The sequence below is a fragment of the Bradyrhizobium sp. AUGA SZCCT0169 genome (assembly GCF_018130085.1).
Taxonomy (GTDB): Bacteria; Pseudomonadota; Alphaproteobacteria; order Rhizobiales; family Xanthobacteraceae; genus Bradyrhizobium.
Map to the genome: position 1 here is coordinate 1 of NZ_JAFCMC010000042.1, position 57,671 is coordinate 57,671.

The 57,671-nt window shown below is 63.5% G+C and carries 46 protein-coding genes and 1 pseudogene; 26 read left to right on the forward strand and 21 right to left on the reverse strand.

The genetic code is table 11. The features are described from left to right. Positions 1-374: 374 nt before the first annotated feature. The gene (locus JQ609_RS30300) at positions 375-2,345 is read right to left on the reverse strand and encodes a methyl-accepting chemotaxis protein (protein WP_212214840.1); all 1,971 of its coding nucleotides are present in this window, start codon (positions 2,343-2,345) and stop codon (positions 375-377) included. A 489-nt stretch (positions 2,346-2,834) separates the two neighbouring features. Here JQ609_RS30300 and JQ609_RS30305 point away from each other — a divergent pair, with 489 nt between their 5' ends. From JQ609_RS30305 to JQ609_RS30320, 4 genes are all read left to right on the forward strand, one after another. Then, positions 2,835-3,320, forward strand: a complete 486-nt coding sequence (locus JQ609_RS30305; protein ID WP_212214836.1) for a (2Fe-2S)-binding protein — start codon at positions 2,835-2,837, stop codon at positions 3,318-3,320. A gap of 84 nt (positions 3,321-3,404) precedes the next feature. Then, a complete protein-coding gene (locus JQ609_RS30310; RefSeq protein ID WP_212214834.1) occupies positions 3,405-5,744 on the forward strand; it encodes a xanthine dehydrogenase family protein molybdopterin-binding subunit in 2,340 nt (779 codons plus the stop codon). Positions 5,745-5,757: 13 nt separating this feature from the next. Beyond that, positions 5,758-6,558, forward strand: coding sequence for a xanthine dehydrogenase family protein subunit M (locus JQ609_RS30315; RefSeq protein WP_212214831.1), 801 nt, complete (start codon positions 5,758-5,760; stop codon positions 6,556-6,558). A gap of 159 nt (positions 6,559-6,717) precedes the next feature. After that, a complete protein-coding gene (locus JQ609_RS30320) occupies positions 6,718-7,830 on the forward strand; it encodes a CaiB/BaiF CoA-transferase family protein (protein ID WP_212276394.1) in 1,113 nt (370 codons plus the stop codon). A 175-nt stretch (positions 7,831-8,005) separates the two neighbouring features. Here JQ609_RS30320 and hppD read toward each other — a convergent pair whose 3' ends face one another. Continuing rightward, positions 8,006-9,121, reverse strand: coding sequence for a 4-hydroxyphenylpyruvate dioxygenase (gene hppD / locus JQ609_RS30325; RefSeq protein ID WP_212276395.1), 1,116 nt, complete (start codon positions 9,119-9,121; stop codon positions 8,006-8,008). Between the two features lie 124 nt (positions 9,122-9,245). On the opposite strand from hppD, the gene JQ609_RS30330 reads away from it, so the two are divergent. Together JQ609_RS30330 and JQ609_RS30335 are read left to right on the forward strand one after the other, a co-directional pair. Beyond that, the gene (locus JQ609_RS30330) at positions 9,246-9,722 is read left to right on the forward strand and encodes an Lrp/AsnC family transcriptional regulator (protein ID WP_192735657.1); all 477 of its coding nucleotides are present in this window, start codon (positions 9,246-9,248) and stop codon (positions 9,720-9,722) included. A 98-nt stretch (positions 9,723-9,820) separates the two neighbouring features. Further along, positions 9,821-10,132, forward strand: a complete 312-nt coding sequence (locus JQ609_RS30335; protein ID WP_212214816.1) for a DUF1272 domain-containing protein — start codon at positions 9,821-9,823, stop codon at positions 10,130-10,132. A gap of 53 nt (positions 10,133-10,185) precedes the next feature. Here JQ609_RS30335 and fahA read toward each other — a convergent pair whose 3' ends face one another. From fahA to JQ609_RS30360, 5 genes are all read right to left on the reverse strand, one after another. Further along, positions 10,186-11,457, reverse strand: coding sequence for a fumarylacetoacetase (fahA, locus tag JQ609_RS30340; protein ID WP_212276396.1), 1,272 nt, complete (start codon positions 11,455-11,457; stop codon positions 10,186-10,188). Positions 11,458-11,652: 195 nt separating this feature from the next. Further along, positions 11,653-12,999 (reverse strand): homogentisate 1,2-dioxygenase, encoded by a 1,347-nt coding sequence (hmgA, locus tag JQ609_RS30345; RefSeq protein WP_212276397.1) that lies wholly within the window; start codon positions 12,997-12,999, stop codon positions 11,653-11,655. Positions 13,000-13,059: 60 nt separating this feature from the next. Next, a complete protein-coding gene (locus JQ609_RS30350) occupies positions 13,060-14,013 on the reverse strand; it encodes an MBL fold metallo-hydrolase (RefSeq protein ID WP_212276398.1) in 954 nt (317 codons plus the stop codon). Between the two features lie 39 nt (positions 14,014-14,052). Next, positions 14,053-14,280 carry a DUF2783 domain-containing protein gene (locus tag JQ609_RS30355; RefSeq protein ID WP_212214810.1) on the reverse strand — a complete coding sequence of 76 codons (228 nt, stop codon included), beginning with the start codon at positions 14,278-14,280 and terminating at the stop codon, positions 14,053-14,055. Continuing rightward, on the reverse strand, positions 14,277-15,902 hold the full coding sequence (locus JQ609_RS30360) for an FAD-dependent oxidoreductase (RefSeq protein ID WP_212276399.1): 1,626 nt from the start codon (positions 15,900-15,902) through the stop codon (positions 14,277-14,279). The genes JQ609_RS30355 and JQ609_RS30360 overlap by 4 nt, the downstream gene beginning before the upstream one ends. Positions 15,903-16,159: 257 nt before the next feature. On the opposite strand from JQ609_RS30360, the gene JQ609_RS30365 reads away from it, so the two are divergent. Continuing rightward, on the forward strand, positions 16,160-16,597 hold the full coding sequence (locus tag JQ609_RS30365) for a MarR family winged helix-turn-helix transcriptional regulator (RefSeq protein ID WP_249128582.1): 438 nt from the start codon (positions 16,160-16,162) through the stop codon (positions 16,595-16,597). A 143-nt stretch (positions 16,598-16,740) separates the two neighbouring features. On the opposite strand, the gene JQ609_RS30370 is transcribed toward JQ609_RS30365, so the two are convergent. Continuing rightward, on the reverse strand, positions 16,741-17,085 hold the full coding sequence (locus tag JQ609_RS30370; RefSeq protein ID WP_212276401.1) for a RidA family protein: 345 nt from the start codon (positions 17,083-17,085) through the stop codon (positions 16,741-16,743). Between the two features lie 30 nt (positions 17,086-17,115). Then, positions 17,116-17,922 (reverse strand): N-acyl homoserine lactonase family protein, encoded by an 807-nt coding sequence (locus JQ609_RS30375; RefSeq protein ID WP_212276402.1) that lies wholly within the window; start codon positions 17,920-17,922, stop codon positions 17,116-17,118. A 427-nt stretch (positions 17,923-18,349) separates the two neighbouring features. Here JQ609_RS30375 and JQ609_RS30380 point away from each other — a divergent pair, with 427 nt between their 5' ends. The 4 genes from JQ609_RS30380 (at position 18,350) to JQ609_RS30395 (ending at position 24,961) form a co-directional block, all read left to right on the forward strand. After that, positions 18,350-19,897, forward strand: a complete 1,548-nt coding sequence (locus JQ609_RS30380; protein ID WP_212214799.1) for a caspase family protein — start codon at positions 18,350-18,352, stop codon at positions 19,895-19,897. 137 nt (positions 19,898-20,034) lie between these two features. Continuing rightward, complete coding sequence (locus tag JQ609_RS30385; protein WP_212214797.1) at positions 20,035-20,706, forward strand: OmpA family protein; 672 nt, start codon at positions 20,035-20,037, stop codon at positions 20,704-20,706. 157 nt (positions 20,707-20,863) lie between these two features. Next, positions 20,864-21,793, forward strand: coding sequence for an efflux RND transporter periplasmic adaptor subunit (locus JQ609_RS30390; RefSeq protein WP_212276403.1), 930 nt, complete (start codon positions 20,864-20,866; stop codon positions 21,791-21,793). Then, complete coding sequence (locus tag JQ609_RS30395) at positions 21,794-24,961, forward strand: efflux RND transporter permease subunit (protein WP_212214791.1); 3,168 nt, start codon at positions 21,794-21,796, stop codon at positions 24,959-24,961. It abuts the gene before it with no gap. A 31-nt stretch (positions 24,962-24,992) separates the two neighbouring features. On the opposite strand, the gene JQ609_RS35935 is transcribed toward JQ609_RS30395, so the two are convergent. The 3 genes from JQ609_RS35935 to JQ609_RS30410 are packed head-to-tail and all read right to left on the reverse strand — an operon-like array spanning position 24,993 to position 26,219. After that, positions 24,993-25,271, reverse strand: a complete 279-nt coding sequence (locus tag JQ609_RS35935; protein ID WP_212276421.1) for a type II toxin-antitoxin system RelE/ParE family toxin — start codon at positions 25,269-25,271, stop codon at positions 24,993-24,995. Continuing rightward, the gene (locus JQ609_RS30405; protein ID WP_212214789.1) at positions 25,217-25,501 is read right to left on the reverse strand and encodes a hypothetical protein; all 285 of its coding nucleotides are present in this window, start codon (positions 25,499-25,501) and stop codon (positions 25,217-25,219) included. Before JQ609_RS30405 ends, JQ609_RS35935 begins: the two co-directional genes overlap by 55 nt. Before the next feature lie 43 nt (positions 25,502-25,544). Next, positions 25,545-26,219 (reverse strand): Crp/Fnr family transcriptional regulator, encoded by a 675-nt coding sequence (locus tag JQ609_RS30410; RefSeq protein ID WP_192735671.1) that lies wholly within the window; start codon positions 26,217-26,219, stop codon positions 25,545-25,547. A 216-nt stretch (positions 26,220-26,435) separates the two neighbouring features. Between JQ609_RS30410 and JQ609_RS30415 the strand changes: the two genes are divergently transcribed. The 3 genes from JQ609_RS30415 to JQ609_RS30425 all read left to right on the forward strand — a co-directional run bounded on the left by JQ609_RS30415 (position 26,436) and on the right by JQ609_RS30425 (position 31,861). Continuing rightward, positions 26,436-28,586 (forward strand): AsmA family protein, encoded by a 2,151-nt coding sequence (locus JQ609_RS30415; RefSeq protein WP_212276404.1) that lies wholly within the window; start codon positions 26,436-26,438, stop codon positions 28,584-28,586. Positions 28,587-28,822: 236 nt separating this feature from the next. After that, positions 28,823-31,279, forward strand: coding sequence for an adenylate/guanylate cyclase domain-containing protein (locus JQ609_RS30420; protein ID WP_212276405.1), 2,457 nt, complete (start codon positions 28,823-28,825; stop codon positions 31,277-31,279). Positions 31,280-31,594: 315 nt separating this feature from the next. After that, positions 31,595-31,861, forward strand: coding sequence for a hypothetical protein (locus tag JQ609_RS30425; protein WP_212214784.1), 267 nt, complete (start codon positions 31,595-31,597; stop codon positions 31,859-31,861). A gap of 69 nt (positions 31,862-31,930) precedes the next feature. On the opposite strand, the gene JQ609_RS30430 is transcribed toward JQ609_RS30425, so the two are convergent. Continuing rightward, the gene (locus JQ609_RS30430; RefSeq protein ID WP_212001010.1) at positions 31,931-32,161 is read right to left on the reverse strand and encodes a hypothetical protein; all 231 of its coding nucleotides are present in this window, start codon (positions 32,159-32,161) and stop codon (positions 31,931-31,933) included. A 1,071-nt stretch (positions 32,162-33,232) separates the two neighbouring features. On the opposite strand from JQ609_RS30430, the gene JQ609_RS30435 reads away from it, so the two are divergent. Further along, positions 33,233-34,009, forward strand: a complete 777-nt coding sequence (locus JQ609_RS30435; protein ID WP_212214542.1) for a calcium-binding protein — start codon at positions 33,233-33,235, stop codon at positions 34,007-34,009. 70 nt (positions 34,010-34,079) lie between these two features. On the opposite strand, the gene JQ609_RS30440 is transcribed toward JQ609_RS30435, so the two are convergent. Both JQ609_RS30440 and JQ609_RS30445 read right to left on the reverse strand, forming a co-directional pair. Beyond that, positions 34,080-34,487 carry a type II toxin-antitoxin system VapC family toxin gene (locus JQ609_RS30440; RefSeq protein ID WP_212214538.1) on the reverse strand — a complete coding sequence of 136 codons (408 nt, stop codon included), beginning with the start codon at positions 34,485-34,487 and terminating at the stop codon, positions 34,080-34,082. After that, positions 34,484-34,768, reverse strand: coding sequence for an antitoxin (locus tag JQ609_RS30445; protein WP_249119773.1), 285 nt, complete (start codon positions 34,766-34,768; stop codon positions 34,484-34,486). The genes JQ609_RS30440 and JQ609_RS30445 overlap by 4 nt, the downstream gene beginning before the upstream one ends. Positions 34,769-34,867: 99 nt before the next feature. Between JQ609_RS30445 and JQ609_RS30450 the strand changes: the two are divergent. Continuing rightward, a pseudogene (locus JQ609_RS30450) lies at positions 34,868-35,119 on the forward strand (HigA family addiction module antitoxin). Positions 35,120-35,140: 21 nt separating this feature from the next. Here JQ609_RS30450 and JQ609_RS30455 read toward each other — a convergent pair. Beyond that, positions 35,141-36,742, reverse strand: coding sequence for a winged helix-turn-helix domain-containing protein (locus JQ609_RS30455; protein ID WP_212276406.1), 1,602 nt, complete (start codon positions 36,740-36,742; stop codon positions 35,141-35,143). A gap of 252 nt (positions 36,743-36,994) precedes the next feature. Between JQ609_RS30455 and JQ609_RS30460 the strand changes: the two genes are divergently transcribed. The 3 genes from JQ609_RS30460 (at position 36,995) to JQ609_RS30470 (ending at position 39,874) form a co-directional block, all read left to right on the forward strand. Next, positions 36,995-37,852 carry a class I SAM-dependent methyltransferase gene (locus JQ609_RS30460; protein ID WP_249128580.1) on the forward strand — a complete coding sequence of 286 codons (858 nt, stop codon included), beginning with the start codon at positions 36,995-36,997 and terminating at the stop codon, positions 37,850-37,852. A gap of 159 nt (positions 37,853-38,011) precedes the next feature. Beyond that, positions 38,012-38,881 carry an alpha/beta fold hydrolase gene (locus tag JQ609_RS30465; protein ID WP_212276407.1) on the forward strand — a complete coding sequence of 290 codons (870 nt, stop codon included), beginning with the start codon at positions 38,012-38,014 and terminating at the stop codon, positions 38,879-38,881. Positions 38,882-38,989: 108 nt separating this feature from the next. Then, positions 38,990-39,874: an efflux RND transporter periplasmic adaptor subunit gene (locus tag JQ609_RS30470; RefSeq protein WP_212037440.1), complete on the forward strand. Its 885-nt coding sequence runs from the start codon at positions 38,990-38,992 to the stop codon at positions 39,872-39,874. Positions 39,875-39,978: 104 nt separating this feature from the next. On the opposite strand, the gene JQ609_RS30475 is transcribed toward JQ609_RS30470, so the two are convergent. After that, positions 39,979-40,818: a caspase family protein gene (locus tag JQ609_RS30475; RefSeq protein ID WP_212276408.1), complete on the reverse strand. Its 840-nt coding sequence runs from the start codon at positions 40,816-40,818 to the stop codon at positions 39,979-39,981. Between the two features lie 326 nt (positions 40,819-41,144). Between JQ609_RS30475 and JQ609_RS30480 the strand changes: the two genes are divergently transcribed. The 5 genes from JQ609_RS30480 (at position 41,145) to JQ609_RS30500 (ending at position 48,720) form a co-directional block, all read left to right on the forward strand. Continuing rightward, entirely contained in the window at positions 41,145-42,881 is a 1,737-nt protein-coding gene (locus JQ609_RS30480; protein WP_212276409.1) for a hypothetical protein, read from the forward strand. A gap of 183 nt (positions 42,882-43,064) precedes the next feature. Continuing rightward, a complete protein-coding gene (locus tag JQ609_RS30485) occupies positions 43,065-43,808 on the forward strand; it encodes a thermonuclease family protein (protein WP_212276410.1) in 744 nt (247 codons plus the stop codon). A gap of 166 nt (positions 43,809-43,974) precedes the next feature. Beyond that, entirely contained in the window at positions 43,975-44,808 is an 834-nt protein-coding gene (locus JQ609_RS30490; RefSeq protein ID WP_312014914.1) for an LssY C-terminal domain-containing protein, read from the forward strand. Positions 44,809-45,050: 242 nt separating this feature from the next. Beyond that, positions 45,051-46,235 (forward strand): alanine--glyoxylate aminotransferase family protein, encoded by a 1,185-nt coding sequence (locus tag JQ609_RS30495; RefSeq protein ID WP_212276411.1) that lies wholly within the window; start codon positions 45,051-45,053, stop codon positions 46,233-46,235. A 367-nt stretch (positions 46,236-46,602) separates the two neighbouring features. Further along, a complete protein-coding gene (locus JQ609_RS30500; protein ID WP_212276412.1) occupies positions 46,603-48,720 on the forward strand; it encodes a S9 family peptidase in 2,118 nt (705 codons plus the stop codon). 22 nt (positions 48,721-48,742) lie between these two features. Here JQ609_RS30500 and JQ609_RS30505 read toward each other — a convergent pair whose 3' ends face one another. Beyond that, a complete protein-coding gene (locus JQ609_RS30505) occupies positions 48,743-49,351 on the reverse strand; it encodes a TetR/AcrR family transcriptional regulator (RefSeq protein ID WP_212276413.1) in 609 nt (202 codons plus the stop codon). A 180-nt stretch (positions 49,352-49,531) separates the two neighbouring features. On the opposite strand from JQ609_RS30505, the gene JQ609_RS30510 reads away from it, so the two are divergent. Both JQ609_RS30510 and JQ609_RS30515 read left to right on the forward strand, forming a co-directional pair. Continuing rightward, entirely contained in the window at positions 49,532-50,740 is a 1,209-nt protein-coding gene (locus JQ609_RS30510; RefSeq protein WP_212276414.1) for an efflux RND transporter periplasmic adaptor subunit, read from the forward strand. Positions 50,741-50,875: 135 nt separating this feature from the next. Continuing rightward, the gene (locus tag JQ609_RS30515; RefSeq protein ID WP_212276415.1) at positions 50,876-54,064 is read left to right on the forward strand and encodes an efflux RND transporter permease subunit; all 3,189 of its coding nucleotides are present in this window, start codon (positions 50,876-50,878) and stop codon (positions 54,062-54,064) included. A gap of 183 nt (positions 54,065-54,247) precedes the next feature. On the opposite strand, the gene JQ609_RS30520 is transcribed toward JQ609_RS30515, so the two are convergent. From JQ609_RS30520 to JQ609_RS30530, 3 genes are read right to left on the reverse strand one after another with little or no spacing between them, the layout of a single operon-like run. Continuing rightward, positions 54,248-55,690 carry an aldehyde dehydrogenase family protein gene (locus tag JQ609_RS30520; protein WP_212276416.1) on the reverse strand — a complete coding sequence of 481 codons (1,443 nt, stop codon included), beginning with the start codon at positions 55,688-55,690 and terminating at the stop codon, positions 54,248-54,250. Between the two features lie 51 nt (positions 55,691-55,741). Next, a complete protein-coding gene (locus JQ609_RS30525; protein WP_212037453.1) occupies positions 55,742-56,461 on the reverse strand; it encodes a ribonuclease activity regulator RraA in 720 nt (239 codons plus the stop codon). Positions 56,462-56,518: 57 nt separating this feature from the next. After that, a complete protein-coding gene (locus JQ609_RS30530; protein ID WP_212276417.1) occupies positions 56,519-57,610 on the reverse strand; it encodes an SMP-30/gluconolactonase/LRE family protein in 1,092 nt (363 codons plus the stop codon). Positions 57,611-57,671 lie beyond the last annotated feature (61 nt).

Here is a 57,671-nt window from a genome sequence, read left to right on the forward strand (position 1 = left end):
CCCGTCCAACGTCCGTGACGACGGCCGACGCCCTTCTGAGTAGGACGGGATGGCGATAGATGCGCACTGATTTGGGTTGGTCGACAACAGAAATATTTTTGATTTACAGAACTTTTCTACTTGACACGACTTCTGTAAAACGGAATTGATTTGCCCGTCGGGTTGTTTTGTCGCAGGCGACGACGACATTTGCGATTGTGAGGGCAGCGACTGGGCGGAAGCGATCCCATCCATCGTCGTCCCGGCGAAGGCGGGACCCATACGCCGCGGCGCCCATTGTAGCGCAGAGTAACTAACGTGACAGTCTCACCGAGAAGCCGCGGCGTATGGGTCCCGGCTCAAGGCCGGGACGACGCCGGTGTTTGGCGATGGTCTCACGCCGCGCGGATGTTCGCCATGAAGCGGTCGAGCTCTTCGCGCAGCCGCGTGCTTTCGCTCGACAGCGTGCGTGCCGAATGCAGCACCTCTTCCGAGGCCGTACCGGTCTCGGTCGCGCCGCGGTTGACCTGCATGATGCTGGCGGCGGCTTCCTCGGTGCCTTGCGCGACGTTCTGGACGCTGCGTGCGATTTCCTGGGTCGCCGAGCTCTGCTGCTCGACCGCGTCCGCAATCGTCGTGGCGATGTCGGAGATCTTGCCGATGGTGCCGCCGATTTCCTTGATCGCGGCGACCGATTCCTGGGTCGCGCCCTGCATGCCCGAGATGTGATTGGAGATCTCGTCGGTCGCCTTCGCGGTCTGGCTGGCGAGCGATTTGACCTCGGAGGCAACGACGGCAAAGCCGCGGCCGGCATCACCGGCGCGGGCCGCCTCGATGGTCGCGTTCAGCGCCAGCAAATTGGTCTGCTCGGCAATCGCCGTGATCAGCTTGACCACGTCACCGATCTCCTGTGCTGCGCGCGACAGTTTTCCGATGCGGTTATCGGTCTGTTCGGCCTGGCGCACCGCGGCTTCCGCAATCTGGCTGGATTCCTTGACGCGGCGGCCGATCTCGTCGACGGAGGCCGACAGCTCCTCGGTCGCGGATGCCACCGATTGCATGTTGCCGGACGCCTGTTCCGAAGCGCCGGCGACCTGGCTCGACAGGCTCTGGGTGGTTTCCGCGGTTCGCGTCAACGTTCCCGCGGAGGCTTCCAGCTGCACGGCCGAGGCCGAAACGTTGGAGACGATGGCGCCCACCGCGGCCTCGAATTCGTCGGCAAAGCGAATGAGTTCGGCGCGGCGCGCGGCGCTGCTCGCCTTGTTCTGCGCCTCTTGCGTGGCGGCGTCGCGTTCGGCCTTGGCGACCGCCTGGACCTTGAACTCCTCGACTGCGCTGGCCATTTCGCCAAGTTCGTCCTTGCGCCCGAGGCCGGGCAGCACGACGTCGAAATTGCCGGCGGCGAGTTCGCGCATCGCCTTGCACATTGCGATCATCGGCTTGGAAATGCCCTTGCCGAGCAAGAACGCCCAGATACAGCCGAGCAGGAAGCCGCCGGCCGCCAGGATCAGGATCAGCCGTTCGGTTTCGCCGATGCTCGCGTTCGACTCGGCCTCGAGCCGCTTCTGATCGGCCAGCAGGCTGGACTTCATGACGGCGGCGCCCTTGCTGATCGCAGTGGCGGAATCCGTCATGTCGAGCGTCAGATCGTCGATTTCCTTGGCGTTGTGAATCAGCTTGGCCAGCGCCTCCCGGTAGGCTTCCAGAAGCCCGGCGGACTCCTTGAGGTCAGCCACGACCTTGTCAGTCTTCGAGGAAATCGATTTGAGCGAGTTCTCGACGAATTTCAGACGCGCCAACGCGCTGGCGGCCACCGCCTTGTCGGCATTGATGACGAACGTGTTGACCAGTGCGGTGACGGCCTGAAACTGCTCGTAGACCTTCTTCGCGCCAAGACTGATGACCTGCTGCTCGGACTCCTCGGCATTGCTCGGGAGATCGTCGAGCTTGTAGTGCAGCGACATGCCGCTGCGCGTGAGCTGGTTCTGGGTGATCCGCGCGCTTTCGTCCTTGACCTTGACGACGTCGGCAAAGATCTTGGCAAAGGCGCGGAATTCCCGCTCCAGCTTGGCGAGCTGTTCAAGCCGGCCCGGATCGGTGGTGCCCTTCATCGAGGCAATAATGGCTGCCTTCAGGCTGGCTTCGGCCGTCAGCGCCGCTTTGCCATCCTCTTCCTTGGCCGTGACCACGAAATAGCGGGCGAGCGAACTATAGGAAATCAGCTCGCGGTCGATGTCGCGCGCCAGGTCGGCTTCCTGCACGCTGCGCCGGTAGGCGTCCACGCCTGCGGAAACGTGTTCAAATCCCATAAAGGCAATGCCCATGCTGACCGCCGAGATGGCCAGCGTCACGGCAAAGCCGAGCATGATCTTGGCGCGGAATCGAAGGGTTGGGAGTTTGATCGAGAACAAGCCCGTACGTTTCTTAAATCCCACCTCAAGCCCCCCGTTTTCATTCTGAAAACCCGGATCGGGAGGCCCTGCCCCCGATCCAGTGCGCAAAACTAAGGCACAATGGATAAGGGTGCGTAAATTCCGGCCGTATTCCCCTTGGGTTGCAGGGCTGGAAGCATGCTTTTTTTGTCTCGGTCCCCCTTTGGGGCCCGGACGGTCTCCGAAAGTATGATGCGGTGCGGGGTGGACGCGACCTCATCCCGTCAATCTACCTCCCGCCACGCGCAGCGCTTTGGCTACAGCTCGACTCGCCCGCTGGAGACGGCCGAAGAATCGGCTGACCGACGCCGCGTCGCCGCGAGGATGTCATCACAATGACAGGGGCGACCAAAATCCTAGTTGCAAGTTCCCTCGCCCGTGTTTCTAATTGGAATAATTATAAAACATCGGGAGGTATCACGCGTGTCTACCATCAAATTGACGGTGAACGGCAAGGCTGTCTCAGCCGACGTCGAGGACCGGACCCTCCTCGTCCATCTCTTGCGCGAAAACCTGAACCTGACCGGCACCCATGTCGGCTGTGATACCAGCCAGTGCGGCGCCTGCGTCGTCCATATCGACGGCCGGGCGGTCAAATCCTGCACCGTGCTGGCGGGCCAGGCCGCCGGGTCCAACGTCACCACCATCGAGGGCATCTCGAAGGGCGACGAATTGCACCCGATGCAGGCGGCGTTCCGCGACAATCACGGCCTGCAATGCGGCTATTGCACCCCGGGCATGATCATGTCGTCGATCGATATCGTGCACCGTCATGGTGGCAAGCTCGACGAGGAAACCGTCCGGCAGGAGCTGGAAGGCAACATCTGCCGCTGCACCGGCTACCACAACATCGTCAAGGCGGTGCTCGATGCGGCCGGACGCATGAAGGTCTCGCAGGCGGCTGAATAGCCGCCGCAGACCACCAAGACTGAATCCAAGACCGCGTTTCGATGGAAATGGCGGGAACAATAATTCCGGTCGGGAGGACAGGACATGGGCGTTGAAGGCATTGGCGCAAGCGTTGTGCGCAAGGAAGACCGCCGTTTCATTACCGGCAAGGGCCGTTACGTCGACGACATCAAGATTGTGGGCCTGACCCACGCGCACTTCATCCGCAGCCCGCACGCCCACGCCAAGGTAAAGAGCATCGATACGTCAGCGGCAAAGGACATGCCCGGCGTGGTCGGCGTCCTGACCGGCCAGCAGATCGTCGACGACAAGGTCGGCAATCTGATTTGCGGCTGGGCCATCACCTCGAAGGATGGCACCGGCATGAAGATGGGCGCATGGCCGGCGATGGCGCCGGAGACCGTGCGCTTCGTCGGCCAGGCGGTCGCGGTCGTGATCGCCGAGACCAAGAATCAGGCCAAGGACGCCGCCGAAGCCGTCGTCGTCAATTACGAAGAACTCCCGGCCGCATCAGATATTCGCGCGGCCATCAAGCAAGGCGCGCCGCAGCTTCACCCTGAAGCGCCCGGCAACGTGATCTACGACTGGACGATCGGCGACGAGGCCGCGACCGAAGCCGCGTTCAAAGCCGCGGCCAACGTGGTTTCGCTCGACATCACCAACAACCGCTTGGTGCCGAACGCGATGGAACCGCGGGCGGCGATCGGCGAGTATAATGAGGCGGAAGAGCACTTCACGCTCTATACGACCTCGCAAAATCCGCATGTCGCCCGTCTCGTGTTGTCGGCGTTCTATAACATCGCCCCGGAGCACAAATTGCGGGTGGTGGCGCCCGACGTCGGCGGCGGCTTCGGCTCCAAGATCTTCATCTACCCGGAGGAGATGGTGGCGCTGTGGGCCTCCAAGAAGGTGGGGCGTCCGGTGAAGTGGACCGGCGATCGCACCGAGGCCTTCCTGACCGACGCCCATGGCCGCGATCACCTGACCAATGCCGAACTTGCGCTCGACGCCAACAACAAGATCACCGGCTTGCGCGTCAAGACCTATGCCAATCTCGGCGCCTACATGTCGCTGTTCTCGTCGTCGGTGCCGACCTATCTCTACGCGACGCTGTTGTCGGGCCAGTACAACATCCCCAACATCTTCGCCGAGGTGATCAGCGTCTACACCAACACCACCCCGGTCGACGCCTATCGCGGCGCCGGCCGGCCCGAAGCGAGTTTCGTGGTGGAACGGCTGCTGGAGACGGCGGCGCGGCAGTTGAAGGTCGATCCGGCGGAATTGCGCCGCAAGAACTTCATCACGCAATTTCCGCATCAGACGCCTGTCATCATGGCCTACGATATCGGCGATTTCGGCGCCTCGCTCGACTCGGCGATGAAGGCGATCGACTACGCCGGCTTCCCGGCGCGCAAGGCGAAAGCCAAGTCAGAAGGCAAGCTGCGCGGCATCGGCCTCTCCTGCTACATCGAGGCCTGCGGCATCGCGCCGTCGAAAGCGGTCGGCAGCTTAGGGGCCGGCGTCGGCCTGTGGGAATCCGCTGAGGTCCGCGTCAACCCGGTCGGCACCATCGAGATCCTCACCGGCTCGCACAGCCACGGCCAGGGCCATGAAACCACCTTCTGCCAGCTGGTGGCCGAACGCCTCGGTGTTCCCATCAGCCAGGTGCAGATCGTCCATGGCGACACCGACAAGGTGCAGTTCGGCATGGGCACCTACGGTTCGCGCTCGGCCGCCGTCGGCCTGACCGCGATCCTCAAAGCGATGGAGAAAGTCGAGGCCAAGGCCAAGAAGATCGCAGCCCATGCGCTCGAAGCCTCCGAAAGCGACATCGTGATCGAAAACGGCGAGTTCAAAGTCACCGGCACCGACAAGTCGATCGCGCTGCCGATGGTCGCGCTCGCCGCCTACACGGCGCACAATCTGCCCGACGGCATGGAGCCGGGCCTGAAGGAGGGCGCGTTCTACGACCCGACCAACTTCACCTTCCCGGCCGGCGCCTATATCTGCGAACTCGAGGTCGACGCCGCCACCGGCAAGACCTCCTTCGTCAACTTCGTGGCGGCGGACGATTTCGGCCGGCTGATCAACCCGATGATCGTCGAAGGTCAGGTCCATGGCGGTCTCGCCCAGGGCATCGGCCAGGCACTGCTGGAAGGCGCTGCGTATGACAGTTCGGGTCAGCTGCTGACGGCGTCGTTCATGGATTACGCCATGCCGCGCGCCGACGATCTGCCGTCGTTCAAACTGAACCACACCACGACGCTGTGTCCGGGCAACCCGCTCGGCGTCAAGGGCTGCGGCGAAGCCGGCGCGATCGGTGCATCGGCCGCGGTGATCAACGCGATCACGGATGCGATCGGCAACAACAAACTCGAAATGCCGGCGACGCCCGATCGCGTCTGGCACGCCATTCACGGTTGAGAGGGAGAGAACAATGTACGAGACCACTTATCATCGCCCCTCCTCGGTCGACGAAGCCGTGGCGCTTTTCGGCAAAGGCTCGGATTCGAAATATCTCGCCGGCGGCCATACGCTGATTCCCGTGATGAAGCAGCGGCTGGCCGCGCCGTCCGACGTGATCGATCTCGGTAAGATCAAGGAGCTGATCGGGATTGAAGCGTCAGGCGATACGCTTACTATCAAGGCGGCCACGACCTATTTCGACATCATGCAAAGCGCTGATGTGAAGAAGTCGATCCCGGCGATCGCCTATCTCACGTCCGTGCTCGGCGATCCCGCGGTACGACACCGCGGCACGATCGGCGGCTCGATTGCCAACAACGACCCGGCGGCGGATTTTCCCGCGGCATTGGTCTCGCTCGGCGCCACGGTGAAAACCAACAAGCGCTCGATCGCGGCGGATGATTTCTTCAAGGGCCTGTTCACGACGGCGCTGGAAGACGGCGAGATCATTACCGCGGTGTCGTTCCCGGTGCCGGCCAAGGCTGGTTACGAGAAGATGCGCCATCCCGCCTCACGCTTCGCGCTGACCGGCGTGTTCGTGACCAAGACCAAGGCCGGTGACGTCAGGGTTGCGGCAACAGGTGCATCGCAAAACGGCGTCATGCGGGTACCGGCGATCGAGGCCGCGCTGAAGGCGAACTGGTCAGCGGGCGCGCTCGATAGCGTCAAGGTCTCCGACAGCGGCATGCTCGCCGATATCCACGGCTCCGCCGCCTATCGCGCCAACCTGGTCAAGGTAATGGCTCAACGCGCGGTGACTGCGGCGGGCTAATAGCGTCAAAACACAAGTTCCCATGCAAGCGGCGCGCAGCGATGCGCGCCGCTCTGCATTTGGTCGGATTCTCGACAAAGAATGCTTGCCACGCGCAGCCGGAGGCGAGACAATTTAGCTAATCAGCTAATTAAAAATACCTCTTTGGGAGAACAAGACGTGCTCGACAAACCCGCCGCCCAATCCGCAGTTCGCGCCTCCGGCCCGCTCGCCGGTTTTCGCATCGTCGAGTTCGCGGGCATTGGCCCGGGTCCGTTCGCCTGCATGATGCTGGCCGACATGGGCGCGGAGGTCGTGACGCTCGACCGCGTCGGCGCCAGGAAGAATTTGAAATCGGTGGCGGGACGTGGCCGCAAAGTCGTCGAACTCGATTTGAAGGACAAGGCGTCAGTCGCAAGCGTGCTCGATCTGCTCGCCAATGCCGACGCGCTGATCGAAGGCTTTCGTCCCGGCGTGATGGAGCGGCTGGGGCTCGGGCCTGACGTCGTGATGGCGCGCAATCCGCGCCTGGTGTTCGGCCGCATGACCGGCTGGGGTCAGGAAGGCCCGCTGGCGCAGGCCGCCGGCCATGACATCAATTACATCTCGGTGTCAGGCGCGCTCGCCGCGATCGGCACCAAAGAGAAGCCGGTGCCGCCGCTCAATCTGGTCGGCGATTTCGGCGGCGGCGCGCTCTATCTCGTGGTCGGCGTCCTCGCCGCGCTGCTGGAAGCGTCGAAATCCGGCAAGGGCCAGGTGGTCGATGCCGCGATGTGCGACGGCGCGGCATCGCTGATGTCGATGTTCTTCGACATGACCGCGATCGGCCGCTGGACCGAAGGACGCGATCAGAATTTCCTCGACGGCGGCGCGCATTTCTACGGCGTTTACGAATGCTCCTGCGGCAATTTCATTTCGATCGGATCGATCGAGCCGCAATTTTACGCCCTGCTCCGCGAACACGCCGGCCTGACCGACGCCGATTTCGACGCCCAGATGGACCGCAACGCCTGGCCGGCGCTGAAGGAAAAGCTGACAAAGGTGTTCAAGAGCAAGAGCCGCGAAGACTGGTGTAAGATCATGGAAGGCACCGACATCTGCTTCGCGCCGATCCTGACCATGGCGGAAGCGCCGAAGCATCCGCACAACGCCGCGCGAAAGATCTTTGTCGAACGCCACGGCGTGACCCAGCCCGCGCCGGCGCCGCGCTTTTCGCGGACGCCGTCGGCGATCCGGGATGCGGTGAAGGCGGAGATTGCCGATTTGACGAGCGCGTGGAAGGCGGGGCGGTAGCCCCCGCTGTCGTCCCGGCCTTGAGCCGGGACCCATACGCCGCGGCAGAAATTGTTTGGCGCGCTGGTCGTTGTCTTTCTTTTCCACCCATACGCGCCGCGGCGTATGGGTCCCCCGATGCGCAATTGCGCATCTGAGCTCAAGGCCGGGACGACACTGAGTTTGACGGCGTGCGTTACGCCGCATCCACCTTCAGCACGCCCCTGCGAATCTGATCTTCCTCGATCGATTCGAACAGCGCCTTGAAATTGCCCTCGCCAAAACCGTCGTCGCCCTTGCGCTGGATGAACTCGAAGAAGATCGGCCCGATCGCGTTGGCCGAGAAGATCTGTAACAGCACCTTGGTATGGCCGCCTTCGACGACGCCCTCGCCGTCGATCAAAATGCCGTCGCGCTGCAGCCGTGCGACGTCCTCGCCATGGCAGGGCAGCCGTGCATCGATCTTCTCGAAATAAGTCAGGGGCGGTGACGGCATGAACGGCAGGCCGTCGGCGCGCAGCGTCTCCACCGTGCCGTAAATGTCCCGCGCGCCGCAGGCGATGTGCTGGATGCCCTCGCCGCGATAGGTGTTGAGATATTCCTCGATCTGGCCGGAATCGCCGGCGTCCTCGTTGATCGGAATCCGGATCTTGCCGTCCGGGCTGGTCAGCGCGCGCGAGAACAGGCCGGAGGCGCGCCCCTCGATGTCGAAGAAACGGATCTGGCGGAAGTTGAACAGCTTTGCGTAGAAGCCGGTCCAGACATCCATGCGGCCGCGATGGACGTTGTGGGTGAGGTGATCGATGTAGAACAGACCGGCGCCGGCGGGCCGCGGGTCTTTGGCGCCGAGCCATTCGAACTCGCTGTCATAGGCCGAGCCCTTGGCGCCGTAGCGGTCGACGAAATACAAGAGGCTGCCGCCGATGCCCTTGATGGCGGGAACGTCGAGCGTCTTCTGCGCGGACGGGATATCCGCGGGCTCCGCACCGAGCGAAATCGCGCGCGCGTAAGCCTGCTTCGCATCCACCACGCGGAACGCCATCGACGGCGCGCAGGGGCCGTGGGCAGCCACAAAGGCAAAACCGTGGGTGCCGGGCTCCTCGTTGACGAGGTAGTTGATGTCGCCCTGGCGATAGACCGTGATGTTCTTTGTCTTGTGGCGGGCGACCGGCACATAGCCCATCAGCTTGAACAGCGCGTGCAGTTCTTCCGGCCGGGGATGGGCGTATTCGACGAACTCGAAACCGTCGGTGCCCATCGGGTTGTCGGCGCTGATGGTAGCGGCCGGCGCGTCGTGCGGAAACGGACCCATGGCGGAATCTCCTTCTTGATCTGATCCATGGAGTTTCCGCCAGGTCGGGCGCAATGTGCATGCAAATCGCGGCGAGATTGGCTATAGTTGCGCACAGTTCGTGCATCAAATGGGTGTTTCACGCATGATTCCGGTAGACGCTTTCGACCTCAAAATGCTGGCCGCGCTGCAGGACGACGGCCGGCTGACCAACCAGCAACTGGCCGATCTGGTCGGCCTGTCGGCATCACAATGCTCGCGGCGGCGGATGCGGCTCGAGGAAGAAAAAGTGATCGCGGGCTACCACGCCGATCTCGCCAGCGAGGCGCTCGGCTTCAATTTGATCGCCTTCATCCACATCACGCTGGCGACGCATTCGCCCGACAACGCCAAGAAATTCCGCGCGCTGGTGGGGCGCGTCGACGCGATCCAGGAGGCCTATTCGCTGACCGGTGATGCCGATTACCTGCTCAAGGCCGTGCTGCGCGACCTCAAGAGCCTGTCCGACATCGTCAACAACGTGCTGATGCCGCACCAGAGCGTCGCGCATGTGCGCTCGTCGATCGTGCTGGACCGGCTGAAGGAAAGCGCAAAGCTGCCGCTAAAGGAATTGGCGCGGTAGAATTCGAGGGAGATGGCCGAAATCGAGGGGAATTCGCCATTATCTTGCCAAGGCGAATTTGCGATGATGCGGTCCAAGATCAATGCGAAGAGATCACCATGGCGCTGCAACTCCGGCCGAACTGCGAATATTGCGACAAGGATCTGCCGCCGAACGCGACGGACGCGCGGATCTGCTCCTATGAGTGCACATTCTGCGCGGACTGCGCCGACAACAAGCTGCACAATGTGTGCCCGAACTGCGGCGGCGGCTTTGTGCCGCGGCCGATCCGGCCCGCGCAGGAATGGCGGCCGGGCGTCTGCGTTGTAAAGCAAGCGCCTTCCGACAAGCGCGTGCATCTGAAGTTCAGCGTCGAGGATTGCGCGGCGCATTCGGCGCGGCTTAGGGATATTGCTCCGCAGGATCGCTAGTCTCGCCACATCGTCATTGCGAGCCACCGGGTCGCAATGACGTGGAGAGAGCATCACCCCGCCGGCGTGATCGTGCCTTCGACCTCGCCAAATCCGACGCGGTAGCCGTCGCCCTGGCACCAGCCGCGCATCACGAGCGAATCGCCGTCTTCCAGGAACGTACGCTTGACGCCGCCGGGCAACTCAATCGGCTCGGTGCCGTTCCAGCTGATCTCCAGCAGGCTGCCGCGCTGATCCTTTTCCGGGCCGGAGATGGTGCCGCTGCCTAGGAGATCGCCGACATTCATGGCGCAGCCTGATGAGGCGTGGTGCACCAATTGCTGCGCCGACGACCAGTACATGTATTTGAAATTGGTGTGGCAGATGCCGGCGGCCGCGTTCATGGAGCCGGCGCGCAGGGCGACGTCGAGCTGCATGTCGTAATTGTTCGGCTGCGCCTGGCGCAGATACTCCAGCGGCTGCGGGTCCTGCGCGGGCCCCTGGACGCGGAACGGCTCCAGCGCCTCGCGCGTCACGACCCACGGGCTGATCGAGGTCGCAAACGCCTTGGCCTGGAACGGGCCGAGCGGCACATACTCCCACTGCTGGATGTCGCGCGCGCTCCAGTCATTGAGGATCACAAACCCGAAGATCATCTCTTCGGCCTGTTTTTCCGTCAGCATCTCGCCGATCGCCGACGCCTGTCCGACCACCACGCCCATTTCCAGTTCGAAATCGAGCCGCTTGCAGGGCCCGAAGCTCGGCACGTCAGCGGTCGGCGGCTTCAATTGCCCGCGCGGCCGGCGCACCCTGGTGCCGCTGACGACGACCGTGGATGCGCGGCCGTTGTATCCAATCGGCATATGCAGCCAGTTCGGCTGCAGCGCATTGTCCTTGCCGCGGAACATGACGCCGACATTGGTGGCGTGCTCCTTGGAGGAATAGAAATCGGTATAGCCGGACACCGCGATCGGCAGATGCAGCGTGACATCCGCCATCGGCACCAGCGTGCGCCGGCGCAATTTGTCATTGTCGCGCAGTTCGGGATGATCGTGGCGCAGCAGCTCGCTGATCCGCGCCCGCGTCCGCGACCACACCTCCGGCCCGAGCGCCATGAACGCGTTCAGCGACGGCGCCGCGAACACGCCGGGCTCGACGACGTCGATCCGGCAATCCTGCGCGAGTTGCCAGAGATCGAGCACATAGTCGCCGATCGCCACGCCAACGCGCGGGGCAAGCCCGTCCTTGGCGGAGAACACGCCATAGGGGAGATTCTGGATCGGGAAATCCGAGGTCGGATCGACCGGGATGAAGGAGCGAAGGGTGGGATCGTTGGGATGGGGCACGGTGTGCTGCGTCCTTTCTTCCTTCTCCCCTTGTGGGAGCCGAGACGAGCGAAGCTCGCTCTTAGGTGGCGCGCAAAGCGCGCCGGATGAGGGGTCTCTATCCGCATCTCGAAATCTTACCGTGAGGAGAGAACCCCTCACCCGTCTTCGCTTCGCGAAGCCACCCTCTCCCACAAGGGGAGAGGGGAAGAACCGTCACGGCTTGTTCGGATCGAACCGCTTTTCCAGTCCCTGCCAGCAATCCGCGTAATCGTCCTGCAAGGTCGCCGACTTCGCCGCGTGCGCGGTGACGCGCTGCGGGTAGCGGGTTTCGAACATGAAGGCCATGGTGCCTGTCAGCTTCACGGGCTTCAGCTCGCCATTGCTGGCATGGTCGAAAGCCTGGCGATCCGGGCCATGCGGCAGCATCATGTTGTGCAGGCTGATGCCGCCGGGGACAAAGCCCTCCGGCTTGGCGTCGTAGACGCCGTAGATCAGCCCCATGAACTCCGACATGATGTTCATGTGATACCAGGGCGGACGGAAGGTGTTTTCCGCGACCGCCCAGCGCTCCGGGAAGATGACGAAGTCGATGTTGGCGGTGCCTGCGGTTTCCGACGGCGAGGTCAGCACCGTGAAGATCGAGGGATCCGGATGGTCGAAGCCGATGGCGCCGACCGGCGAGAAGGTGCGCAGATCGTATTTATAGGGTGCGTAATTGCCGTGCCACGCCACCACGTCGATCGGCGAATGCGGCAAGGTCGTCTTGAACAGCGAGCCGCCCCATTTCACGAACAGTTCGGTCGGCGTGTCCTTGTCCTCATAGGCCGCGACGGGGGTGAGGAAGTCGCGCGAATTGGCCAGGCAATTGGCGCCGATCGGCCCACGTTCGGGCAGCGTGAAGGCGCCGCCATAGTTCTCGCAGAGATAGCCCCGCGCCGGGCCATTTGTCAGTTCGACGCGGAATTTGACGCCGCGCGGGATCACGACGATCTCGCCGGGCTCGGCGTCGATGCGGCCGAACTCGGTAACAAGGCGCAGCTTGCCCTGCTGCAGCACGAACATCATCTCGCCGTCGGCATTATAGAAATGCTGATCGACCATCGATTTGGTAATGAGATAGACGTGCGCCGCCATGCCTCCTTGCGTGTTGGCGTCGCCTGCGGTCGTCATGGTCTGCACGCCCTGCAGGAACGTCATGTCTTCTTTCGGAATCGGCGCCGGATCCCAGCGCAATTGCGCGATCGGCAGTTCGTATTCGTGGCATGGCGCGGTGCGCCACAACCCGGCATCGGCCTTCTCAAAACGTCCCGAGTGCTTCACCGATGGGCGAATGCGATACAGCCACGACCGCTCGTTGGCGCCGCGCGGCGCGGTGAAGGGCGAGCCGGAAAGCTGCTCAGCGTAGAGCCCATAGGCGCAGCGCTGCGGCGAGTTGCGGCCGATCGGCAACGCGCCGGGCAGCGCCTCGGTCTCAAAGCTGTTTCCGAAGCCGGACATGTAGCCCGGCGTGACACCAACGGTGCTGCGCGAGATCGCGTCGGGCGAGGTGTTGATATTCATGGTCATCCTCCTTCATCTTGCGCATGATCTTGTCCGAAAACCGGTACCCACTTTTCGGGATCATGCGCCTTGCAGGGCGGCCCACATTTCCTGGTCGCGCTTGTCGGTCCAGATCACGGGATCGTCGATTCCCGAGGCCTCGTCGAACGCGCGCGAGACGTTGAACGGCAGGCAGTGCTCATAGATCGCAAAGCTGGAAAATTTCGGGTCCATCACCTCGCGCGTCGCCGCCATCGATTCCTTGAGATTGCGGCCCCTGGCGACCGAGGTCTCGGCCGCGCCATAGAGCGAGGTGACGAAATCGCGCGTCATCGCGATCGCGTCGCGTCCGGTCGCAAGCCCCTTGAGCGCATCGCCGCGGCCGGGCGCAATCGCCTTGGGATTGAAGGCGCGGATTTCGTTCAGCGTCGCAGGCCATTCGCGCAAATGCGCATCGCCGCAATAACAGGCCGAATGATATTCGATGAGGTCGCCGGAGAACATCACTTCGGCATCCGGCACCCAGGCCACGATATCGCCCGACGTGTGCCCCGCGCCGAGCTGCATCAGACGCACCTCGCGCTTGCCGAGATAGATCGACATCTCGCCTTCGAAGGTCAGCGTCGGCCAGGTCAGCCCGGGAATGCTCTGGGCATCCTGGAACAGGCGCGGGAAGCGGCCATATTCGGAATCCCAGTCCTGCTGACCGCGCTCCTCGATCAGGCGATAGGTTTCCGCCGAGGCGACGATGCCCTGCGCCTTGTAGGCGGAGGCGCCGAGTACGCGCACTGCGTGGTAATGCGACAGCACGACATATTTGATCGGCTTGTCGGTGACGGTGCGCACCCGCTCGATTACCTTGTTCGCCATCGCCGGCGTCGACTGCGCGTCGAACACCAGGCAGCCATCGTCGCCGACGATAACAGCAGAGTTCGGATCGCCTTCGGCGGTGAAGGCATAGAGATCAGTACCGATCTCGGAGAAGGTGATCTTCTTTTCCGCCATATCAGTGGTGGACGCGAAACCCTTGGCCATCAGTTCGATTCCTTTGCGACGTCTTGTTCGTTAGTTCGGCTATTGTTGTTGTTGCTGTTGCTGCTGGCCGGCATCGAGCATCCGCCGCTTGGCGAGCGCGATGGCTTCGTTCAGCACCGCGATGTCGCCGATATGGTTGGCGAGCACCAGAACCAGCGCGGCGTCGAGATCGGCGCTTTGCGCCTCGCTCAACCCGCGATGCGCCTCGACGATGGCGCGGAAGGCGTCGTCGGGCTTTGCGAAATTCGAACTGGTGGACAGCGTCATGACAGTCCTCGATTGAGACCCGCCGCACGCGCCAACGCCGCATCGAGCGCCGGCCGGGTCGGATGCCGGAAGCGCGCCGCGACATAACCGTCGGGCCGCAGCAGATAGGCCGTGCCGGCCTCGGCGTCGTAGCGCGTACCCGCAAGGCCCCTGGTGTCGGCAAGGCCGCCGTCGCCGCCGATGCGAATGGTTTCGACGCCTTCGGGCGCATCGATCGCGGCACCGTTGCCAAATTCCAGCAATGTGAACTGCGCTCCCTTGCCAACGAAGGCTTCGGTCAGAAACATCGGCTGGCCGCTCGCTGCCGCAATCGGCGCATCCGGCATCGACGCGCCGGGCCGCGGGCCACCGCGCCACGTATCGCGATCGGCGGTCGAGAGCGGCGTGTCATAGGTGGAAGGCACCGACAGCCGTCCGCCATTGACCATGCGCTTGCCGAATTCGGTTTCCTTGGCCAGCGACAGCACCGCCTTGCGCAGCCGCGCCTCCTGCTGCGACACCGGCGCCATGAAATCGGTCGAGCGCGTGGACTCGCGGATGTTTTCGTCCGCCGCCGCGCTGCGCTCGGTGTGGTAACTCTCGAGCAGCGCTTCCGGCGAAGTGCCGCGCAGGACGCGATCAAGTTTCCAGGCGATGTTCTCGGCGTCTTCCAGCCCCGAATTGGCGCCGCGGGCGCCGAACGGAGAGACCTGATGGGCGGCATCGCCGGCAAAGATCACGCGGCCATGGAGAAATTTGTCCATCCGGCGGCACTGGAATTTGTACAGCGAGATCCATTCGAAATCGAACTTGTCATGCCCGAGCATGCGCGCGATCCGCGGCCGTACATTTTCCGGGCGCTTCTCGACGACAGGATCAGCATCGGGATGCAGCTGCAGGTCGATGCGCCAGATGTCGTCCGGCTGCCTGTGCAACAACGCGGAGCGTCCAGCGTGGAACGGCGGATCGAACCAGAACCAGCGCTCGGTCGGGAACGTCGCCGTCATCTTGACGTCGGCGATCAGGAATTGATCTTCAAACACCTGCCCGGCGAATTCTGCGCCCACCATCTGTCGCAACGACGAGCGGGCGCCGTCGCAGGCGACGACGAAGCCGGCATGCAGCCGATACGGTCCGTCAGGCGTTTCGATCGTCAGCAGCACATGGTCGTTGCGCTGTTCGAGGCCGGTCACCTTGTTGCGCCAGCGCAGGTCGATGCCGGAAAGCTCCTGGACCCGATCGACCAGATAGGCCTCGGCATAGAACTGCTGCAGGTTGATAAAAGCGGGCCGCTTGTGGCCCTCCTCCGGCAGCAGGTTGAACTGGTAGAGCTGCGAGGCGCCGTGAAAAATCTTGCCAACGCTCCAGACCACGCCCTTGTCGACCATGCGCTGGCCGACGCCGAGCCGGTCCCAGAATTCCAGCGAACGCTTGGAGAAGCAGATCGCGCGCGAGCCCTCGCCGATCCGGTCGGCATCATCGAGCAGCACCACGGATTGGCCGCGCTGCGCCAGATCGATCGCCAGCGACAGCCCGACCGGCCCGGCGCCGACCACGACGACGGGATGTTCGGCCACATCAGTGCCCGCCCGATCCTGGTCGGGGTGCCTGCGGTAGCCGAACTGGGTTTTGGTCTGGACCATCGGAAGGTTTACTCTGGCCAAGGGTGCGCGGACTTGCTAAATTAGTCGCATCTGCAACTATCTTAAACCCGCTGGCGCCCCCGGCGTCAACTCAAATTGGAGCGATTTTGGCCAACGCGTCGTCCAGCGAGAACAGCGCCCGATCCCGATCCGCGCCCGACAGCGGCGCGCGCAAAGACGGGGATAAGGATGGAACGCCATCGAAAGCCGCAAAAAACGGCGGCCGTCTCGATCTCTTCAAATTCGTACCCTTCCGGCTGAACCGGCTGGCGGCGGAAGTCTCCTCGGCGCTCTCGGCCGAATATCAGGCGCGGTATGGGCTCGACATTCCGGAATGGCGCGTGCTGGCGACGCTGGGTTTCCGCGTTGAGCCCTGCAGCGCGCAATACATCGCCCATTGCACCCGCACCCATAAATCGACCATCAGCCGCGCGGTCACCACGCTGATGAAACGGCAGATGATCGAGCGCGTCGAGAACGCCGACGACCGCCGCGAATTCCGCCTGCGCATGACCGGAAAAGGCAAGGCGCTGTACGAGGAGCTGATCCCGCGCCTGCTGCGCCGGGAGCAGGAGATATTGTCGTGCCTCTCCGCGCCGGAGCGAAAGGCGCTGGCCGCGCTGCTCGGCAAGATCGAGGCAAGCCTCGATCTTGTGCAAGACAGCGCCGAGGCGGATGCGAAGGAAGCGTATTAGTTCACGCCGTCATTCCGGGATGCGCCACTTGGCGCAGCCCGGAATCCATTCACCCACGTAACATGCCGCTTGATGGTTTCCGGGCTCGCGCTACGCGCGCCCTCAGATGCGCAATTGCGCATCGGGGAATGACGCCGATGGCGTCACTTCACCGCCGTCACCACGATTTCCACGATATGCGGCGGCTCGAGCTCGACGCCGAGGCAGGCGCGCATCGGCGGGTTCGCCTTGTCGACCCATTCGTCCCAGGCGCGGTTCATCTCGCTTTTGCGATTCATGTCGGCGATGTAGACGATCGCCGACAGGATTTTGCTCTTGTCCGAGCCGCACATAGCAAGACTCTCGTCGATGCGGGCGAGCGCCTTGACGCTCTGCTCGTACATCGAGGGCGTGACAGGATCCGGCGCGACCGCCACAGTGAGCACCAGATCATCGTGAACGACGGCGCGGCTGCGGGTTGGCGTGAGGCCGGGAAAGCGCTCGATCATGGCTGATTCCGTTGCATTACGCATGTGCTCCTACTTCACGAACGAACGCGACGGCGGCAGGTGCAAGGCAAACGCATCGACCTTGTCGCTGGCGCGCGGATATATTTCGCTCACGATCGGATCATGGCCGGGAATGAAGCGGTCGGGGTGGCCGGCCAGCTTTTCAACGATCTCCCAGCCTTGCACCATGTCGCCGACATTGTAGACGATCGGAAACGGGCTGCGCTTCTGCAGGTTGGCGTAGTAATGCGCGGCATCCGAGGCCAGCACCACCGGCCCGCGCGCGGTCTCGACCCGCACCACCTGTAAACCATCGGAATGGCCGCCGACGCGATGCACGGTGACGCCGGGCGCGATCTCGCCATCACCATTATGGAACGTGACGCGCTCACCATAGACATGGCGCACCATGAGCGTGACGTGCTCGACGGAGAATGGATGCCTGATCAGGCCGTTGCACATGCAGCGCCCGGTCGCGTAGCTCATCTCGCGATCCTGCAGATGGAATCGGGCGCCGGGGAAGCGGTCGAGATTGCCGGCGTGATCGTAATGCAGATGGGTGACGACGACGTCCTTGATACTGTCGGCCTTGACGCCAAACGCTTCCAGCGCGTCGACCGGATTGAGGTTGAGCTTGCGCGACCGCGCCTTGGCTTCCTCGGCGTTGAAACCGGTATCGACCAGGATCTCGCGGCCGTGGCCGCGGATCAGCCAGACGAAGTAATCGAGGTCCTGCGCCGTGGTGTCGTGCGGATCCGGTATCAGGAAATTCAGATGAGGGGTGCGCGGCGACATCGTCGCATAGCGCAGTGCGTAGATTTCGTAGGCATTTCCCATCGGTGTCACTTTTCTTGAGGTTTGAGTTTTGGCCGACGTCCACAACAAGCCATCGTCATCCGCAAAGGTCAAACCGGCAGTGCGAACAACCATCACATGACAGGGGCGGGCGCCCAATGTGAGCCCCGGTTACACCGCCGGTGGCTGGCCGGGCACCAGGGCCACGGCTGGCACCTGGGAAGGATTCACGCAACCACCGGATGATCACGCACCGCAATTTCACGACGAACGGGATTTATTCCGCTTCAATCCCCAAGGAATCCCCAAGGGTTCGTCGCGGGTTCGTCGCGGTGAATTGTCGCAATTAACGTCGCCTTCGCAAGTGGTTGACGGCCTGCGGGGCTCGTTTGATAATGCGGTTTGCGTGGAGTATGGTCGCCGCGGCGCAAGCTCGGATCGGCGCTTTTTTGGCTGGACTGCGGTGATAATGAAAATCCGCCTTGCATTGCTGCTCACAGTGATTTTTTCGGTGGCGTCGATCGCCCCGTCGTTCGGGGCCGGCGAGCGCTTTGCGCTGGTGATCGGCAATTCGAAATATCCGGACGCCGAAGCGCCGCTGAAAGAGCCGATCAACGACGCGCGCGATGTCGCCGAAGAACTCAAGCGCGACGGCTTCAACGTCGATATCGGCGAAAACCTCACCGGCGACGGCATGCGCCGGGCCTTCGAGCGCCTGTATGGAAAGATCAAGCCCGGCTCGGTCGCCCTGATCTTCTTCTCGGGTTTCGGCATCCAGGCGAACCGCCAGAGCTACATGATCCCGGTCGACGCGCAGATCTGGGCCGAGGCCGACGTTCGCCGCGACGGCTTCAGCCTCGAGATGGTGCTGGGCGAGATCAACAGCCGCGGCGCCGGCGTCAAGATCGCCCTGGTCGACGCCTCCCGGCGCAATCCTTTCGAGCGCCGGTTCCGCAGTTTTTCCGCCGGACTTGCGCCGGTCATTGCGCCGAACGGCTCTCTGGTGATGTATTCGGCGGCCCTTTCGTCGGTCATTTCGGATAATGGCAGCGATCGCAGCCTGTTCGTGCGGGAACTGCTCAAGGAAATCCGCACCCCCGATTTGATGGCCGAGGAAACCTTGAATCGCACCCGGGTCGGCGTCACGCGCGCCTCGCGCCAGGAACAGGTGCCGTGGATTTCGTCGTCGCTGGCCGAGGATTTCTCCTTCATCCCGGGTGGTGGCGCAGGGCCGAAGACTTCGAGTCCGCCCCCGCCGGCCCCGCCTCCGGTTGCCGCCGCCCCATCCCCGCCGCCGGTCGCCGCCGCTCCGTCGCCTCCTCCCGCTCCGACACCGGCGCCTGCTCCGGCACCGCCGCCCGCCGGAGCCCAGGTGGCCGTTGCGCCGCCCGCACCGCCCCAGCCTGCACCGCCGCAGCCCCCCGCTCCGCCGCAGCCGCCAAAACAGGTCGAAGTCACGATCCCGCCGCCGGCTCCGCCGGCCAAGCCGACCGAGAGTAACACGGCGATCGCGGCGCTCGCCGATGATCCGACCATCAAGAGCCTCACCGCCAGGCTCAACGACAACCCCGACGATGGGGCCGCGCTGTACCGGCGGGGCCAGGTCTATGCCAGCAAGGGCGCTTACGAACTCGCGATCAAGGATTTCAACAATTCGCTCCGGCTCAACCCGAAGGATGTGGAAGCCTACAACAACCGCTGTTGGGCCCGCACGGTCATCGGCGACCTGCAGGCCGCGCTGAAGGACTGCAACGAGGCGCTGCGGCTGCGGCCGAATTTCGTCGATGCGCTGGACAGCCGCGGCCTGGTCAACCTCAAGAGCGGACAGACCAAGAATGCAATTGCCGACTTCGACGCCGCGCTGAAGATCAACCCGAGATTGACCTCGTCTCTGTACGGACGCGGCGTTGCCAAGAAGCGCAACGGCTCGATCCCGGAAGGCGATCTGGATATTAGCAACGCCAAGGCGATGGATCCGAATATCGTTAAGGAATTCGCCGATTACGGGGTACAGTGACGATTATTTGACGCTAAGTGGCGGCCCCCTCGAACCGGCAGGCGGGCGGCTAGACTAACCGTAATAGGCCGCGACCGGATTGGTCCCGGCAGCTCATTTGAATCACGTTTTGGAACCACGCGCAGGAGGGACTGGTAATGTCACAGAGCTCTGGAACAAAGACCCTGACCGGAATCCTTTCGATCGCGACGCTCGGCGCCGCCCTCTGCTTTGGCATGGCCAGCGCGGTTGCCGAGGAGAAGGCCAAGAACGTGACCGAGGATCAGATCCTCCGCGCGCTGGCGCCGGAGAAAAAGCCGCTGACCCGCGGCCTGTCGGTCGGTCCGCAGCAGGTTGATCAGGCCGCAGTCGCCGCCGAAGGGCAGTTCGTCCAGAAGATCCGCGGCCGCTCGACGCGGTCGCTGACGTTCACCGAGCGTGAAGAGATCGCCGCGATCGTCAAGGACAAGCCCAAGATCGATCTGGAAATCAACTTCGACTACAACTCGGCCGATATCAGCCCCAGATCGCTGGCATCGGTTCAGGCGCTCGGCCGCGCATTGTCCAATTCGGACCTGAAAGGCTCGACCTTCGTGGTCGCCGGTCATACCGACGCAGCCGGCGGCGAAGGCTACAACCAGGACCTTTCCGAGCGGCGCGCCGACGCGATCAAGCGCTATCTGGTCGACAAATACGGCATCAACGGCACCGATCTGGTGACCGTCGGTTACGGCAAGAGCAAGCTGAAGGACCCGAACCAGCCGATGGCCGAAGCCAATCGCCGCGTGCAGGTTGTGAACATGGAGAACAAGGCCACTGCGTCCAAATAGCCTGTTCAAGTAGGGCGTGGCGTTGACCTAGATTTTCCGGCTACAATGCGTCCCGCAGCACCCTTGCGGGACGCATTTTGTTTTGGGTTCATTGTGATTTTTCGGTGAACCGGATGCACCCCGCTTCATTTGACTTCCAGTCTGGACTGATCCGGCGATGAAACTCTCCGAATACCTCAAACCTGCGCTCGGAGTAGCGTTCGTTGTCGTTGTAGGTAGCTTCTACTACTGGTTCGAGCACCGCTCCCGTCCCGAGCCCAAGGAGGCGCCCAGCCAGGCGCTGGTGATCGTGACCAAATCCACCAACGCCTGCTTCTCCGACATGGTGCGGGTCACCGGATTTATCGTGCCGCGCCGCGAAGCGCAGGTCGGCGTCGATCAGGAAGGCTCCAGGGTCACCGATGTCTTCGTCCGCGAAGGCGACATGGTGACGGACAATCAGGAATTGGCACGCCTGACCGCGCCGCCGCAGCAGCCGGGCGCTCCTGGCGGCGGCAGGAGCGGACCGATATCGCTGCGCACGCCTGGCCCAGGCCTCGTTACCGAAGTCAGGACCGCCGTCGGCGCGCCGGCCTCGCCGCAGGCCGGACCGATGTTCCGGATTTCCGTCAACAACGAGATCGAGCTGGAGGCCGAAGTGCCGAGCGTCCATCTGCTCAAGCTCAATCCCGGCGCCACGGTGCGGATCAGCCGCGACGACGCGCCCGATCTGGTCGGCAAGATCCGGCAGATCTCGCCGCAGATCGACCGCGCCACCCAGCTCGGCAAGGTCAGGATTTCGCTGAACAACAATCCCTCGCTCAAGGTCGGCATGTTCGCCCGCGCCAATATCGACGCCAAGCGCAGCTGTGGCGTCGCGGTGCCGCGTACCGCCATCGACCGCCTGACCCTGCAGGTGGTCAAGGAAAACAACAGGATCGAGACGCGAAAAGTCCGGGTCGGACTGACATCAGACACCTCTACGGAAATTCTTGAAGGCCTCGCCGTCGGTGAAACCGTCGTGGCCGACGCTGGAACCTCGCTGCATGACGGCGACCAGATCAAGACCATGTTTGCCGACGAACTCGAGCGCACGCGGACACGATAAATGGCTTTGAACATCTCGGCATGGTCGATCCGGAACCCGCTTCCGTCCATCGTCTTTTCAATCATTCTTCTGGTGTTGGGATGGGTCAGCTTCACCAAGCTCGCGGTCACGCGGCTGCCGAGCGCCGACATCCCCGTGATCTCGGTGGCGGTCTCGCAGTTCGGCGCGGCGCCCTCGGAGCTTGAATCTCAGGTCACCAAGACGATCGAGGACGGCGTATCCGGCGTCGAGGGCGTGCGGCACATTTCCTCGTCGATCACCGACGGCCTGTCGCTGACCACGATCCAGTTCGCGCTCGAAACCAACACCGACCGCGCGCTGAACGACATCAAGGACGCCGTCACCCGCGTTCGCGCCAGTCTGCCGCAAAACGTCACCGAACCGCTGATCCAGCGCGTCGACGTGATCGGCCTGCCGATCGTCACCTATGCCGCGATCTCTCCGGGCAAGACGCCGGAGCAGCTCTCCTATTTCGTCGACGACGTCGTCAAACGCGCGCTGCAAGGCGTCCGCGGCGTCGCCCAGGTCGAGCGCATCGGCGGTGTCGAGCGCGAGATTCTGGTCTCGCTCGATCCCGACCGGTTGCAGGCCTCGGGGCTGACCGCCGTCAATGTCAGCCAGATCCTGCGCGGCACCAATGTCGACCTCGCCGGCGGCCGCGCCGGTATCGGCAACAACGACCAGGCGATCCGCACGCTCGCCGGCGCCAAGACGCTGAACGAACTCGCCGGCACCATGATCCCGCTGTTCGGCGGCGGCGAAGTGCGGCTCGACGATCTCGGCACCGTCACCGACACCATCGCCGATCGCCGGACCTTTGCCCGCTTCAACGGCGAGCCGGTGGTCGCCCTCGGCATCAAGCGTTCGAAGGGCGCCAGCGACGTGGTGGTCGCTGCCGCCGTGCAAAAACGCATCGATGCGCTGAAGGCGGCCTATCCCGACGTCGACCTGAAGATGATCGATACGTCGGTCGATTTCACCAAGGGCAATTACGAGGCGGCGATCTCGACCCTGTTCGAAGGCGCTATTCTCGCCGTCATCGTCGTGCTATTGTTCCTGCGCGATATCCGCGCCACGATCATCGCCGCGATCTCGCTGCCGCTGTCGATCTTCCCGGCGTTCTGGGTGATGGATCTGCTCGGCTTCTCGCTCAACCTCGTCAGCTTCCTCGCCATCACGCTGTCGACGGGTATTCTGGTCGACGACGCCATCGTCGAAATCGAAAACATCGTCCGCCACATGCGCATGGGCAAGACGCCCTACCGCGCGGCGTTGGAAGCCGCCGACGAAATCGGCCTCGCCGTGATCGCGATCTCGCTGACCATCATCGCGATCTTCGCGCCGGCGAGCTTCATGTCCGGGATCGCCGGGCAGTTCTTCAAGCAATTCGGCATCACCGTATCGGTGCAGGTGTTCTTCTCGCTGCTGGCGGCGCGCTTCGTCACGCCGGTGCTGGCGGCCTACTTCCTCAAGGATCACCCGCATGAGGACCCGCCGCCCGGGCGCTTGCTGAAGGGTTACACCAGGCTCGTGACATGGTCGGTGAAACACTACTTCATCACCGTGCTGGCCGGACTTGCGATATTCGCCGCCTCGATCTGGAGCATCACGCTGCTGCCGCAGGGCTTCCTGCCGGCGCAGGACACCGCGCGCTCGCTGCTGGCGATGGAGCTGCCGCCAGGCTCGCAACTCGCCTACACCGAGAAGGTGACGGAGGAAATCGTCCAGCGCCTGCGCAAGCGTCCCGAGATCAAGAGCATATTCGTCGATGGCGGCCGGGTGCCGCCGGGAACGCAGGAAGTGCGGCGCGCCGCGCTGATCATCAACTACACGCCGAAGAAAGACCGCGACAGCAAACACACCCAGCGCCTGCTCGAGCTCGATATCAGCAAGGAACTGGAAAACGTCCCGGACATCCGGTTCTGGTTCCTTGATGAAAACGGCCTGCGTGCCATTTCGCTCGTCGTGACCGGCATCGACAGCAACATCGTCGGCAACGTCGCCAACGAACTCGCGACCCAGATGAAGCGAATTCCGATCATCGCCAACGTGATCTCGGAAACCTCGCTCGACCGGCCGGAGCTTCGGATTCGCCCAAGGGCCGAACTGGCGGCACGGCTTGGCGTCTCCACCGAAAGCCTGTCGCAAACCATCCGTGTCGCCACCATCGGCGACGTCGGCCCGGCGCTCGCCAAGTTCGACGCCGGCGACCGCCAGGTGCCGATCCGCGTCCAGCTCGAGGACAGCGCGCGCGGCGACCTGCAGATGCTGCAGCAATTGCGGGTGCCGCTCGGCCAGCGCGGCGAGCGCGGCGGCGTGCCGCTGTCTGTCGTCGCCGACATCCAGCTCGACCAGGGCCCGACCAGCATCAACCGTTACGACCGGGAACGGCAGGCCACCGTCGCAGCCGACCTCGTCGGCACCGCGGCGCTGGGCGACGCTACCAAGATGATCTACGACCTGCCCGTGATGAAGAGCCTGCCGAAGGGCGTCAAGGTCAGCCCGTCGGGTGACGCCGAAAGCCTGGCCGAATTGTCGGACGGCTTTGCCACCGCCATCACCGCCGGCCTGATGATGGTCTACGCCGTGCTGGTGCTGTTGTTCGGCACCTTCCTGCAGCCGATCACCATCCTGTTCTCGCTGCCGCTTTCGATCGGCGGCGCGATCGCAGCCTTGCTGCTGACCGGCAAGCAGCTGACCACACCGGTGTGGATCGGCATCCTGATGCTGATGGGCATCGTCACCAAGAACGCCATCATGCTGGTGGAGTTCGCGGTCGAGTCGATCCGCGAAGGCAACAAGCGCGATTTTGCGATCATCGACGCCGGCATCAAGCGCGCCCGTCCCATCATCATGACCACCATCGCGATGGCGGCCGGCATGATGCCGTCAGCGCTGGCATTCGGCGCCGGCGGCGAGTTCCGTTCGCCGATGGCGCTCGCCGTGATCGGCGGCCTGATATTCTCGACGTTGCTGTCGTTGGTGTTCGTGCCGGCGATGTTCATGATGATGGACGATCTCGGCGCGCTGGCCTGGCGCTACGGCAAGCTACTGCTGGCCTCGGAAGCCGAGAGCGACGATGTTCCGCCGGGCGGCCATCACACCGCACCGCCTCCAGCCAAGGGACCGCCGCCGGTCCCGCCGGTGATGTCGCCCGCGGCGAAGTGAGGGAGCACGCCTAATCACGCCATGCGCCCCACTATTTGTCGGCTTTCCATGCCTTTCGCGAAGTGTGTCGAATATGTAAAATCTCGACAGCATCTCGCACCCGATAGAAAATCTTGTAGGGATAGCGAGCAACAAAGATGACCCGAACATCGGGGTTGTCCGTCTGATATCCGATGTGTGGGTGGTCTTTGAGCTGCGCCACCGCCTCACGAATGCTTGTTGCCACATTCCTGCCGCCGCCGGCAGATCGCTCTCTTAAATATTCAAGTATTCGCTCTCGATCGGCGAACGCACCGGGCGTGTAGCGTATCCTCGTCCCTTGTGGCGCTTGTCGGCGTGCGCAATGAGCTCATCCGACACGAATTCTCCACGATCAGCTTCGGCCAAACCTTTCCGGACCGCCGTGCGCTCGTCGTCTGACATTGTGTAGATGCCCGTACGGCGCGCCTCGATCTCCCGGGCGTATTCGGCAAGCTCCTTCTGGTCCTCTTCAGGCCAAGTCGCAGCGTGCTCGATCACTTCTTGGAGTATTCTGTTCATCTGCCGATTATAGCATGGCTGGCGAGATCTGACGACCAGGCCGCTACTCGTTGCGCGCCACCGTCGTCAGCTTGTTCAGGTTCTGCAGCAGGATGCGTCCGCGCTGCAGATCCAGAATGCCGTCCTTGCGCCAGGCCTGGAGTTGACGGTTGACGCTTTCGCGCGCGGCGCCGACGAACACGCCGAGCTGCTCCTGCGAAATATGCACTTCCGATCCGAAATCGGCGGCCAGCGCCACCAGCCTTCGCGCCAGCCGCACCGGCAGCGGCTGCAGCATGGATTCTTCCATCCGCTCGCTCTGCCAGCGGATGCGCTGGCACAGCAGCGTGATGATCTTGATGGCGACTTTCGGCTCACGTTCGAGGAAGGCGAGGAAATCCTCACGCCGGAGCACGAACAGTTCCGTCGCCTCGCCGGCGGTGGCGTCCGCGGTACGGCTTTGGCCGTCGAGCACGGCGACTTCGCCGAAGAGATCGCCCGAACCCATGAAGTTCAGGGTCAGGCGGCTGCCGTCGGAGGCGCCGGTCTCGATCCGGATCTGGCCGCGGCGGACCCCGTAAAGGGCGTCGCCGGGATCCCCCTTCTGGAACAGCATCTCGCCGAGCCCCAGTTGCTGGGTGTGGCAGAGTCCGGAGATTCGCTGCAGCTCGTCGGCGCCAAGGTCCGCGAACATCGGGTTCATCTTCAAAATGACCGCAAATTCGGCCTGTTTGCTCATTGGTTTGCCTTCCAGTTCGATCCAAAACCGTCCCCAAAGGCCCTAGCAAGATTCACCCCGACCGAAGTGTGTCATAAGTCACATAGCATTGCAGCAGCCTTGCAATAATTTTGGCTTCTTTGAGCGATGTCCCCTTCCGGGATAAGCTCGCTTGTCCGGCTGTGCCCCATCGGGCGCGGCCGAAACCGATCCGCTTGCCCGGTCTGGAAAGTCGAAATGAGAGCATTGAAATTCGCCGGGGCCGCTATCGGCGCCGTGATCGTCATCATCGGGCTGCTGCTCGTGATCGGCATCCCGTCGGGCTTCATGACGTCGCAGATCCAGGAACGGGTCGAGCGCGAGACCGGCTACAAGCTCACCATCAACGGCGGAACCAGGGTCGGACTCTGGCCGTCGCTCAACATCACGCTGAACGACGTTGCGCTGCAGGATCCGAAAGATCGCGACATCAACCACCGCCTCACCGCAGCCAGCATCCAGGCCGACGTGACACTGGCGAGCCTGTGGTCCGGCAAACCGCAAGTCACCGAACTTGTCATCGTTCGTCCGGTGCTGAACCTGCCGCTGCAGCGCGAACGCATCAAGGATATCAATCCGCCGTCGAAGCCGGCCGCCGCGATCAAGGGCGAAGCCTTTACCATCGAGCATGTCAGCGTCACCGGCGGCACGATCGTGTTTTCCAATCTGCGCGACCGCGTCGAGAACAAGATCGAGACCATCAACGCCGACATGACGATCGATGCCGGCCGCAAGATCCGGGCGACCGGCAATGCGCGCGCCGGCGAGCACGCGTTGAAATTCGACATCAAGGCGGTGGCCCCGGCACCGCCGCTCGAACGGCAGAACATCCCGACCGAATTCAAGGTCGACGCGCCCGGCTTCCTGCACGGGCAGCTGTCGGGCAAGGCGGAAGTCCGGCTCAACGGCCCGGTGGTGATGATCAACGGCCTGACCGGCACGCTCGGCGACGGCGCGTTCAATGGCTGGGCCTCGGTCGATACCGCAAGCAAGCCGCTGGTGAAGCTCGATCTGGATTTCCAGCGGCTCGATGTCGCGATGGGCCGTGGTGACAGCGGTTCGGCGGCGCAGCCCTGGAGCAATGCCACGATCAATCTCAATGGCCTCAATTACGTCGACGCCCAGGCGCGGATCTCCGCGGCAGCGCTCAATGTCGGCGACGCGCGTTTCGCGCCGGCGGCGATCGACGTCACGCTCAACAGCGGCGTGCTGAAGACGCAAGTTTCCAATCTCGGCGCCTATGACGGCAACACCAATGGCGATCTCACTATCGATGCCTCGACCTCCAATCCTTCGTTTGCGCTGCGGGCCGATCTCAACGGCGTGCGCGCGCTGCCGCTGCTGAGGAGTCTGGCCGATTTCGACAAGCTCGACGGCAAGATGCAAACCAAGATCAGCGTGCGCTCCACCGGCAACAGCCAGCGCGCGATCATGGCGGGCCTGCAAGGCACCGCCTTCGTCGTGTTCCAGGACGGCGCCATCAAGGGCCTCAACGTCGCCCAGATGATCCGCTCGCTCACCTCGGGCACCCTGTCCGGCTGGCAGGAGGGCAAGGAGCAGTCGACGGATCTGTCGCAGCTTTCGGCGTCGTTCAAGATCGACAAGGGGCAGGCTGTCACCACCGATCTCAATCTGATCGGTCCGCTGGTGCGGATGACGGGCGTCGGCACCATTGCGCTCGACACCAAGCAGATCGGGTTCCGCGTCGAACCAAAGCTCGTGATGACCACCGAAGGCCAGGGCCGAACCAATGAGCCGGTCGGGTTTGGTATTCCCGTGATGATCGAGGGGCCGTGGGGCGCGCCGAAAATCTATCCGGACATGCAGGGCATTCTGGATAATCCCGACGCCGCCTATGCCAAGCTCAAGGAGATGGGCAAGGGCCTGTTTGGTCCCAATGGCGGCGGCCTCGGCTCCGCCCTCGGCGGCCTGCTCGGCGGACAACAGGGTGTCCCGGGTGGACAACCGGGCGGACCGGTTGGCCAGCAAGGCAGCGGGCTTGAGGGGATTTTGGGTGGACTGCTCGGCGGCGGCCAGCCGGGGGGACAGGGTGGCCAGGGCAGCGGCAGGCCTAACGATCCGCTCGGCGGCCAGCTGGGCGAGGCCATCGGCAATCTGCTGCAGCAAGGTCTGAATAGCGGTCAAGGCGGTCAGGGCAGACCCGCTCAAGGGAGTGCCGGCCAAGCCGCGCCGCGGCCGAACAGCCCGCGCAGCATTCCGATTCCGGGCCAACAGCCCGCTGATGCCGAGCCGGCGGCGCCCGCCGCCCCGACGGCGCAGAATGATGGCGCTCCGCAAACGGACAGCCAGCCGATGAACGACGTCTTGCGGCAGCTGTTTAATCGCTGAGTTTTGCCCCGTCATGGCCAAGCACAGCCGTCCCAGGGACGACGTCGCTTCTGCTCGCCTATGCCCGGGCATGACGAGAATCCTGGGATATCCGCCTAAAATCGAAGCTAACCATGTGTGGGATAGGCCACCTGCTCGGCCTCCCAAATCGTGCTAAACAGGCCTAGCCGCGGCGGCACCCGGCTGGGGATTGCTGCCACCGACACACCGATGCGCGCACACCACGCGTGACGCGCATGAGGGTTACGGATGTGAACGCCGCCAAGGATAGGGTCTGGTTCCTGCGTGAGGGCCTGTTCGCGAAATACGTCGTCGCGCTGGTCGGCCTTGTCGTGTTCGTGCTCGCCGTCAACGGCGCGATGGAAATCTGGATCAGCTATCGCGGCATCAAGTCTTCGCTGACCGACGGCATGTCGGAGAAGGCGGAAGCCACCGCCAAGCGCATCCAGCAATCGATGTCGGACCTCGAACGGCAGATCAACTGGGTGACGCGGACCTCTTCCTACAAGATCGAGGACCGCCGCGCCGACTATGCGCAATTGCTCACCCAGGTGCCCTATGTGAGCCAGCTGACGCTGCTCTCAGCCCAGGGCCGCGAGCAGCTCCGCCTGACGCGCCAGACGGTCCATTACGGCAGCAACGCCGATTTCTCCCGCGACCTGCGCTTCACCGAGTCCGCCGCGCGCGGCACCAGCTTTGCGACGCCCTATTTCCGCGACGGGCGGCCGTTCACGTCGATCTCGCTGCCGCATTCGGATTCCCAGGTCACCGTCGCGGAAATCAATCTTGGCTTCCTGCAGGATTTCTTCGGCGATACCGAGGTCGGCAGGACAGGCTTTGCCTACATCGTCGACAGCAAGGGCCAGGTGCTGGCGAGTTCGTCGAAGGGCCCCGAAATCGGCAAGGACGTCTCAAGCCTGCCGCAGGTTGCCGCCATCAAGGGCTCGCTGCTGTCGGAGGGCACGGACATTGCCGGCAACGACGTGCTGACGACGGTGAGCGCGGTGCCGCGGATCGGCTGGTTCGTGTTCTTCGAGCAGCCGACGGCGCAGGCGCTGACGCCGATCCGCGAGCAACTGTTGCGCATCGCGCTTCTGATCGCGATGGGCCTCGTCACCGCGATCATCGCCGGCACCGTGATGGCGCGGCGGATGCTGGTGCCGATCAACGCGCTGCGCGCCGGCGCGCATCGGCTCGGCGGCGGCGATTTCAGCCACCGCATCGAGGTGAAGACCTCCGACGAGCTGGAAGAGCTTGCCGACCAGTTCAACGGCATGGCGAGCCAGCTGGCGGAAACCTATTCCGGCCTCGAGGCCAAGGTGAAGGAGCGGACGCGGGATCTGGCGCAGTCGATCAACGAGCTGAAAGTGCTGGAAGAGGTCGGCCGCGCGGTGTCGTCGTCGCTCGACCTCAACGCCGTGCTGCCGACGGTCGCCGCCCGCGCGCTCGAAATCACCCATGCCGACGCGGTCCTGATTTACGGCTATGACGCCACGAACCGCCAATTCAACCTCACAGAATCGATCGGCATCGACAAGGCGGCTGAAGGCAAGCACCTCGCGATCGAGGCCGACAATTCGCCGCTTGGCGAAGCCGCCGCGCGGGGCGAGCCGATCGCAATCCCCGATCTGGACGCGACGGCGGATCATCCGCTGCGCGACGTCGTGGTCGAGGCCGGCTTCCATTCGGTGCTGGTGGTGCCGCTGGTCGACCAGCAGGGCATTTTGGGATCGCTGGTGGTGCTGCGGCAGAACGCCGGCGAGTTTTCCGACAACCTCATCGGCCTGATGAAGACCTTTGCGCACCAGAGCGTGCTCGCGATGCGCAACGCGCGGCTGTTCTCGGAAGTCGACCACAAGAGCCGCGAGCTGGAGATGGCGAACGCCACGGTGCGCGAGCAGGCCGACAAGCTGCTGGAGCAGACCGACCAGCTCAAGGACTGGAACAGGTCGCTGGAGGAGCGGGTCGAGACCCAGCTCGGCGAGATCGAACGCATCCGCCGCCTGGAGCGTTTCCTGGCGCCGCAGGTGGCGCAGCTGATCGCCTCCGGCGACGGCCATGAAGGCCTGCTCGACAGCCACCGCCGCGAAGTCACCGTCGTGTTCTGCGACATGCGCGGCTTTACCTCGTTCACCGAGACCACCGAGCCGGAAGAGGCGATGAACGTGCTGCGCGAGTATCACGCCGCGCTCGGCGCACTGATTTTCAAGTACGAAGGCACGCTCGACCGCTATGCCGGCGACGGCGTGATGATCCTGTTCAACGCACCGATCCAGTTCGAGGACCACGTCAAGCGCGCGGTGAAGATGAGCGTCGAGATGCGCGACACGGTGGGCGCGCTGACCGAGAAGTGGCGCAACCGCGGCCACAATCTCGGCTTCGGCATCGGCATTGCGCTCGGCTACGCGACGCTCGGCCAGATCGGCTTCGAGCAGCGGCTGGAATACGCCGCGATCGGCAGCGTCACCAATCTCGCCTCGCGCCTGTGCGACGAGGCCAAGGCCAACCAGATCGTGGTAAGCAGGCGCGTCTACGGCATGGTCGAGCAATGGGTCGAGGGCCACCCGATCGACGATCTCAATTTGAAGGGTTTTAACCATCCGATTCTGGCGGCCGAGATTACGAGCTGGCGGGAAGAGGTGGATAATGTGGTGGATGCGGCGTCGGCGGCGCGAAGGCAGAAGAAGTCGTAGTTGCCGTCGTCCCGGACAAGCGAAGCGCGATCCGGGATCCATACCGCGTGATGCTCACTTTGCGGAAGGTATCTAACGCCAGCGTTCTTGCCGATGGGCCGCGGCGTATGGGTCCCGGCCCCCGTGCGCAATCGCGCACTAGGCCGGGACGATGAACGCCAGCCGCAGCCCAACCGGCAAATCGTCGCAGCACCCAAAAACAGCATCGTTCACCCGCATCGTATAGAACCCGTTGCCCGCCGGATGCGACAAACGGCGGTCAGTTCGCATTCGAGGTCGCGGCCTGGACAGTCCCCAAACACCAGGAGCTTCCCGATGCTTTCCCGCACCGCCTATGTATCCGTCATCACCCTTGCCGCCGCCGCAGCCAGCCTTGCCACCGCCTCGGTCGCGCAGGCCGGGATGATCGGCAACTCCAACTTCGCCGGCTCGAAAACCGTGATCAACCGCCCGATGCCGACGCCGCCCCGCGTTCAGCCGACGCGGCCGATGATCAATTCGAATCTCAAGCTGCATTGCCACAAGTACGTCGATCGGACCACCAATCCGGGCCACCCCGTGATGGCGACCACCTGCCACTAAATGATTCAGGACGACGAACGACATGGAACCATCAGGCGCCATGTCGTCGTCGGCCCGTCGTGACGAAGATCAAAAATTGCACTTCGCCGCGTTGACGACCTTGATGCCGCCGGTCTTGGGATCGAACTTGGCCTGCTTGCCGACGACGCAACCCTTGCCGTCGAGCTTGCCGTCATCGAACAGTTTCTTGCCGTTCGAATCGTAGATCGCCATGCGGTGCTTGCCCCTTGCGTATGCGCCCGAGGAAGCGGTGAGCGCGACGGCAACGGCGGCGGTGAGGATGAGAGCTGAGCGGAACATTGCTGTAGACCTTTCGTGTTGAAATCTCCCCATCGGAGACAGTGCAAACGTAAGGTTTTCTGTCGTTCCGCACTGTGCGGGGAGTCACATCGGGTGTGTGTCGTCGGCAAGTGCGGACTCGGTTTTCCAGTATCCGCCTCGCTCCCTCATCGTCGTCCCGGCCTTGATCTCAGATGCGCAATTGCGCATCTGTGGTCAAGGCCGGGACGACAGCTGTGCTTGTTGTTGCGCCATCGTCCAAATCCAAACGCGGCTTCGCCTTCTCGCGACGCATTGCGCCCGAGCTTTGCCAGAAACTTCCCGCCCCCGAAAATGAGAGGGCGCAGGGAAGACCGGGTGCGCGCTGCACCCGCGGTCTCGTGTGCGGTTAGCACAAAACAAATGCACACGAGCATACAGGGCAGCGGAGAACACCCGGCCTTCCCTGCGCAATGGCTTTACGGCTTATGCCGTGATCTCCCCGGAGACGAGTTCTGGGTTGACTCCGTCGCTATCGTTTCCGCTCACGCTTCTCCGACAGCTTGACACCTGCAACGGGTGCCAGGACCACACGGTTTTGCCGTACGCTTATCCACGCCATCGTCGAGGCGTAAACCAGCGTCCACCGCAACCCGCCCAACGTCCGTGACGACGGCCGACGCCCTTCTGAGTAGGACGGGATGGCGATAGATGCGCACTGATTTGGGTCGGCCGACAACAGAAATATTTTTGATTTACAGAAATTTTCTGCTTGACACGATTTCTGTAAACCAGAACTGATTTGCCCGGCTTCGCGCCGATTTGCCGCGCGTTCTCCGTTCCCTCTCCCCTTGCGGGAGAGGGTTAGCATCATCGGGACTGCCCGTGTGAACCCCTCTCCCCAGCCCTAAGAGCGAGCTTCGCTCGTCTCGACCCCGCAAGGAGGGAGGGAGCCGACCATGCGTGTCGCGCGAGCTTGAGCATCATTGCGCGCCGCGATCCACTTCACACCCCCGCCTGTTCCCCAGGGAACAGCGCCGGCCGGCAGACCCTGCGATGTTCCCGGTCACAGGCAAGCCCATTCTGGGCGGCCGGCACAGAGGGAACACGACGATGATTTATCCTTGGAAACCATTCAACAAGCTGGATTACGCCGAACAACAATCCGAACTGACCCAGGACGATGCGCGCGACGGCTTTCAGAACCTGGGCGGCAACAGCAACTTTCACTTCCAGCTGACGGGGACTGCCCCCAAGCTCGTCAACGGCCAGGGCGGCAACGACACCATCATCCTGGACGGCAACTCCGCCGACAAGGTGTTCGGCGGCTCCGGCGACGACACGATCGACGGCGGCGCAGGCGACGACAATCTGAACGGCCAGTCGGGCGAGGACCACATCTTCGGCGGCGCCGGCGCGGACCGCATCAGCGGCGGCAGCGACAACGACTATCTGGTCGGCGACAATGACGCGGTCGCGTCCAACCTGCATGGCATCGACACGATGTTCGGCGGCAGCGGCGAAGACACGCTCTACGGCGGCGGCAAGGCCGATGTGATGTCGGGCGGCACGGGCAACGACAACTTCGTCTACTTCGTCGGCCTCGGCGCTGAGAACGAGAGCGCGGTCGGCGCCGCGGACCGCATCACCGACTTCCAGGTCGGCGACAAGATCGACGTCTCCTTCATGGACGCCGACGGCAATTCCGCCAACGGCAACAGCCAGTTCACCTTCTCGTCCAGCGGTGCGACCACCCAGGCCGGCAAGTTCTGGTTCGAGACCCACGACGACGGCCAGCACGTGTTCTTCAACATCAACGGCGGCGCGGCCGACATGGAGATCATTTCGACGAACAGCCACCAGTTCACGACGGCGGATTTCTTGCTGTGAGCCGAGATCGTTCGGTGCAGTGAGTGCTGAATGCGACGGCATGGACCGCCAGCTTTCACGGGCTGGCGGTCTATGCTTCCCAGTTCGCCACCAACAGTCCTGGCACGCGCGCGAACTCGCGGGCGTTCGCCGTCACCAAGGTAGCGCCATGGCGGCGCGCTTGCGCGGCAATCAGAATGTCGTAGTGGCCGATCGGGGTGCCTGCCTTTTCAAGGTCGGCGCGGATATCGCCGGCATGCATGGCATCTTCCGGCTCGAACGGGAGAAGATCGATGCCCAGCCCAAGAAATCGTTCAAGCAAGTATTCGTTGTGCTCACGCCGGTCGCTCTTGGCGAATCCGTAGCGCATTTCGAATAACGCGATGACCGGCAACCCTATTGGCGTGCCCCCGCGCATCTGTTCTCCAACGCGGTGACGAAACGACGAATTGCGTCCGCTCACGATCCCGATGACGATGTTGGTGTCGAGGCAAATCATTCGTCGACGAAGATGCGTGGGTCGGGTTCGACCGGCGGATCGTCCGGGACTCCGTCCGGCAGAAAGTCCCGCGCACCAAGCGCGTCGAGCTCAGCCCAGAATTGATCGAGATCGATAGGCTGCTTTTTCAACGGCTCAAGGATGACCTTGTCACCGACCTTGCTGACCTGCACCTCGGTGCCCTCGAAGCGGAATTCCTTCGGCAGGCGCACCGCCTGGCTGCGGCCATGCATGAACAGCTTCGCGGTCGATTGTATGAGCGGTTTGGTGGGTGAATTCATGATCCGCCCTCCTTCGGTAATTGGTAGATACCATTGGTATACATCAAGGCCAACGAACCGTCAATTCCTGATGGAAACCTGAAGACCGTCGAGGAGTTCATGCAGCCGATCGGACTGACGCAAGGCGCGCTGGCTGAGGGCATGGGCGTGCAACGCAAGCACGTCAACGAGTTGTGCAACGATCGTCGCAACGTGACCGCGGCGACCGCGCTCATTCTCGCCCGCGTGTTCGGCAACCGTGCGGATTTCTGGCTCAATGTGCAGCGGCGAAGCGATCTATGAGAAGCGATGCATTCACCACTGGAGCGCAAGCGGATTGAACGAGCGCGACCTCTGACGAAAGCGGCGTGAGCCCCGCCGTTAGCCGTCCACCTACCCCAACCCCGCCCGTCTAAACCCCTCCAGGTAATGCTCCCGCTCCACCTCATGCTCATACGGCATTTCGGTCGACAGCCAGGCCAGCGAGATATTGGGCTGCACGTTCCGCAGCCCCTCCAGCGCGGCTGATGCCGCTTGGGTGAAGCCGGACATGCCCAGCGACGCCGTCAGCACGCGGTGGGCGCCGACGAAATCGGGGCGCTGGCGCAGGGCTTCGCGGGAGAGGCGGATCGCCTCCTCGTAGTTGCGGCCGACATACTGGCAATAGGCGGCGACGCCGCAATAGATGCCGGCAAAGGGATCGCGCGGGGAAAAGCGCAGCGCCTGCCGGGCGGCGGCGTCGCCGTCCTGCCAGCGCCCGCGATAGGACAGCGCCACGCCATAGATGCCGCGCGCCGGCGAAAAATTCGGATTGAGCCGCAGCGCCAGCTCGAACTCGGCGATGCAATCGTCAAAGCGGCGGTTGAACAGATAGACGCTCGCCAGCGCATAATGCGCCCACGCATCCTCAGAGTCGGCGCGGATCGCCGCCAACGCGGCGCGTTCCGCCGCCCGCACCGCCGTCGGCATGTCCTCCCAGCCCATATGGGCCGCGAACGTATGGCAGGCGGCGAGCAGGCTGAGCGCCTGGCCGTAGTGGGGATCGACCGCGATGGCTTTTTCGAGCAGCGCCTGCGCCACCAGATTGTCCGATCGCGTCACCCGCCAGTAATGCGACAGCGCGCGCATGACGAGATCCCAGGCGTCCATATTGTCGGGCGTCTTGCGCTGGCTGCGGAAATTCTCGGCGGCGTAAAGCTGCGGCTCGATCGCGGCGACCACGGCCTGCGTGATCTCGTCCTGCACCGCGAACACGTCGGCGAGGTTGCGGTCGTAGCGCTCGGCCCACAGATGACTGCCGGTCACGACATCGTTGAGCTGCGCGGTGATGCGCACATGGTCGCCATCCTTGCGCACCGAGCCTTCGACGACATAGCCGACGCCGAGCTCCTCGCCGATCTGCTTCAGATGCACCTGACGGCCGCGATAGACGAAAGAGGAGTTGCGGGCGATGACATAGAACCAGCGCAGCTTTGACAGCGCGGTGATGATGTCTTCACTGATGCCTTCGGAAAAATATTCCTGCTCGGGCTCGCCGGAGATGTTTGTGAACGGCAGCACGGCGATCGCGGGGCGGTCGAGCGGCGGCAGGGAGATGTGCGCGGGCTCGGGCGGGCGCGCCAGGGATGCAGGGGTCGCGCTTTGCGGCGCAAGGGCGCCGCTGAGCGCGGGTCGCGGTGCAAGTGCACCGCTGCTGACATCTCCAACAAAACGAAAACCCTTGCGCGCGATGGTGCGGATCAGCGCCTGGTCCTTGCCGCTGTCGCCGATGGCGGTGCGCGCGGCGTTAATGCGGCTGGTCAGCGTGGATTCGGAGACGATGCGGCCGTGCCAGATGCTCTCGATCAGATCGTCCTTGGTAACGACGTGGTCGCGGTGCTCGACCAGGTACATCAGGAGATCGAACACCTGCGGCTCGACTGCGACAATTTGGCCATCGCGGGTCAATTCGCGCACGGCGCTGTCGAGCACATGGTTTGAGAAGTGAAATTGCACGCGAGGATCCCCGTGACCGTTTGATCGGGCCCGCTTGTCGCCCGGTTCTGCCGGGTTTTGCTGGCGGGGCCGCTCAATTAGCGCGCTCAAATCAGCCATGACGTGTTTTACCTCACAGATGCCTGCCTCACAGAAAAATCAGGGTGGCCTCAAGGCAAAATCAGCCCCGTCTCAGAGTCTTTAGGTCCTCGGAACGGCATGTTCGGTTCATCGCGGCCCGCATTGCGGCCGCATGACCCGGAGGAACACCGCATGGCCACCCCAGCTACCGCTACCGCCGCCACCCCCGCCCCGACCATGATGCCCGCTCCCGATCTGGCCGCGCTGAAGACCAGGCAGCAGGCGGCGTGGTCGTCAGGCAATTACGCCATCGTCGGTTCCACGCTGCAGATCGTCGGCGAGCAGCTGTGCGAGGCGCTGGATCTCAAAGCCGGCTCGAAGGTGCTGGATGTCGCCGCCGGCAACGGCATGGCCTCGCTCGCGGCCGCGCGCCGCTGGTGCGAGGTGACCTCGACCGATTACGTGCCGGCGCTTCTGGAGCGCGGCCGGGCGCGCGCCAATGCCGAAGGCATGACGATGGAGTTTCGCGAGGCCGACGCGGAGAACCTCCCCTTCGACAACAACTCTTTTGAAGTCGTGCTGTCGACCTTCGGCGTGATGTTCACGCCGCACCAGGACAAGGCGGCCGCTGAATTGTTGCGCGTGTGCAAGCCGAAGGGCCAGATCGGCCTCGCCAACTGGACGCCGGACGGTTTTATCGGCCAGGTGTTCAAGACGCTCGGCAAGCATCTGCCGCCGCCCGCGGGCGCGAAATCGCCGGCGATGTGGGGCACGCGCGCACGGCTCACCGAGATGTTCGATGCCGGCGCGGCCTCGATCAAAGCCGAGTCGCGGTTGTTCAATTTCCGCTACCGCTCGGCCGAACATTTCCTCGACGTGTTCAAGACCTTCTACGGCCCGGTGCTGAAAGCGTTCGCGGCGCTGGAGCCGGCGAAGCAGGAAGAGCTGCACAACGACCTGCACGCCCTGATCGTCCGCATGAACCGCGCCAGCAACGGCACCATGGTGGTGCCGAGCGAGTATCTGGAAGTGGTGATCACGAAGCGATGACGCTGCACGTCCACACACCACCAACGTTGTCATGCCCGGGCTTGACCCGGGCATCCATCCCTCTTCGCAAGAGTCCTTCGAAGAAGATGGATGGCCGGGTCGAGCCCGGCCATGACGGAGAGAAAGTCATTTCCGAAACGAACACACAGGATTGCTCCGATGAACATTTTGACTCCAATCTCTTCACGACAAAACGCCACCGCTTGCGTCGTCGCGTTGCATTGCTCGCTCGGTTCGGGACGCCAGTGGACAAAACTCGGCGCCGAATTTGGGCCAGGCACAAAACTGATCGCGCCCGATCTGATCGGCTATGGCAGTAAGGCCTGCACGTTCGACCTGCCGCTGACACTGGCGCAGGAAGTGGCGTGCCTGCGCGAGACGCTCGATCAGGCCAATGGCTCGATCCATCTGGTCGGCCATTCCTATGGCGGCGCCATCGCGTTCAAGATCGCGACCGACCCGGCGTATGAGCATCGCATCCGCAGTCTGACGCTGATCGAGCCGGTGCTGCCGACGCTGCTGCGCGAAAGCGCGCCGGACCGGCGGCTGCACGACCAGTTCGCTGATCTGGCCACCGAGGTGCGCCACGATATCTGGAACGGGTCAGTGCTGGAGGCGATCGACAAGTTTTCCGAGTTCTGGTGCGGCTCCGGCCCGCGCGAGGAACTGCCTGTGGCCGCGCGCATCCGCATGATCGAGCATGCCGAACGGCTGCCGTACGATTTCGCCGCCGCCTTCGCCGAAGAGAATGTGACGATGGCGGCGGCCTCGTTGCGGGTGCCGACGCTGCTGTTGTCCGGCGGGCAATCGCCGAACCTGACTCAGCGCATCGTCCGCCGGCTGGCCGCTGACATCGACGGCGCCGAACTGCGCCATCTGCCGGATGCCGGGCATATGCTCGCGATGACCCATGCCTGCATCATCAACCCTGTGATCGCGGCCCATATCGCCCGCGCCGATGAACTTGCCGGCGTGCCACTGGCGGCCGGCCAGCCGGCGGCGAAGCTGGTCAGCCTGGCAGGCGGTTGAGCCGCGGTTTGGGCCTCCTTGGTGGTCTTCTTGCCGCTTGGCGCGCCGGTCGGGCATCTGGTATCCATTTCTGGTATTTATGGGCCCGAAACTGGAAATGAAACGCCGATGATCACCGCGCGCGACCTCAAGCTGCCTGCCCTGATGCTTGCGGGGGCGCTCAGCCTGGCCGCGCCGCCGGCGTTTGCCGCCGACGAGGAAACGGCGCCAAAGGGCGCGGCGGTGACCGTGTTCAAGGCCGCGAAATCCTGCTTCGGCAACAATGTCGAGGTGTCCGGCACCATCATCGCGCGCGAGGAAACGCAGGTGCGGCCCGAGCGCATGGGGCTGAAGGTCGCCGAAGTGCTGATCGATGCCGGCGATACCGTCACCGCGGGCCAGACGCTGGCCCGGCTGACGCTGCCCGAAGGCGGCACGGTGCTGGTGCAGGCGCCCGTCGCCGGGCTGGTTTCGGCCTCGACCGCCGCGGTCGGCGCCATGGCGTCCGGCAAGGGCGAGGCGCTGTTTTCGATCATCGCCCGCAGCGAATTCGACCTGGTCGGGCTGGTGCCGACCCGCGACATCGCAAAACTTCAGATCAACCAGAGCGCACGGATCAAGGTGATCGGCGCCGGCGAAGTCGATGGCAGGGTGCGTCGGCTGTCGACCACGGTCGAGCCCAACAGCCAGCTCGCCCAGGTGTTCATCGCCGTCACCACCAACCGCCGGCTTCTGGTCAATTCTTCCGGACGGGCGCAGATCAAGACCGGTCAGAGCTGCGGCATCTCGGTGCCGCTGACCGCGATCCTCTATGGCAATGCCGGCACCGTGGTGCAGGTGGTGAAGCGCCAGCGCGTCGAGACCCGGCGGGTCGAAACCGGATTGATGCAGCAGGGCCAGGTCGAGATCCGCGAGGGCATCGTCGAAGGCGATATCGTGGTCGCCCGCGCCGGCGCCCTGCTGCGGGAAGGCGATCCGGTGCGCCCGGTGATGGTAGCCGCGGACGCGAAGTGACGGCATTAGCCGTCATGGCCGGGCTTGACCCGGCCATCCATCGATCTTGAGAGATATTTTGCTTGATGGATGCGCGGGTCAAGCCCGCGCATGACGAGGGGTACTTACCCGCCGATGCTGACGTCTTCGAGCAGCGAGGACGACACCGAGGGAACCTGCTCGCCTTCGCTGGCGCGGGAGATCGTCACGCGGGTTTTGTTGAACGCCGTTTCGAGGCCCGCTTGCGCGGCGAGGTTATTGAGCAGCTCAGACATCAGCACGCTGTACTGGCCCTTGGAATCGTCGGCCACCTTGCCCGGCGTCGCCGAGGTCAGGATCAGCGCGTTTTCGGGGGCCGAGATCGGCGCCAGGCCGTGGGAGTAGGAACGGAAACGGCGCTCATAGGGGTTGCGGCGCGAGGCGTCGACCACGACGAGTTTAACCTTGGCGCCCTGCTCCTTCATCGTGTCGAGCACGGACTCGATGCTGACGCCGTCGCGGCGGACATCGGCTTCCTTCCAGATCGCGGCATCGACCGGGATCATGTAGCTCTGGCGGCCGACCTGGACGCCGTAGCCGCCGAAGAACAGCATCACCACGCTGTCGGGCTTGATCTTGGACTTGAGCCGGCCGATGGCGCGGGCCATGTCGTCCTTGGTGGCGTCTTCCACCACGTCGACGTCAAAGCCCTTGCCGCGCAACGCCGAGGTGAGGCCGCGGGCGTCATTGATCGGCTGCGCCAATGGTGCCGAGGCGTCGGGATAGTGGCCGTTGCCGATGACCAGTGCGACGCGGGAAGTCTTGGTGGCGACGTCGGAATTCTGTTCGGTCGCGATCGCCTTGGCAACATCGAGCGAACGCTTGTTGAGCGCAGCATGGGCGCCGATCGCCAGTGACACCAGGCCGACCAAAGCGGCGGCCACGGTGACCGAGCGGCGAGAGATGCTTGGCTTGCTACCGTCCATTGTTTCAATTCCCAATCGTTGACCAGGGCGCGCCAAGTTAGTCGCGCCAGTGCCGTTTAGGTTTGAGGGGTTGCGAATTGGTGTGCCGTCGAATTGTGGCAATTTGCGGCACCGCAACAAAGAAACCCTTAACCCGCACGGCCATTGCGGGCAACCTCCTTTGGCGCATGACGTTCCCCAAGAGAATGATGGTACCAAATCGGGAGCATTTTCTGTGACATCAGTCACATTTGTATTTCCCGCTGATTTGTATCATTTTCAATGGCTTGCAGGCCGGCGGTAGATTCGACGGCCCTCGGTTCACGGTTCCGGCGAAAAGAGACTGCATGGGCTTTCAATATTTCGCCGGCGCCGCCTACCGCGCGCTGACCGCCCGCAAGGACGGTCCGTCGCTGTACGACGTCTGCGATCCGCTGCTGCTGAACTATGCCGGCGGCGACCCTCATCTTGGAAAATTCTATCGGACCGCGCTCGGCAACCCCGCGCTGCGGCCGCTGCTGCGCCGTACCGGATTGCCGCAACTTCGCGACGAAGGCCGGCTGCAGTCGCTGCGTGAGGCACTGACCCGCGCCCGCGACGACGACGCGCCGGACTGGGAAGCGGTAGGTCAACCCATCGCCGAACTGATGGCGACGATCGATGTCCGCCACCCAAAGCCGGCGCCGGCCGTGTCGCCTGCAAAAGCGCCTGACCTTGCCGAGATCGAGCGCGTGATCCGGACCTGCGGCGCGCAACTGCTACGCTCGTTTGCCAAAAACGGCTTCATCCCGACCTATGCCGCGTTCAACCTGCTCGGCGATGCCGACATGGGCGGGCGCGAAATGCTGATGGCGCTAACCGGGCTCAATTCGCGCGGCTACAAGAACTCGACCCTGCTGTTCAGCCTGGCGCGGATCTTCATCGCGCATTCGCCGGCCCGCGCGCTGATCAATCCGCCCTGGACCGGTATCGCCGAGCCGATGTGGGAGCCAATGCAGATCCGGCACCGCTCGGCCTATTACGACGCCTTCTTCACCGAGGCGCTGCTCAGCTTTGTCGAAACCGGCCTCGCCTCCGGGGACCAGACGGCGGCATCGCGCTGCGCCATTTCGGAGATGGTCGATTTTTGCCTCGCCACCAGCGCCGAGGAAGTGCCCTCGCATGACGGCTCCACCGTGCGCGTCATCACCGCGCTGGCGCCGCTGCCGCATCCGCGGTTTTCAAAATTCTTTTCCCAGATCAAGCAGGATCTCGGCTTCGGCATCTACGTGCCGGACTGCGACACCACCGCCTGCTCATTCTCGGCGGCGACGCAGGCAGGCTCGACCGATCCGATCCTCGATCAGCCGCTTTTGGATTTCTACGCCGGCTATCAGGTCCGCAGCGGCGCCAACGAGCCGCGCGTGACGGTGCCGCTGAACGACAACGTCGAGTACGAGGGCGGCGTCGTGACATGGATCGACAACCTCGCCGGCGACCGGCCCTACGGCAACGACCTCGACCCGACGCTCAATCTCGACATCCTCGAGGTCAGCTTCCGCAACCTTGCGCGCTGGAAGATCATCGAGACGCCCTCACGGCTGGAGACGGTTCATCGCATCATCGGCTTCCAGAAGCGGCTGGTGGAAAGCGGCGCGTTTTCCAATCCGCGCTCGCATATCTATTATCTGCCGGAGCTCTATTGCGCCTATTTCGGCCGCTGCTATGCGGCCTTCATCGCGCTGCCGCCGGCGGCGCGGCTGGCGATCGATCCCGAAAACACCTTCGACTTCATCCGCGGCCGCGTGCTGGCCTATGTCGAGGGCGAGTTGATCACCCACGAGATGAACGCCTTCGATGCGGCGCTGGCCCTGATGGCGCTCGCGCATCTCGGCGCTGACGCGTCGAGCTTCACGCCTGCGCTGCATTGCATCGTCGCCGGTGTCGGCGAAGGCGGCCGCCACGGACCCTACAAGGCGTATGAGTGGAACAAGATGAAGACCCCGACACGCATCCTGGTCGGTGGCCCCGAGGTGACCTCGGCCTTCGTGCTGATGGGGCTGGCGCTGGCGCGAGGGGTGATGATGCGGGGAAAAAGCGCGTAGCAGCGCATATCCCACGAAAGAGGGATATGCGGCACGACGCAAACTCGTAAGCTGAGACGAGTCGAAAGCGCCGATTTCTGACGGGAAGTTGAAAGCCATGCGGCCCCAGAGCACTGGCAAGCCGGCCTCAATGTCCGCACAATCCGCGCAATTGTCATCAATATTTTCGCGCCGGGATTGCCGATGAATTTGCAGACGCTGAAATCAAAGACCTGGCTTTGCGTCGCTCTGACGTTGTTGCTGCCCACGATGGCGCACGCCGCCGACATCACCGGCGTCCCGAAAATCCGCCAAGGCGACCAGCTTCAGATCGGCAATACCCGCATTCGGCTCGGTGGCATCGACGCGCCGGCGGTGGACCAGCTCTGCCTCAACAACAAGGGCGAACGCTGGACCTGCGGCGTCGCCGCGCGTGACGAACTGATCAAGCATTTTGGCAACAAGAGCTGGACCTGCCGTACCCGCAGCGTCGATCGTCGCGGCCGCACCGTGGCGCGATGCGAGGTCGGCGGCGAGGACGTCCAGAAATGGATGGTCGCCAACGGCTGGGCGCTGGCGTTCACGCGGATTTCCCGCGACTATGAGGCGGATGAAAAGGCGGCGCGCGAGGCCAAGGCCGGCATGTGGCAGGGCGCGTTCATCGCGCCGTGGGACTGGCGCGCCCGCAACAAGAAGACCGCCATTCTCGGCGCCGCCAAACCGCCCGAGAACGCCATCACCATCCTATTGGCATCGGCCTCCGGCTCGGTCGCGCCGTCGCCCGACTGCACCATCAAGGGCAACGTCAATCGTTCCGGCGAGTGCATTTTCCACCAACCCACCAGCCGCTGGTATGCGAAGATCGAAATGAAGATCAGCAAGGGCACGCGCTGGTTCTGCTCGGTCGAAGAGGCCGAAGCCGCGGGTTGCCGCGAGACCAGACGTTAGCTTCTTACCTCGTCCCGCTTGCGGGAAAGGTCGACGCGAAGCGTCGGGTGAGGGGGTACAGGTGTTTCCGATGATCACTGAGCTTGCGGATACAGCCCCTCACCCCGACCCTCTCCCCGCAAAGTGCGGGGAGAGGGAGAAGTGCTGCGATTGAACGAGCAACGCTGTGGCGCGCACACAAGTTGATGGACCACTGCCAAAACATCGCGGCGGGCTGCGCCGCGCGGTTACGCTCATCCTGTTCATCCTTTGCGGCTATGGCTTGCTCGCCTATCTGGTCCTGCCCGGGCTGTGGACGCATTATGAGCATCAGAAAGGGCTTGCGGATCTGCCGATGGTGACGCGCACGGGACAAGGCATTCCCGGCGACCCGATGAATGTCGGCCTGATCGGCGATCAGCGCGACGTGATCTGCGCGATGCATCAGGCCGGCTGGTATCCGGCCGATCCGATCACGCTGAAATCATCGATCGAGATCATAGGCAGCGTGCTGCTCGACCGCCCCTACAAGGATGCGCCGGTCAGCAATCTCTATTATCAGGAACGCCGCGAGGATCTGGCTTACGAAAAACCGATCGGCGCCAGCGCCGATCGCCGCAACCACGTGCGCTACTGGAAGGTGCTGGACCAGGGCGAGGAAAAACGCCCGGTGTGGCTCGGCGCGGCGACGCAAGATCGCGGCGTCGGCGTCAGCCGATACACCGGCGCGGTGACGCACCACATCAGCGCCGATCTCGACGCCGAGCGCGCGCGGCTTAGCGCCGACCTGGAGAACGCCGGCATGGTGACGGCGAAATATCAGGTGACCGGCATCGGCCCGACCATTGCGGGCTATAATGGCGGCGGCGACCTCTATTACACCGACGGCGAGATCTGGGTGCTGCGGCTGGTCGAGGCGTGCCGGAAGCGCGACGGCCCGGCGGTGACGATCCCGAGCCCGCCGGCGACCGAGCTGAAGGATCAGATCTGGCATGCGATCGCGGGGGCAATGGGAAAATAGCCAATGGCTGTCGTCCCGACCCCCCGTGCGCAATTGCGCACTAGGCCGGGACGACGAGATAGAAGGGTGCGGCCATTGCACGGAGCAGCAAGGCCTTCCTCGGAGCAATCCATTCCCTATTTGTGATTCTGGATTGCTTCGCTGCGCTCGCAATGACGGTTTCAATCGATTATTGTCATGCTCCAGTCCTACCAAACCTCGGGCGCCTTGATTCCGCGTTCCACCGATAAGGAATAAGAAAAATGACCGTTCGCGCGGGCCGGGAATTTCTGGCCATCCCCGGACCCACCACCATGCCCGACGAAGTGCTTCAGGCGATGCACCGTCCAGCGCTCGATATTTATTCCAAAGAGATGCTGGACCTGACGCACGGCCTGCTCGGCGATCTCTCAAAACTGTTCGCGACCAAGGGCCACTCCTACATCTACATCGCCAATGGCCATGGCGCGTGGGAAGCGACGCTCTCCAACGTGCTGTCGCGGGGCGACAAGGTGCTGGTGCTGGAAAGCGGCCGCTTCGCGATCGGCTGGGGCAATGCCGCGGCCGCGATGGGCGCCGAGGTCGAGGTGCTGAAAGGCGACTGGCGCCGCGCGATCCGCCCGGCCGAGGTCGAGGCGCGCCTCAAGCTGGACAAGGAGCACAAGATCAAGGCTATCGTCGCCGTGCAGATCGATACCGCTTCGGGCGCCCATAACGACGTCGAAGCGATCGGCAAGGCGATCAAGGCGTCGGGCCATCCCGCGCTCTTCATGGTCGACACGGTTGCCTCGCTCGGCTGCGTACCGTTCGAGATGGACGCCTGGGGCATCGATGTCGCGATGTCCGGTTCGCAGAAGGGCCTGATGACGCCTCCGGGCCTCGGCTTCGTCGCCGCCAACGACCGCGCTCGCGAGGTGCACAAGAAGGCAAACCTGCGCACGCCCTATTGGGACTGGACCGAGCGCGATGGCAGCGAGCATTACCGCAAATATGCCGGCACGGCGCCGGTGCATCTCCTGTTCGCGCTGCGCAAGGCGATCGACATGCTCCACGCCGAAGGCCTGGAAAATGCCTTCCTGCGCCACCGGCTGCTCGCCGAAGCGGTTCGCCGCGCGGTCGCGGTCTGGGCCGAGGGTCAGGTCATCGGCTTCAACATTGCGGAAGCAAACGAGCGCTCCAACACCGTGACGACGGTGACGGTGAACGGCCATGACCCCGCCGCGCTGCAGCGCTATTGCAAGGAAAAATGCGGCGTGGTGCTTGGGACCGGCATTGGTGACCTCTCCGGCCAGGCATTCCGCATCGCGCATATGGGCCACGTCAATGCACCGATGATCCTGGGCACGCTCGGCGTCATCGAAGTCGGCCTCAACGCCCTCAACATCCCCCACGGCAAGGGCGGAACCGAAGCCGCGATCGAATGGCTCGGCGAAAGCGTGAGCGCGTGAGAAACGCTTTATAATATCCAACACACCGTCATGCCGGCCGAAGCGGTCTGCCTTGCGCAGACCGCGTAAACTTGTCTGCGATGCCGGGCCTCCACGTCTTGGCTTTCACCTAAAGCACGAAAGACGTGGATGGCCGGGACAAGTATACGGCCCGGAGAGATGGGTAACCGGGTGTTCGGAGACATGGGTAACGGGTTCCGATATAATGCCCAACAGCCAATTGCCGGGCTTGACCCGGCAATCCATCCGCTTGAGGAAGGCTTTCTTTTTGATGGATGCGCGTTTCCTTGGCGCGAAGACGCGCTTCGCGCTTTGGCCCGCGCATGACAACAGCGCAAGTGGCAATACCGACTGAAACGAGGATCGCTTGACCCAATCGACGACCAAAGGCCGTTCACCGCAGGCGCCGGTGGCGCCGCGCCGCCCGCATTCGTTCACCACCCATGGCATCACGGTGAGCGACGATTATGCGTGGCTCAAGGACGCCAAGTGGCAGGAGGTGCTGCGCGACCCCTCGATCCTCGACGCCGACATCAGGCAATACCTGGAAAGCGAAAACGACTACACCGAGAGCCTGCTCGGCCACACCTCGCCGCTGCAGAAGAAGCTGGTCGCGGAGATGCGCGGACGCATCAAGGAAGACGATTCCAGCGTGCCGTCGCCGGACGGCCCGTTCGCTTACCTGCGCAAATTCCGCGAGGGCGGCCAGCACGAGATGTTCGGCCGTACCCCGCGCGATGGCGGCGACGTGCAAATTGTGCTCGACGGCGACGCGCTGGCGGCATCCCACAGCTATTTCAAGTTCGGCGGCGCGCGGCATTCGCCTGACCATAAATTGCAGGCGTGGAGCGCCGACACCAAGGGTTCGGAATATTTCTCGATCCGTGTGCGCGACTGGGCCAACGGTAAGGACTCTGACGACCTCGTCGAGGAGACCGATGGCGGCGTGGTCTGGAGCACGGACGGACAAAGCTTCTTCTACGTCAAGCTCGACGACAACCACCGGCCGATGCAGGTGTGGCGGCATCGCCTCGGCACCCGGCAGGCGGACGATACGCTGGTCTATGAGGAACAGGATTCCGGCTGGTTCACCCATCTGCATGAAAGCTCCAGCGGGCGGTTTTGCGTGATCGCCGGCGGCGACCATGAAACGTCCGAGCAGCGCCTGATCGATCTGGCGCATCCCGACGCGCCGCCGCGGCTGGTCGCCGCGCGCGAGGAAGGCGTGCAGTATTCGATCGCCGACCGCGGCGACGAGCTGTTCATCCTCACCAACGCCGATGACGCGATCGACTTCAAGGTGATGACCGCGCCGCTGGCGGCGCCGGAGCGCGCCAACTGGCGCGATTTGATCCCGCATCGCGAGGGCATCTATGTGCTCGATGTCGAGCTTTACGCCGGCCACATGGTGCGACTGGAGCGTGCCAACGCCCTGCCCGCGATCATCATCCGCGATCTCACGTCAGGCGAAGAACACGCCATCGCCTTCGATGAAGCGGCCTATTCGCTCGACACCATGGGTGGCTATGAATTCGAAACCACGAATTTGAGGTTTTCCTATTCGTCGATGACGACGCCGTCGGAAGTCTATGATTACGATATGGCGACGCGAACGAGAGTGCTGCGCAAGCGGCAGGAGATCCCCTCCGGTCACAACCCGGCCGACTACGTCACCACCCGCATCATGGCGGCGGCGCATGACGGCGCGAAGGTGCCGGTCTCGATCCTGCATCGCAAGGATCTCGTGCGCGACGGCCGCGCGCCGCTGCTGCTGTACGGCTACGGCTCCTACGGCATGGCGATGCCGGCCTCGTTCGCGGCCAACCGGCTGTCGCTGGTCGATCGCGGCTTTGTCTATGCGATCGCGCATATCAGGGGCGGCGCCGACAAGGGCTGGGGCTGGTACCTCGACGGCAAGCGCGAAAAGAAAACCAACACGTTCGACGATTTTGCCGCGGCGGGCCGCGCGTTGATCGAGGCCAAATACACCAGCGCAAAGCGCATCGTCGGCCATGGCGGCAGCGCCGGCGGCATGCTGATGGGCGCGGTCGCCAACCGCGCCGGCGAATTGTTCGCCGGCATCGTCGCGGAAGTGCCGTTCGTCGACGTGCTGAATACGATGCTCGACGACACGCTGCCGCTGACGCCGCCGGAATGGCCGGAATGGGGCAACCCGATCGAGAGCGAAAAGGATTTCCGCACCATCCTGTCCTATTCGCCCTACGACAACATCGAAGCCAAGGACTATCCGCTGATCCTCGCGATGGGCGGGCTGACCGATCCGCGCGTCACCTATTGGGAGCCGGCAAAGTGGATCGCGCGGTTGCGCGCGACGATGGTCGGCGGCGGGCCGGTGCTATTGCGCACCAACATGGGCGCCGGCCATGGCGGCGCGTCGGGGCGCTTCAACCGGCTCGACGAGGTCGCGATCGCCTATGCGTTCGCGTTGTGGGCGGTGGGATTGGCCGAGAGGGCGGAGGTATAACCTTCTCCCCGCGTTTGCAGCGTCAGACCGTCGCCAGACCAGGTGGCGGCGGCCACGTGCGCAGCGCCATCTCGGCGATCTTGCGCACTTGCTCCCGCGTGGTTCCACCCGCCGCCTGCACCGCCATGCCCTGCAGGATCGCGGAGAGATAGGCCGCGAGATCGGCGGCGTCGGATCCCTGAGGCAGCTCGCCTTCGGCGATCGCCCGCTCGAAGCGCTCGCGCAAATCCTGTTCGCCTTTGGCGCGGCGCGACACCAGTTCCTGCTTGATGGATTCGGCGGCATCGCCGCAGGTCAGCGCGCCCTGGACCGCCAGACATCCCGGCGGATGGTCGGGACCCGTGACAGCGTCGGCGCTTTCATACAACAGGTGCTCCACCACGGCGCGTATGGTTGGCTTGGCCAGCGCGACCTGGAAGTAACCGCCGGGACCATCGACATAGCGATCCAGCGCCTTGCGAAACAGCTCTTCCTTGTTGCCGAAGGCTGAATAGAGGCTCGGCTTGGTGATCCCCATGGTTTCGGTGAGGTCCGCGATCGACGCGCCTTCATAGCCTTTGCTCCAGAACACCTGGAGCGCCAGGTCGAGCGCCTTGTCGACATCGAATTCGCGGGGCCGTCCCATGGCCATGATGGGGTCCTCCTCCAATTTCCTACCGATCGTTAGATAAGTGACTTGACAGGGGATGTCGATGGCCCATCTATACCGAGCGTTATGAATGTGTGCGCTGCAACGTAGACGTGGATCGGGTGTCGTACCTGCTCCCGCCTGTTTCAAATCGGGGAACAGCGCCGAATGTCTGGGGTCATCATGAAAAATATTATCAAAAACAAACGTTTGGTTGGAACCGGGCTGGTTCTGGCCGCCCTGGCTATCGCCGCCGGCGCGACCTTCCTGGGCGGCCGAGGTGGCAGCGCGCAGGCCGTGGCGGCCGCAGCCGCGCCGACGGCCCTGCCGGTCTCGGTCTCCGTCGTGGCACCCCGGCAGACCGTGCCCTGGGACGAGTTTTCCGGCCGGCTTGAGGCCGTCGAGCGGGTCGAAATCCGTTCCCGCGTCGCAGGCGCTATCCAGCAAATCCACTTTACAGAGGGTGCGCTGGTCAAACAGGGAGACCTGTTGATCCAGATCGATCCGTCGCTGTATGCGGCCGATGTGGCGCGCGCCGAAGGCCAGGTCGCCGCGGCCAAGGCGCGCCTGATCCTCACCAGGAGCGATTTCGAGCGCGGCCAGCAATTGACGGATTCGCGCACGATCTCGCAGCGGGATTTTGACGGTCGCGTCAACGCCTACCGCGAAGCCGAAGCCAATCTGAAGGCGGCCGAGGCGACGCTGCAAACGGCACAACTCAATCTCGGTTACACCGAAGTGCGGGCGCCGGTCGCCGGGCGGGTCGGCAAGCTCGAGATTACCGTCGGCAATCTGATCGCCGCCGGACCTGGTACGCCGGTGCTGACCACGCTGGTCTCGGTCAATCCGATTTACGCCAGCTTCAATGCCGACGAGCAGGTGGTGACGCGCGCGTTGCGTACGCTGGCGAATGAATCGACGCCATCAGAGATCGGACGCATCCCGGTGCAGATGGGGACCGGCACATCCGACGGCATGCCGTACAAGGGAAAGATGCAGCTGATCGACAACCAGGTCGACGCGCGTAGCGGCACGGTGCGCGTTCGCGCGGTGTTCGACAACGCCGACGGCCGCCTGATGCCCGGCCAGTTCGCGCGGCTGCTGATGGGACAACCCAAAGCCGAACCGGTGTTGCTGATCAGCGAGCGCGCCGTCGGCACCGACCAGAACAAGAAATTCGTGATGGTCGTCGACAAGGACAGCAAGGCGGAATATCGCGAAGTTGCGCTCGGCGTATCGATCGACGGCATGCGCGTGGTGACCGGTGGCCTGCACGCCGGCGAGCGCATCGTGGTCAAGGGACTGCAGCGCGTGCGCCCCGGTGCGCTGGTCGCGCCCGAGGTGGTCGCGATGGGTTTTGCTTCTTCCGCGACCGAGGTGGCGCAGCGCTAGCAATCTGAGCCGGTGCTCTTACGAGAGCACCGGGCAATATCAAAAAAGCAACAGAGTGAATCAGTGGGGTCGATCACGGTCGGCCGCGCCGGGACCCCTTGCGCTTCGCAGCCCCGATATCAGCGAGACAATGTCATGAACTTTTCCAGATTCTTCATCGATCGACCGATTTTTGCAGGCGTGCTGTCGACGCTGATTTTCGTGGCAGGACTGCTGTCGCTGCCGGCGCTGCCGATCTCGGAATACCCGGAAGTGGCGCCGCCGACGGTGGTGGTGCGCGCGCAATATCCGGGCGCCAACCCCAAGGTTATCGCCGAGACGGTATCGACGCCGATCGAGGAGCAGATCAACGGGGTCGAAGGCATGCTCTATATGAGCAGCCAGGCCACGACCGACGGATTGATGACGCTCAACGTCACGTTCCGGCTCGGCACCGATCCCGACAAGGCCCAGCAACTGGTGCAGAACCGCGTGGCGCAGGCCGAGCCGCGGCTGCCAGCCGAAGTCCGCACCCTCGGCATCACCACGATCAAGAGCGCGCCCGATCTGACCATGGTGGTGCATTTGCTGTCGCCGAACGGCCGCTACGACATGACCTATCTGCGCAATTATGCCGTGCTCAACGTCAAGGACCGGCTGGCGCGCATCGAAGGCGTCGGCCAGGTGCAGTTGTTCGGTTCCGGCGACTATTCGATGCGGGTCTGGCTCGATCCGCAGAAGGTCGCCGAGCGCGGATTGTCGGCTTCCGACGTGGTGCGCGAGATCCGGGCCCAGAACGTCCAGGCCGCCGCCGGCGTGGTCGGCGCGTCGCCGAGCGAGGTGGGGCTCGATTTGCAGCTTTCCATCAACGCGCAGGGGCGGCTGCAGACCGAGGAAGAGTTCGGCGAGATCATCGTCAAGAACGGCGCCAATGGCGAAGTCACGAGGCTGCGCGACATCGCCCGGATCGAGCTCGGCGCGGCCGACTACTCGCTGCGCTCGCTGCTGGACAACAAATCAGCGGTCGCGGTGCCGATCTTCCAGTCGCCGGGTTCCAATGCGATCCAGATCTCCGACACCGTCCGCAAGATGATGGTCGAGCTCAAGGCGAACATGCCCGACGGCATGGATTACAGCATCGTCTATGACCCCACGCAATTCGTTCGCGCCTCGATCGAGGCGGTGGTGCACACGCTATTGGAAGCCGTGGCCCTGGTGGTGCTGGTGGTCATCCTGTTCCTGCAGACCTGGCGTGCGTCGATCATTCCCTTGATCGCGGTGCCGGTTTCCATCATCGGCACGTTTGCCGTCATGCATGTGTTCGGCTTCTCGATCAACGCGCTGACACTGTTCGGGCTGGTGCTGGCGATCGGTATCGTCGTCGATGACGCCATCGTCGTGGTCGAGAACGTCGAGCGCAACATCGAGCAGGGATTGACGCCAAAGGACGCGGCGTATCAGGCGATGCAGGAAGTCACCGGGCCGATCATCGCGATCGCGCTGGTGCTGATCGCGGTGTTCGTGCCGCTGGCTTTCATCACAGGATTGACCGGCCAATTCTACAAGCAGTTCGCGCTGACGGTGGCGATCTCGACGGTGATTTCGGCGTTCAATTCGCTGACGCTGTCGCCGGCGCTGGCGGCGGTGCTGCTGAAATCCCACGATGCGCCAAAGGACGCGCTTACCCGCGGCATGGACCGCGTGCTCGGCTGGTTCTTCCGGCGTTTCAACCGTTTCTTTCACCGCAGTTCCGAAGCCTATGGCGGCGGCGTCAAGCGGGTGATCTCGCGGCGGGCGATCGTGATGGTCGCCTATGTCGCGCTGATCGGCGTCACGTTTGGCCTGTTCAAGGCGGTGCCCGGCGGCTTCGTGCCCGGCCAGGACAAGCAATATCTGGTCGGCTTCGCGCAACTGCCTGACGGCGCGACGCTGGACCGCACCGAAGAGGTGATCCGCCGCATGGGCGATATCGCCTTGAAGCTGCCGGGCGTCGAAAGCGCCGTCGCGTTTCCCGGCCTGTCGATCAACGGTTTTACCAACAGCTCCAATTCGGGAATCGTGTTCGTCACCTTGAAGCCTTTTGAAGAGCGCAAGGCCGCCAATCTCAGCGCGGGCGCGATCGCCGGCCAGCTCAACGGCAAGTTTTCCGCGATCCAGGAAGCCTTCATTGCCATGTTCCCGCCGCCGCCGGTGGCGGGACTGGGCACCATCGGCGGCTTCAAGCTGCAGATCGAGGATCGCGCCGGGCTGGGCTATGAGGCGCTCAATGACGCCACCAAGGCGTTCATCGCCAAGGCCAGCGCGGCGCCGCAACTGGCCGGACTGTTCTCCAGCTATCAGGTCAACGTGCCGCAGCTTTATGCCGATATCGACCGCACCCGGGCGCGACAGCTCAGCGTGCCCGTGACCAGCGTGTTTGAAACCATGCAGATCTATCTCGGCTCGCTCTACGTCAACGACTTCAACAAGTTCGGCCGCACCTATTCGGTGCGGGTGCAGGCGGACGCAAAATTCCGCGCCCGCGCCGACGATGTCGGGCTGTTGAAGGTGCGCTCCGACACCGGCGAGATGGTGCCGCTGTCGGCGCTGCTGAAGATCAAGGAGAGCGCCGGGCCGGAACGCGCCATGCGTTACAATGGCTTCCTCACCGCCGATCTCAATGGCGGTGCGGCGCCCGGCTATTCGACCGGACAGGCCCAGGACGCGGTCGAGAGAATCGCGGCGGAGACCTTTCCAAAGGGCATCGCGTTCGAGTGGACCGACCTGACGTATCAGGAGATCATTGCCGGCAATTCGTCGCTGGTGGTGTTTCCGGTAGCGCTATTGCTGGTATTCCTGGTGCTCGCCGCGCAATATGAGAGCCTGACCCTGCCGCTGTCGATCATCATGATCGTGCCGATGGGATTGCTGGCGGCGATGCTCGGCGTCTGGCTGACCAGGGGCGACAACAACGTGTTCACGCAGATCGGGTTGATCGTGCTGGTGGGGCTGTCGGCCAAGAATGCCATCCTGATCGTGGAGTTCGCGCGCGAGTTGGAATTCGCCGGACGCACGCCGGTGCAGGCCGCGATCGAAGCCAGTCGCTTGCGGCTGCGGCCGATCCTGATGACCTCGCTTGCCTTCATCATGGGCGTGGTGCCACTGGTGATCTCCACCGGTGCAGGTTCCGAGATGCGTCATGCCATGGGGGTTGCGGTGTTTTCAGGCATGATCGGCGTCACGGCATTCGGCATCTTCTTCACGCCGATGTTCTACGTGCTGCTGCGCGCCCTGGCCGGCAACCGGCCGCTGACGCAGCATGGCGAGGCATCGGTGGGAAATATCGCGCGCCATCCGGCCGAGTGAGGATGTGGTCGTGTCCCGGACGCGGTGCAGCGTGTAATAAGCGCGTTTACGCGCGTCTTCGACACGCTATGGCTCCGCAGAGCCGGGACCCACACTTGTGTCGCGGACATATGGACCCCGGCTCTGCAGCGCACCGCTAACGCGCTGCGCTGCGTCCGGGGAACGCACATTGTCAGCAGTTCGTTACGGCAGCGTGTAAGCTGTCTTCACCGTCGTATAAAACTCCGCCGCGTATCTTCCCTGTTCGCGGGCGCCGAAGCTGGAGCCTTTTCGGCCGCCGAACGGCACGTGGTAGTCGACGCCGGCGATCGGCAGGTTGACCATCACCATGCCGGCTTCGGAATTCCGCTTGTAGTCGCTGGCGTATTTCAGGCTGGTGGTACAGATGCCGGATGACAGGCCGAAGTCGGTGTCATTCGCGGTCGCCAGCGCTTCGGCATAATCCTTGACCCTGATGACCGCGGCGACGGGGCCAAAAATTTCCTCGCGCGCGATCCGCATCGTGTTGCTCACGTCAGTGAACAAGGCCGGCTGCAGATAGAAGCCGGACGCATCGCGGTTAAGGCGCTCGCCACCGAAGGCGAGTTTTGCTCCCTCGTCCTTGCCGATCGAGATATATTTGAGATCCTGGTCGAGCTGGCTCTGATCGACCACCGGGCCGATATCCGTGCCGGCCTTGACGGCGTCGTCAATCTTCAGGCCGCGCATCCGCTCGGTCAGGGCCTCGACGAATTTGTCGTGGATCCCCGCGGTGACGATCAGGCGCGAAGCGGCGGTACAGCGCTGGCCGGTGGAAAAGAACGCGCTGTTGGCGGCGCATTCGACGGCGACCTTCAGGTCCGCGTCGTCAAGAACGACCAGCGGATTCTTGCCGCCCATTTCCAATTGGAATTTCTTCATCGGCCGCGAGGCGATGCAAGCCGCCGCGACTTTCTGACCGGTGGAAACCGACCCCGTGAAACTGATGGCCGCGACATCAGGATGTTCGAGCAGGACGGCGCCAACTTCCGAGCCGCGTCCAAGCACGAGGTTGAGCACACCCTTGGGCAACCCGGCGCGGTGCAGGATATCGACCAGCGCCCACGACGAACCCGGCACGAGGTCGGCGGGCTTGATCACCACGGTGTTGCCATAGGCCAGCGCCGGCGCGATCTTCCAGGCTGGAATCGCGATCGGGAAATTCCACGGCGTGATCAGGCCGACGACGCCGAGCGCTTCGCGCGTGATCTCGATGTCGATGCCGGGGCGCACCGAAGCGAGCTTCTCGCCGGCCATCCGCAGGCATTCGCCGGCAAAGAACGCAAAGATCTGCCCGGCGCGCGCGACTTCGCCGATGCCTTCCGGCAGCGTCTTGCCTTCCTCGCGCGACAGCAGCCGGCCCAGTTCGTCCTTGCGCGCGAGGATCTCGTCCGACGCCTTCTTCAGAATGTCATAGCGCACTTGCGGCGTCGATCGCGACCAGGCCGGGAATGCGGCCTTTGCAGCTGATATCGCGGCCTCGGCTTGCGCGCGCGTGCCGCGCACCGCCTGGCCGACAATGTCCTTGGTGTCGGATGGGTTGACGTTGGGCGCGCGGGCGCCATCGGACAGCCATTCGCCGTCGATCAGATTGTTGAACATCAGCATGATGTGGACTCACTGTTGGAGAAAAACGCGTCGGTGCCAGCCGGCGGCATATTATCGCCCATTGGCCTTGCGCCAAGCCGCAAAATCCTTGGGCGTCTGCTCGTCGGTTGCGGGGTAGAGGCCGAGGATCGAACGGCCCTTGCGCACCTCCTCGGTAACAAAATCCTCGAACGCTGTCATCTCGACCGCCTCGTCGGCGATTTCATCGGCAAGATGCGCGGGGATCACGATCACCCCGTCGCTGTCGCCGAGAATGACGTCGCCGGGGAACACCGGCGCGTCGCCGCAGCCGATCGGCACGTTGATCTCGATCGCCTGGTGCAGCGTCAGATTGGTCGGTGCGCTCGGCCGCTGATGATAGGCGGGAAAGCCGAGCGCGGCGATTTCAGCCGAATCGCGAAAGCCGCCGTCGGTGATGACACCGGCCGCGCCGCGCTTCATCAGCCGCGTCACCAGGATCGCGCCGGCGGAAGCCGCGCGCGCGTCCTTGCGGCTGTCCATGACAAGCACCGCGCCGGGCGGGCAATCCTCGATTGCCTTGCGCTGCGGATGGGCACGGTCGCGAAACACCTCGATCTTGTTGAGGTCTTCGCGCGCCGGCATGTAACGCAGCGTGAAGGCTTCACCGACCAGCACCGGCTGATTTGGCCCGAGCGGATGCACATCCTGGATCATCTGGATGCGAAAGCCGCGCTTGAACAGCGCGGTGGCGACGGTAGCGGTGGAGACCGTTTTGAGTTTGTTGCGGGTGGCGTCGCTCAGTTTTGTCATGGTTTTTCCCTGGTTCGTCATTCGGGTTCGCTTCGCGCCCCGGAATGACAACCTTAATTACACCGCCCCGTGCGACTCGACATACAGCGCGTACACGGAGTGGCAGCTCGTCATATAGAGGCGGTTGTTCTTCGGGCCGCCGAAACAGAGGTTGGCGCAACGCTCCGGCAGCCGAATGAAGGCGAGCGGCTTGCCGGCGGAGTTGAACACCATCACGCCATCGAGGTCTTCGGACTTGCCCTTGAGCTGGAAGACTCTGCGGCCGCCGACATCGGTGGGCTCGGCCTGCAGCGCGCCGTTGCTGCCCCAGCCGCACCACAGATTGCCGTCGCGATCGACCCGGAAGCCGTCGAGCGCGCCCTGGTCGGCGGCGTCGATCAGCTTGGTCCGGCTGCCGAGTGTGCCGTCGGCGTTGACGTCATAGGCCCAGATGCTGCGGTTGGGCGTGCCCTTCCACTCGACCACGTAAAGCTTCTTTTCGTCGGGCGAGAAAGCCAGGCCGTTCGGATTGACGATGTCGGTGATGACGGCTGAGATCTTGCCGTCCTTGTCGATGCGGTAGACGTTGGTCGTGGCCTGTTCGGGCTTTTCCTTGTTGCCCTCCCACTCGCCATTGATGCCGAACAAGGGATCGGTGAACCAGATGCTCTCGTCGGACTTCACCACGACGTCGTTCGGCGCGTTGAGCCGCTTGCCTTCGAACTTGTCGGCCAGCACCGTGATCTTGCCGTCCGTCTCGGTGCGGGTGACACGGCGGGTCACCGAATGCTCGCAGGTGACGAGACGGCCCTGGCGGTCGCGCGTGTTGCCGTTGGCATAATTGGCGGGGCTCCGGAACACGCTGGTCTGGTTGGTCTTCTCGTCGAACTTCATGATCCGGTTGTTCGGGATGTCGGAGTACAGGAGATAGCCACCTTCCGGGAAATAGGCCGGGCCTTCGGCCCAACGCATGCCGGTAGCGACCTGTTCGATCGTAGACGAATAGATCCGGTATTTTGCAAAGCTCGGATCGAGGATCTGCACCGACGGATCGGGATAGCGCTGATTCAACGTGAACGGGAATGATTGCGCACCTGCGGCACGGGAAAGCAGTGTGGTGGCCGCGGTGGCGCCGGCTGCGGCGAGGATGTTGCGTCGTGTGATGCTCATGGCTGGTCCTCCCTGGGATATTTTTTGTTTGGTAACAGGTCTTTCTGTCATTCCGGGATGC

What these genes read in the sequence shown, in the direction of transcription:
- JQ609_RS30300 (WP_212214840.1), bottom strand. Translation starts at nt 2,345, where the DNA reads ATGCTCGGCTTTGCCGTGACGCTGGCCATCTCGGCGGTCAGCATGGGC.
- JQ609_RS30310 (WP_212214834.1), top strand. Translation starts at nt 3,405, where the DNA reads ATGGGCGTTGAAGGCATTGGCGCAAGCGTTGTGCGCAAGGAAGACCGC.
- JQ609_RS30315 (WP_212214831.1), top strand. Translation starts at nt 5,758, where the DNA reads ATGTACGAGACCACTTATCATCGCCCCTCCTCGGTCGACGAAGCCGTG.
- hppD (WP_212276395.1), bottom strand. Translation starts at nt 9,121, where the DNA reads ATGGGTCCGTTTCCGCACGACGCGCCGGCCGCTACCATCAGCGCCGAC.
- JQ609_RS30330 (WP_192735657.1), top strand. Translation starts at nt 9,246, where the DNA reads ATGATTCCGGTAGACGCTTTCGACCTCAAAATGCTGGCCGCGCTGCAG.
- JQ609_RS30335 (WP_212214816.1), top strand. Translation starts at nt 9,821, where the DNA reads ATGGCGCTGCAACTCCGGCCGAACTGCGAATATTGCGACAAGGATCTG.
- hmgA (WP_212276397.1), bottom strand. Translation starts at nt 12,999, where the DNA reads ATGAATATCAACACCTCGCCCGACGCGATCTCGCGCAGCACCGTTGGT.
- JQ609_RS30350 (WP_212276398.1), bottom strand. Translation starts at nt 14,013, where the DNA reads ATGGCCAAGGGTTTCGCGTCCACCACTGATATGGCGGAAAAGAAGATC.
- JQ609_RS30355 (WP_212214810.1), bottom strand. Translation starts at nt 14,280, where the DNA reads ATGACGCTGTCCACCAGTTCGAATTTCGCAAAGCCCGACGACGCCTTC.
- JQ609_RS30360 (WP_212276399.1), bottom strand. Translation starts at nt 15,902, where the DNA reads ATGGTCCAGACCAAAACCCAGTTCGGCTACCGCAGGCACCCCGACCAG.
- JQ609_RS30370 (WP_212276401.1), bottom strand. Translation starts at nt 17,085, where the DNA reads ATGATCGAGCGCTTTCCCGGCCTCACGCCAACCCGCAGCCGCGCCGTC.
- JQ609_RS30375 (WP_212276402.1), bottom strand. Translation starts at nt 17,922, where the DNA reads ATGGGAAATGCCTACGAAATCTACGCACTGCGCTATGCGACGATGTCG.
- JQ609_RS30380 (WP_212214799.1), top strand. Translation starts at nt 18,350, where the DNA reads ATGAAAATCCGCCTTGCATTGCTGCTCACAGTGATTTTTTCGGTGGCG.
- JQ609_RS30385 (WP_212214797.1), top strand. Translation starts at nt 20,035, where the DNA reads ATGTCACAGAGCTCTGGAACAAAGACCCTGACCGGAATCCTTTCGATC.
- JQ609_RS30390 (WP_212276403.1), top strand. Translation starts at nt 20,864, where the DNA reads ATGAAACTCTCCGAATACCTCAAACCTGCGCTCGGAGTAGCGTTCGTT.
- JQ609_RS30395 (WP_212214791.1), top strand. Translation starts at nt 21,794, where the DNA reads ATGGCTTTGAACATCTCGGCATGGTCGATCCGGAACCCGCTTCCGTCC.
- JQ609_RS30405 (WP_212214789.1), bottom strand. Translation starts at nt 25,501, where the DNA reads ATGAACAGAATACTCCAAGAAGTGATCGAGCACGCTGCGACTTGGCCT.
- JQ609_RS30410 (WP_192735671.1), bottom strand. Translation starts at nt 26,219, where the DNA reads ATGAGCAAACAGGCCGAATTTGCGGTCATTTTGAAGATGAACCCGATG.
- JQ609_RS30415 (WP_212276404.1), top strand. Translation starts at nt 26,436, where the DNA reads ATGAGAGCATTGAAATTCGCCGGGGCCGCTATCGGCGCCGTGATCGTC.
- JQ609_RS30420 (WP_212276405.1), top strand. Translation starts at nt 28,823, where the DNA reads ATGAGGGTTACGGATGTGAACGCCGCCAAGGATAGGGTCTGGTTCCTG.
- JQ609_RS30425 (WP_212214784.1), top strand. Translation starts at nt 31,595, where the DNA reads ATGCTTTCCCGCACCGCCTATGTATCCGTCATCACCCTTGCCGCCGCC.
- JQ609_RS30430 (WP_212001010.1), bottom strand. Translation starts at nt 32,161, where the DNA reads ATGTTCCGCTCAGCTCTCATCCTCACCGCCGCCGTTGCCGTCGCGCTC.
- JQ609_RS30435 (WP_212214542.1), top strand. Translation starts at nt 33,233, where the DNA reads ATGATTTATCCTTGGAAACCATTCAACAAGCTGGATTACGCCGAACAA.
- JQ609_RS30440 (WP_212214538.1), bottom strand. Translation starts at nt 34,487, where the DNA reads ATGATTTGCCTCGACACCAACATCGTCATCGGGATCGTGAGCGGACGC.
- JQ609_RS30445 (WP_249119773.1), bottom strand. Translation starts at nt 34,768, where the DNA reads ATGAATTCACCCACCAAACCGCTCATACAATCGACCGCGAAGCTGTTC.
- JQ609_RS30460 (WP_249128580.1), top strand. Translation starts at nt 36,995, where the DNA reads ATGGCCACCCCAGCTACCGCTACCGCCGCCACCCCCGCCCCGACCATG.
- JQ609_RS30465 (WP_212276407.1), top strand. Translation starts at nt 38,012, where the DNA reads ATGAACATTTTGACTCCAATCTCTTCACGACAAAACGCCACCGCTTGC.
- JQ609_RS30470 (WP_212037440.1), top strand. Translation starts at nt 38,990, where the DNA reads ATGATCACCGCGCGCGACCTCAAGCTGCCTGCCCTGATGCTTGCGGGG.
- JQ609_RS30475 (WP_212276408.1), bottom strand. Translation starts at nt 40,818, where the DNA reads ATGGACGGTAGCAAGCCAAGCATCTCTCGCCGCTCGGTCACCGTGGCC.
- JQ609_RS30480 (WP_212276409.1), top strand. Translation starts at nt 41,145, where the DNA reads ATGGGCTTTCAATATTTCGCCGGCGCCGCCTACCGCGCGCTGACCGCC.
- JQ609_RS30485 (WP_212276410.1), top strand. Translation starts at nt 43,065, where the DNA reads ATGAATTTGCAGACGCTGAAATCAAAGACCTGGCTTTGCGTCGCTCTG.
- JQ609_RS30495 (WP_212276411.1), top strand. Translation starts at nt 45,051, where the DNA reads ATGACCGTTCGCGCGGGCCGGGAATTTCTGGCCATCCCCGGACCCACC.
- JQ609_RS30505 (WP_212276413.1), bottom strand. Translation starts at nt 49,351, where the DNA reads ATGGCCATGGGACGGCCCCGCGAATTCGATGTCGACAAGGCGCTCGAC.
- JQ609_RS30510 (WP_212276414.1), top strand. Translation starts at nt 49,532, where the DNA reads ATGAAAAATATTATCAAAAACAAACGTTTGGTTGGAACCGGGCTGGTT.
- JQ609_RS30515 (WP_212276415.1), top strand. Translation starts at nt 50,876, where the DNA reads ATGAACTTTTCCAGATTCTTCATCGATCGACCGATTTTTGCAGGCGTG.
- JQ609_RS30520 (WP_212276416.1), bottom strand. Translation starts at nt 55,690, where the DNA reads ATGCTGATGTTCAACAATCTGATCGACGGCGAATGGCTGTCCGATGGC.
- JQ609_RS30525 (WP_212037453.1), bottom strand. Translation starts at nt 56,461, where the DNA reads ATGACAAAACTGAGCGACGCCACCCGCAACAAACTCAAAACGGTCTCC.
- JQ609_RS30530 (WP_212276417.1), bottom strand. Translation starts at nt 57,610, where the DNA reads ATGAGCATCACACGACGCAACATCCTCGCCGCAGCCGGCGCCACCGCG.